This window comes from Kurthia populi, assembly GCF_042686175.1.
Taxonomy (GTDB): Bacteria; Bacillota; Bacilli; order Bacillales_A; family Planococcaceae; genus Kurthia; species Kurthia populi.
This window is the reverse complement of the sequence record NZ_JBHUOR010000003.1, coordinates 1-57,671: the sequence shown is the minus strand read 5'-3', so window position 1 is coordinate 57,671 and position 57,671 is coordinate 1. Positions and strand designations below refer to the sequence as shown.

Genomic DNA, 57,671 nt, shown 5'->3' with positions numbered 1-57,671 from the left:
ATGTCACTGATTTTGATTTATCCAGTCTTAGAACGGGTGTTATGGCTGGATCAACTTGTCCAATTGAAGTGATGAAAGGTGTAATGGATACACTTGGTATGAAAGATATTACGATTTGTTACGGCCAAACCGAATCATCACCTGTTTTAACGCAAACGCGTACCGATGATGCCATCGATTTGAAAGTGGAAACGGTTGGACGCGCGCTACCAAATACGGAGGTGCGTATCGTTTATCCGGGTACGATGGATGAGGTGCCAAGCGGCGTACAAGGTGAAATTTGTGCTCGCGGCTATTGTGTAATGAAGGGTTACTATAATAATCCTGAAGCAACGCGTGAAGCAGTTGATGCTGATAACTGGCTCCATACCGGAGATTTAGGCACGATGGACGAAGCGGGCTATGTACGTGTGACAGGACGTCTGAAGGATATGGTCATCCGCGGGGGCGAAAATATTTATCCGCGCGAGGTAGAGGAATTCTTATATCAGCATCCCGCTGTTCTTGACGTACAGGTTGTGGGTGTACCGGATGCCAAATACGGCGAAGAATTAGCCGCTTGGATTATACCAAAGGATAATCAGGCAGTGACGGAGGAAGAGATTCGTGCATTTTGCGATGGCCAGATTTCGCGTCATAAAATTCCGCGTTATATTTTCTTTATGGCCGAGTATCCGATGACCGCTTCTGGGAAAGTGCAGAAATTTAAGCTACGAGAATTATTTGAAATTAGGCGAGGTGAAGAATAATGTTTCAAAAAGTATTAATTGCCAATCGCGGTGAAATTGCACGCCGTATTATTCGGACGTGTAAGCGACTTGGTATTCAGACGGTGGCCATTTATTCAAAGGCCGATGAAACGAGCCTACATGTGCGAGAGGCAGATGAAAGCTACTGTGTCGGTGAGCCGCCAGTGAATCAAAGCTATTTAAATATCGATGCGATTTTAGCAGCGGCGAAGGAATCTGGTGCAGAGGCGATTCATCCAGGATATGGTCTATTATCTGAGAATGCGGGTTTTGCGAAGCGCGTTGAGCAGGAGGGGCTTGTGTTTATCGGTCCGACTTCTGAAGTTATTGAGGCCATGGGTAGTAAGCTTGAAGCGCGTAAACGTATGGCTTCTGCGGGCGTGCCGATTATCGAAGGGGTCAATGAAGCGATGGCTAGTGCAACAGAAGCAGCTGAAGTGGCCGCAAAGATTGGCTATCCGGTCATGCTGAAGGCTTCTGCGGGTGGTGGCGGTATTGGCATGCAGGTTGTACATGATGAGGCCGAGCTGTTGAAGGCATTTGAAGGCAATCAAAAGCGTGCCGAAAGCTTTTTCGGTGACGGGACGATGTTTGTCGAGAAATTTATCGCTGAGCCACATCATATTGAGGTACAGGTGCTCGCCGATCAGCATGGCCATACGATTCCTGTGTTTGAGCGAGAATGCTCGGTCCAGCGTCGTAATCAAAAGGTCGTTGAAGAGGCCACATCACCATTTATTTCAGCAGAAACGCGTGAAAAAATGCTCGATGCAGCAGTTGCGGCCGCTTCAAGTATTGGCTACACGAATGCGGGCACAATTGAATTTTTAGTTGATGCCAACGAGCAATTTTATTTCTTAGAAATGAATACACGCCTACAAGTAGAGCATCCGGTTACAGAAGAAATTTCTGGACTGGATTTAGTCGAATGGCAGCTAAAGATTGCATCTGGTGAAGAGCTAACGATTGAGCGCTCGCAATTAACGATTCATGGGCATGCGATAGAAGTGCGTATTTATGCAGAGGATCCGGTACGTTTCTTCCCGTCACCAGGGACGATTACGAAGCTTGTGTTACCACAAGGATCAGGTATTCGCCATGAGGCAGGTGTCGAGGAAGGTAGTGTTGTGACGCCGTTTTATGACCCCATGATTGCAAAATTAATTACGACAGGGACGACACGTGATGAAGCGGTTACGCGTATGCAACAAGCGCTCGCAGATTATGTGGTAGAAGGCATTAAAACGAATATTCCGATGCTACGGGATGTAGTGGCACATCCGGAATTCCAGGCAGGACGCACAACGACAAAATTTGTTGAACAATATTATTTGCCAGAAGTGGCGAAAAAATAGAGAGGATGGATGAAAAATGATTAAAGCAGAGATGGCAGGCACAGTATGGAAAGTGTTAGTAAAAGAGGGCGATACAGTGGAAGAGGGTCAAGAAGTCATGATTTTAGAGTCGATGAAAATGGAGATTCCCGTAGAAGCGGAAGAAGCAGGCGTTGTAAAACGCGTAGTTGTCAACGAGGGCGATTTTATTGATGTTGATGCGGATTTAGTCGAAATCGAATAGGAGGGTTTTTCATATGAAGCAACCAAACGCTGTACAGCTAAAGGAAGTCGGACCGCGCGATGGGCTTCAAAATGAAAAGGCCATCATCACAACGGAAAATAAAATCGAGCTCATTAACCGTTTAAGCGATACCGGTCTTGATTATATTGAGGTGTCGAGCTTCGTGCATCCTAAATGGATTCCGCAGCTAACTGATGCGGTTGATGTGTTAAAAGGCATTGACCGAAAACCAGGTATTACGTATGCGGCACTCGTACCGAACTTAAAAGGGCTTGAGCGGGCACTTGATGCAGATATTGATGAAGTGAGTGTCTTTATGTCCGCATCTGAGGGCCACAATAAAGAAAATATTAATAAAACGATTGCTGAAACCTTTCCGGTGCTCCGGGAAGTCGTTCAGGCAGCACGTGCAGCAGGAAAGACGGTGCGTGGCTATATTTCAACGGTGGTTGCCTGTCCATATGACGGCTACACAGAGCCAAGCCAGGTGAAATATGTTGCCGATCATTTATTTGATATGGGCGTACAGGAGATTTCGCTTGGCGACACAATTGGCGTTGCTGTTCCTACACAGGTGGAACGTTTACTAGATGAATTACTAAAGCACTACAAACCTGAGCATTTGGCGATGCATTTTCATGATACGCATGGCACCGCAATTTCGAATATTGTGGCAAGCCTACCCTATGGTATCACACGGTTTGATAGTGCGATTGGCGGTCTTGGCGGCTGCCCATATGCAAAGGGCGCATCTGGTAACGTTGCGACGGAGGATGTCCTCTATTTATTTGACACAATGGGCATTGAAACAGGTGTAGATATGCAGAAGTTATTACATGCATCACAGTTTATGGAACAACAAATGAAACGACCGCTAACATCAAAGCAAATGGCGGTTTTCCGAGGTGAGCAACTATGAGCTATGTAATCGTAGAAGTAGATAATCATATTGCGACCATTACATTGAATCGTCCGGAGGCGGCGAATTCGATGTCACTGGCGATGTTAGAGGAATATAAGGCAGCATTAGAAACCATTGCACATAACCGTGAAATTCGTGTTGTATTACTGACGGGAACTGGAGATAAAGTATTTTGTGCAGGAGCAGATTTAAAAGAACGACAATCGATGGATGAGGTACAGACGCGTCAGACGGTCGCACTTATTGGCGAAGTGATTCGACAGACAGAAGCGTTACCTCAGCCAGTCATTGCGGTCATTAACGGAGTAGCGGTAGGTGGGGGTTTAGAAATTTCACTTGCCTGTGATATCCGTGTAGCTAGCACGATGGCAAAGGTTGGCTTAACGGAGACGGCACTAGGCATTATTCCAGGTGCAGGTGGTACGCAGCGTTTAGCACGATTAATTGGTGCGGGGAAAGCGAAAGAACTCATTTACACCGCACGCCGCATTTCAGGCGAAGAGGCACTGCAGCTTGGGGTCATTGAACATTTATATGTGCCGGAAATGCTAATGGAGGAAGCGCAGAAACTAGCGCAGGAAATGGCAAAAAATGCACCATTATCACTGATTCAAGCAAAAAAAGCGATCCAAGCGGGCTTGCAGACGGATCTCGCGACAGGACTTGAAATTGAAGCATTAGCATACGAGCGTCTTTTGCATAGTGAGGACCGTTTGGAAGGCTTACAGGCATTCAAAGAAAAACGCGCGCCGCAGTTTAAGGGGCAGTAAAGGGAGGAACGAGAGATGATGGAGAAATCATATCGTGAATATAAAGAGGAAATTGCAGCAGGGGGTGCGCCGAAGTATCATGAAAAAAATGCGGCGCAAGGGAAATTATTCGTACGCGATCGCTTAAAGCGCCTATTTGATGATGATGTATTTGTTGAGGACGGCGCCTTTGCCAACATTATGGCGGGGGACCTACCGGCAGATGGCGTTGTAACAGGTATCGGAAAAATTAATGGACGCACAGTTTGTGTGATGGCAAATGATTCGACAATCAAGGCGGGTTCTTGGGGAAAACGTACGGTCGAAAAAATCATTCGCATTCAAGAAACAGCGGAAAAATTAGAAGTACCGATGCTGTACTTAGTCGATTCAGCAGGAGCGCGTATTACAGACCAAATTGAAATGTTCCCAGGTCGCCGTGGTGCCGGACGTATTTTTTATAATCAAGTGAAGTTATCTGGACGTATTCCACAAATCTGTTTATTATTCGGCCCATCAGCAGCGGGTGGCGCCTATATTCCGGCGTTTTGTGACATTGTGGTTATGGTACAGGGCAATGCGTCGATGTATTTAGGGTCACCACGTATGGCAGAGAAAGTAATTGGTGAAAAAGTCGATTTAGAAACGATGGGTGGCGCGAAAATGCATTGCTCGGTTTCTGGATGTGGCGATGTTTTAGCGAAAACGGAAGAAGAAGCGATTGATTACGCACGCCGTTATTTGACGTACTTCCCGCAAAACTTCCGTACAAAGCCTGATGTAGTAGAAAGTAAGCTACCACAAAGCTTTGATGATACATTAGAGGATATTATCCCGAAAAATCAAAATGCGGCATTTAATATGTATCATTTAATTGATCGTGTTATTGACGAGGGCTCATTCTGTGAGATTAAAAAGCTCTTCGCAAAAGAACTCATTACAGGCCTTGCGCGTATTGATGGGCAGCCTGTCGGAATTTTAGCCAATCAGCCAAAATCAAAGGGCGGCGTATTATTCCATGACTCAGCGGATAAGGCAGCGAAGTTTATTAATTTATGCGATGCCTTCCATATTCCGCTTATTTTCCTATCAGATGTGCCTGGCTTTATGATAGGTACGCAAGTAGAGAAGCTTGGCATTATTCGTCACGGTGCTAAAATGATTTTTGCGATGAGTGAGGCGACGGTGCCAAAGCTATCCGTTATCGTACGCAAAGCTTATGGTGCTGGTCTTTATGCAATGGCTGGTCCAGCATTTGAACCAGATGCTTGTATTGCCCTAACAACGGCACAAATCGCAGTAATGGGGCCAGAAGCAGCAATTAATGCGGTATATGCTAATAAAATTGAAGCAATGCCGGAAGATGAGCGAGCTGATTTCATTGCACAAAAAACGGCTGAATACAAAGAGGAAATCGATGTGTACCGCTTAGCATCAGAGCTCGTTATTGATGATGTCATTGAGCCGAATGAACTTCGTCAGTCATTAGTTCAAAGACTTGCGGCATATAAAACAAAAAATGTATCTTTTACAGAGCGAAAACATGGTGTCAATCCAGTTTAATTATGAAAACCGAGCAGTCCATATAGTGGGCTGCTTTTTAAATTTGTCTAAAATTAAAAAAGAAGATACCTCCTGGTTATAGAAGGTACCTTCTTTTTAAGACAGCTGAATATTTAATGATTTGCTTAGCTTAATTAATTCTGATTCGACGTAATCTTTGGCATAATCGAAGCCAAGAATAGCGATAATTTGGCCTTTCGTGTCATATAAAGGCGCACAGCATGTCTTCCATTCGCCGTACTCATCCATATAAATCGGTGTCACACTAATAATGCCATTATAGGCTTGCTCAATCGTTTGTAAAATAACCTCGCTACCAATATAGACGACACCATTTGGAATAATAAAATCCTCACTTGCAGTTAAATTGACGATTTGACCGGCTTTATTTTTAATAAAAATAAAGCCCCACTGTACGCCAACTTCCTTCATATAAACTTGTGTCAATTGCTCGGATACGGGTGCTAAAAAAGTATCATCCCCTAAATGTGCAATAGCCCTTTCTAAATCAATCGGTAAAATACCAATTGATGTGACAACAGCGGTCGCGCGTAGCCGTTTATCGAGCTCCTTTTCTAAAATAATACGCGTGCTAAAGCCCGTATCCTGCTTAGCTTGTGCTTCTTTAATTTTTTTGTATTTTCGACTCATTGTCGGCTGACTAATGCCTAATACCTTCGATGCTAACTTTAATGAATTGTATTGCTCCATAGCCATTGAAATCAACTGTTCCTCGACTAATTCCTGTGCTTCTTGCAGTGGCATCAGTGTATGAAGTGAAAAATCCTTATGAGAAGACTTATTTTTTGAAACATTTAAAAATTCTTGTGCTGTTTGAATTGAAATGAGAGGTTCATCTGCTAAAATAATCGCTCGCTCAACAAAGTTTTCAAGCTCACGCACATTTCCTGGCCATTCCTGGAGGCTTAAAAAATCTATAGCTTCTGTAGAAAAATATTTTGAAAAGTGATATTTTTCATTGTACCGTGCATTAAAATGCGTAATTAGTTCCGGAATTTCTTCAATACGATGGCGCAGAGGTGGAATGACAATCGGAATAATATTTAAACGATAAAATAAATCCTCGCGAAATGTACCATCCTCGACCATTTGAATAAGTGATTTATTCGTTGCAGCAATAATTTGGACATCAATTTTATATTCTTTAGAGGAGCCAATCGGTGTAACGATTCGTTCTTGTAGCACACGTAAAAGCTTTACTTGCATTGTTAAAGGCAGTTCACCTACTTCATCCAAAAAAATAACGCCATGATTAGCTTCTCGAAACTTGCCGATTTTTCCTGATTTATGGGCATCTGTAAAGGCACCGGCGACATAGCCGAATAATTCACTTTCAATAAGTGTTTCTGGCAAAGCTCCGCAGTTAATCGCAATAAAGGGCTGATCTTTACGAGGTCCTGATTTATGTATTGTGCGTGCTGCAACTTCCTTCCCCACACCTGATTCTCCGAGTAACAGTGTTGTTCCAGAAGCCTGAGCGGATTTTAATACTTTTGACAACACCTCTTTCATCGCATCACTTTTAATAATGAATTCACTATTTAATGAGGCAAGTGCCTCTTTTTTTGCATTCTCTTTTTTTAAAATATTGTAGGCAATAATGTACTGATTGTCAGAAGCAATCACATACGTTAGTACACGCCGGTTATTCCAAGTGACTTGCAAAAATGTTTGCTTTTCTACATGTGGTTGTAGCTTTTGAAAAATGGAGGTTTGAAAGGTTGCTTGCTCATAATCTGTAAAATGCTGAAATCGTTCCACATTTTCTAAAAAAGATGTATTTGTTGAAAAGGCCTGCATTATTGCGCCATGTTGTTCGATGACCATTGATACATCAAACATTTGACGTAGTACGGTGAATTGATTCATGAAGATATCCCCCTCAAAGTCGATTAATTTCATTTATGAATAAATAATTTCATAAATGAAAGACACTCCTACTGATTTTATAAGAAAAACCAGAAAAATCAAACAATTTATTCTTGGCATGGTTCTTGCATTATACATATCGAGGGGGAATGAATATGGAAAAACCAATCACTTTTACACAATATGAAAAAAGCTATGAAAAAGAATTGAGATCAGAAGAACCCTTTGTACGAGGGATGTACGAAAATTTAGAGAAACGAATTGAACAGTTCGAAAAGGATTTTATTGAAAAAAATACAAAAGTTAAACTGAAAGATTTTTTAGGTGTCAGCGTGGTAATGGCAGTCATCACAATCATTGCTTTTACGCTATAAGCTTATGTAAAGGAGAAACAGAATATGTCTAAAACGAAATCAAATGTTAATTCAGATATTGCCTTTGCCTATTTGCCGACAGCTACGAAAGATCGCAAAATGACCTTTTTTGATTTATTACTCGTGCAAACCGTTATCGGGTTATCTGCTTTTGGTCTCTTAACAGGAGCCTACGCAGGAAATATGTTGGAGACGAAAGATTCGATGGTCGCGGTTATTTTTGGTAATGCGTTCCCGATGTTTTTAATCGCACCAGTCGCGATTTATTTTGCTAAATACGGTGTGGATACCTTTGTGGGCTTTCGGAGTGCACTCGGTTATAACGGCGGGGTTGCATTCTTCGTTTTATTTTATTTATTATCACTCGGTTATAGTGCAGTTGCTTTATTTATGGCAGGAGAAGCCATGGCGACAGCGAGCAGCCTCTTGTCACTACCAAGTAGCCTAACAGGAACGACCGGAACCTCCATTTTTGCGATTATGTTATTTTTCATCGCACTTTTCATTGTCTTTAGGGGACCAGGAGCCATTCGAATTTTTAATTTAGTAGCGGTTCCGGCATTTTTCCTTTTTTTAATCGGCTTGATTGTGGCAATTATGTTTTCTGATCATATCCCAGCACTTAGTAAATTATCACCAGTTGGGGCATTTGAAAATCATCAGCGTTCCTTTATGACTGCTCTTGAAATCAATATTGCACTAGGTTTTTCGTGGCTACCGTATTTAGGGCAATATAGCCGTCTAGCTAAATCGACAAAGGCTGCTTACAGCGCAAGCTTTTATAGCTACGGTGTTATTGTCGTTGTAGCAGCAATTGCGGGCGCACTCGCTGCTTTAGTATCTGGCTCCCTTTATCCAGGTGACTGGATGAATGCTGTAATGGGCAGTAAATTTGCGATTGTCGGGCTATTACTACTAACGGTTGCCAATTTAGGCGCAACATTATTCTTAATGTATTCCTTTGCGATTAGCTTTAAAACGATGTTTTCAAAAAGCTCATGGATTCTAGCGGTGTCGATGATGCTACCGACCGTGTTTTTATTGCTAAGCTCTTCTTTCTACGACGCCTTTAATATTTTTATGTCGGTGATTTCGTTCTCGATGGCGAGCTTAGGCGGTATTTTAATTGCCGATTACTTCTTTATTAAACGCCAAAATATTTCGATGCGCGACTTGTATAACACAAAAGGTGCCTACCGCTATTGGTTTGGCTTTAATCCATCGGCACTCGTTGCGCTACTTGTCGCTTACTTTTTCTACTGGGGTATCTACAACCCCGTCACATTAGAAGCGCATAGCTTATTTTTAAAAATTTCAGCAGGAGTGCCAACGTTCTTCTTATCGTGCATCGTTTATATAATATGTGCGAAATTTGTCTTCCGCTTCGAGGTAGACCGTGTAGCTGCTAGTAATCAAACGTTTAAACAATATGTCATTCAACATCAATCGGATGAAATTCATAATTAGGAGGAATTTTATATGTTCACACAAAACTTAGATTTTAAAACAACAGATTTAGATACATTTCCATTTCCATTCCGCTCGGATAATTATCGTTACTCAAATGATTTACGCAAGCTAGAGGATGTTAACCTCGTGACGATTACACCTGAATATGAAATGCAAGTGCGCGCCAAACGCCGTCTGTTAGATGAGCAGCCAGAAGTACGCTATCAATCATTCCCGCATACGATGGAAATGCAGTGGGAGTTTTTGGAGATGGTTTTTGAAATGGCGATTCAGAAGTATCCACAGCATTTTGAGCTACACAAGGACGGCGATGAGTGGACGTTTAAAAATAATATTTTAGACGAGCAACAAACGTTTACCTTTGGGGATGCCTCGACATTACCGTATGAGCCGTATGACTTTGCGGGGCGTCACTTCCACCAGGATTTCGTATTGATGGTACACCGTGATGACAACTATTATTTAGAGGTTGGGCAAGTATCGTATGCGGCGCTTTTCTCAGCACATTGGAATACGGGCATGTCATTTAATGAAATTCATGGCCCTGTCCCGTTTGTATCACGTAACGGCGATGATTTAGTAGACCGTATTCGCCGCTTTCTTTTAGGGATTAACCCGGGGGAGCCATGGACGCGTATTAACTGGAACTTGATGGCGGATCGCTGGGATGTAAACTACGAAACGATGGATGTATGGGAGCCTCAACGTAAGCTCGTAACTGCTGAAAATGCTGGTAAACTTGTACGGTTACGCGTAGAGGAGCAAAAATTTTACCGTATGCCACGTAGTAATGCCATTCTTTTCGTGTTAAATACACAGTTCTTACCACTCGAAGATTTAAAGCTACGCCAAGAATGGTTTGATTTAACGTATAGCGTGCTACAAGATATTCCTGAACCAATGGCTGAATATAAAGGAATTGCACCATTTTTACCACAATCAGTTGAATTTTTGCGCCGAGAAGATGAAAAGTTAAAGGCACAAGGGGGCGCATAGTATGTACAACAGTCCAGTATTATTTGACGCATCCCCTGCATTAACCACGCAGTTAGTGCCGAATGCTTATTTTAAAAAAGCGGCGATTATTACTGATCAGGCACAGCATAGCGCAGTAAGTGCATTAATTGAAAAATTATATGATACACCGCATGACGTCCATGTCTTTAAGGATGCGGAGCAGGCACGTGCCTTTATTGTAGCGCAGAAAATGGGTACACATTTTTATGTTGTCGCCAACTGGGACGAAGCCACGACTATTTTCACAACAGCCGTTGAAGAAGGCGTTTCTGAAGCTGAAATTCAGGTTCAACTTCGGGATGATGTAAAAAAATATATTTACTGTATGAAATGCTTTACATCGAGTGAGATTTTAAAAGAAGCGGTGAACGTACAGTGTGCATGTGGTGCGCATCTAGAGGTAGGTCCATTTTATTCAAAAGTACGCCAAGGCTATATTGGCTATCCATTTATACCAGAAGCATAGGAGGAATTTGTATGAGATTAGCTGGAAATATTCCTGTGAAGATTACACAAATTGTAGAGGAGTCGCCAACTGTTAAACGCTTTACATTAGCTCCGACAGTGGATGATAAACTTCCAGCATTCACTGGGGGTTCTCATTTAAAAACATTTATCACAACAACAGACGGTACGCAAATCGAGCGTGAATATTCCCTTGTGAGCCATCCTCAAAATCGTGCATACTATGAAATTGCGATTAGTAAGGATACGAATTCACGTGGCGGCTCTGTTTACTGGCATGAATGCATGGCAGTAGATGACGAGCTAGAGGTGACATTCCCACGAAATTATTTCGCGCTAAACCCTTTTGCGAAAAATCACGCATTTTATGCCTCTGGAATTGGGATTACACCATTTTTAGCGATGATGGAGGATATTCAATTCGACCAAACGTTTGAGCTACATTATGCTGCACGTACACCAGAAGAATGTGCTTTTTATGAGGAGCTACAGAAGCGCTACGGCGATAAGGTAAAGTTTTATTTTTCACGAGTTGAGGAGCCAAACCGACTTTGTACGGAAGTAATGAAGGAGCATCGTATTGGCACGCATGTATATTTCTGTGGCCCTGTCGCAATGGTCGAGGAATTCCGTGATGCAGCTCTTGCTTATGGCTATCCTGAAAAGGCTGTGCATTTTGAGCTGTTTTCAACAGGGCAGGACACGAGAGAGCGCAATGCCTTTACCGTCGCATTAACCGATAGTCAAAAGGAGATTGAGGTACAAGCGGAGGAAACGTTACTAGATGCGTTACTACGCGAAGGCATTAATGCCCCATTTGCTTGTAAAATCGGTGGCTGTGGCAGTTGTGAAGTTGAAGTAGTAGACGGAGAAGTGGATCACCGCGATCATTTTTTATCGAATGAAAATAAAGCAAAACGTAAAAGTATTTTAACTTGCTGTTCACGTGCTAAAGAACAAAAACTATCACTGAAACTATAGGGGGAATCACAATGACAACATTAACAAATACACAGGTACTAGAATTAAAGAGCTATATTAACGGCAAATGGGTAACGGCGGATAACACGGTGGATATTATTAATCCAGCGACGCAACAAGTGATTGCAATTGCCCCACGTATGACAAAGAATCAGACAGAACAAGCGATTACAGCAGCACGTACGGCATTTGATAACGGGGAATGGGCAAAAACAACGGCACAGGAGCGCGCTGCGATTTTACATAAAATCGCAAACAAAATCGAAGAGAGTTTCGAAGAATTTGTGACACTAGAAACAATGGATAACGGGAAAGTATATGGCGAGGCCGAGGGGGATATTCAAGATACGATTGCGTGCTTCCGCTATTATGCGGGCATTATCTTGCACCCAGACGGCGAAACATATCCAGTGCCAGATGATGTTCAAGCAATGGTTGTGAAGGAACCAGTTGGCGTAGCGGGCTTAATTGTTCCGTGGAATTTCCCATTATTAATGAGTGCATGGAAAATTGCACCGGCACTAGCGGCGGGGAATACGATTGTTTATAAGCCTGCTGAAATCACACCAGTTACCGCCTTTAAATTATTTGAAATTATTGATGAAGTTGGTTTACCTGAAGGTGTAGCGAATATGGTACTCGGTCAGGGCTCAATTATTGGTCAAACGATTTCAGAAAGCAATGATGTCGATATGGTGTCATTTACTGGTAGTACAGAGGTTGGGCGTGGTATTATGCGTGCAGCAGCAGGCAATTTAAAGAAAATCTCACTAGAGCTAGGCGGGAAATCACCGAATATTATTTTTGCAGATGCGGATTTTGAAACGGCAGTAGATTACGGTTTATTTGGGATTTTCGTTGGCTCAGGGCAAGTTTGCTCATCAGGAAGTCGTATTTTAGTACAAGATACTATCTATGATGATTATGTGAAGCGCTATGTCGAGCGTGCTGAAAAAATTAAGGTAGGACCAGGACTTGCGAAGGATTCACATATGGGTGCTATTGTCAGTGAAGCACAAATGAATTCTATTTTAGGCTATATTGAAAAAGGGAAAGAAGAAGGTGCAACGCTATTAACGGGCGGTCATCGCTTAACAGAAAATGGTCTAGAAGAAGGCTTCTTCTTAGCACCAACTGTTTTTGCAGATGTGACACAAGATATGACGATTGTACGAGAGGAAATCTTTGGTCCAGTTGTGACAATTCAAAAATTCTCAACTGAGGAAGAGGCGGTTCGCTTAGCAAATGACACAGATTACGGTCTAGCAGGCGCAGTGTTCTCAAATGACGGCGCGAAAGCACTACGTGTTATTAAACAAGTACGGGCGGGCATTACTTGGGTCAATGATTATCACCCGACCTACGTGGAAGCACCATGGGGGGGCTATAAGCAATCAGGTATCGGTCGTAGCCTAGGAAAATATAGCTTAGAAGAATTCCAAGAAGTGAAGCAAATTAATATTCGCCTAAATGTAGCGCCAGTTGGTTGGTTCCCCCAATAAATAAGAAAAGCACGTGTGACGAGGAAATTCGTTACACGTGCTTTTTTACTGTTATAAAAAACAAATCATCTGCAATTCATTTAAGTAATGACCATCTGGCATCTTCATTACTTTTGGATCATGACAGAGAATTTCAAAGCCCATGCGTTCATAGAGACGTACAGCAGGTATCATCGAATCAACGACCGATAGGCGAAGTTGCTCAAGCTGTGGGTTTTTGCGAGCATCGTCAACCACGAATTGAAATAGCCCTTTACTATACCCCTTTCCTCGGTGCTCTGGTGCTAAATAGACACCCACAATTTGCGCTAGATGCTTCATTTTTTCGTATGGATTTTGTTCGAGTGTTGTGACACCTACAAGCTCCCCATTATCAAAAATGCCATAGGTTGTTGTGAATGGATTGCTTAGTTGCTGTTCATAAACAGCAACATCTTTTTTCTGTTCCTCCTCAAATGTTGGTGAAAAGGATTCAGGCTCTTCGCGTACAGCGCGGTGACGGATTGTTAAGTAAGCGCTTGCATCATTCGCGGTTAATTTTCGAATATCCATACTAAAACCTCCCGTAAAATAGTAATACAAAGATATGAATTGTAGTACACTTTACCCTTTTTCGATGGATTTCATTCTATATAGTTGAACTATTCAGTTGGACTGTATATAATCGAATTATAAAGTTGAACTGAATAGAGAGGTGAGCATATGAAGAAGCATCCGCTATTACCATTATCCGAAACGATGCACTATATTTTAATTGCGCTACAGGAGCCGCTTCATGGCTACGCAATAATGCAAAAAATTGACGAGTTAAGCGAAGGCGAAGTGCATCTAGCAGCTGGGACGCTATACGGTGCACTTGACAATATGGCGAAATACGATTGGATTGAGCAGGTTGGCTTAGAGGGACGTCGAAAGATTTATCATATTACACCAGAAGGACAGCGGATTTTAGCAGTAGAAAAGGCTCGATTAGTCCATTTACTATCACTTTACTAGGAGGGTTTGCGATGAAAAAAACAAATTGGTTCCGAATAAATGTCTTAAAAGAAGAGCAATGGCTAAATGGCTTCCTACAGCAAGGCTATAAAATTACAAAAGTCAACTCATGGTGTTCAGGTTTTGTCTTTGAAAAGACATCACAAGCCTATGTTGTACGAATTGATTGTCAAAAAGCTATGAAAAAAGAAGCCTTTGAAGAATATAAGCTGATGTATGAGGATTTTGGATGGAGCTATCTACAAGGCTCCCGTAGCTCAGGAAAGCATTACTGGCAAAAGGTATCCGAGGGACAAGAGGCAGATCAGCTTTTCTCCGATAGACAATCGACGAAAAATTATTATAAGCAGCTTATGAATTATAGTCTTATGTTTGCCCTACCATTTTTCGTGCTGTCATGTATTCTTTTCCAGCAAGGCAATTTGTCACCAGACAATATGTATTTAACAAGAGGTTTGTGGGACATGGAAGGCTCGCTGTTTTGGAAGGCCTTTCTGTTTGAAACGCCGTTCGCGCTACTGCGTTTATTCTGCCCATTAATTGTTATTGGCTCGGCTATATTATCACTGAGCGCATATTACGAATATCGTAAGCTACAGCAGCAAGTATAAAGGGATTAAAATCCTGCTAAAGCGGGGAAAGGATAGGGAAGAATGGAAAGGTGGCGAAGGTTTTGGGTGAACGGTTAAATTTAGCGTTGAATTTTGATGGTATCATTGTAGCCAATGTTTATTATCATTGGAGTGCAACGACATTTGAAAGCATTTGTATGGCAATTGATATTGTAAAAAGATTACAAAGAGGGCTACCGACGCTCGCATATGACAATGTGCTGCTCGCAGATTTTGGGCTGACGACTGAAAGTGATGCCGGGTATAACGAAGAAAGCCTTCAGTATATGATGGCTCACTATCCACAGCATAGTTTCCGAAAACCACAGAGTCGTACGTATGGATTAATTGGCATCACACCGCGAGACAAAGAGAAAAACGCGGCATTTGCAGATGCGACCGTCACGATACGGATTGATGCAAAAAAAGAGATGGTTATCGATATGGGTATTATTGAAGGCTACCCAGATTACGCCACATTTGAGCGTGAATTTATCGACGAGTATGAGCTAGAGGATGTCGAGGGTGTCGATTTAAATACCGTTCTACCCGCCGGCCTCGATTTTTATAAATTAACATTAGATGAGGCGCGCATTTTAGCAAAGGCCTTTTATGAAATAGAAGATGCTGCCCCGACGTATTTCACGTATGGGCATAAAATATATCCCTATTTAACAATGTAGAAAAGACACTGAAACACTATCTCAATTTATAGCTTCATAACAAAAAGAAGGAACCGCGCTTTTTTGCGCGATTCCTTCTTTTTTAATACCTATTTACCAGAAGCTAAGAACGGGAAGAATCCTTCTAAAAAGCGTTCTGTTGCTGGCATGAAGTAAGAGCCAAAGTGGTAGTCTGGGTCTAATGTTGTGACAATCCAGCGGCCACCTGTTGCTAATTTTTGGTCGTACATAATCACACCACCATCTTCTGTTGCAATTAAAATTTCAGCATCCTCTGTAGGCCAGAAGCAACCATGTTGGTGCCAAGTACAATCATCAAGTGTTAAGAAATCTTTAAATAGAATATGCTCTGGTGCTGTTAAGACAAGACCGCTTTTCGCGTCTTTTTCTAACCACCACCAGAAGTTTGTTTCACGGTTTTCCCATTTTTGCTCAGGAATCCATTCCCAAGGCTGTGGACCAAATGCGACAACTGTGCCGCCGTTTGCCGCGAATTCACGAATTTTTTGTGCACCCTGCATTAATAATTCCCCGTTTAACTGTGAAGGAACAACAAGGACATCTAAATCGCTAATGTCTGTGCCTACGAATTGAGGGTGGTAAATTAATTTTTCGATAAATTGGCTGATTTTTGGTTCATGAAATGTGCGGTAATGCGCTTCATTTCCTGAATAAATAACACCGATTTTTTTCATATTATTGTGCCTCCTGTAAGCGTGCTAGTTCTTGTGTTAAGAACGCAAGGAATTGTGGGCGAATACGATCTGTTGTTTTATTATGACCACTGTAGCCTAGTAGCGGACGACCTGCGTGAACAACGATTGTACCATTTGTTGCATGACGATCCACATATGTAACGACATGACCGCTCTTAAAGCGTAAATGAACTTCTTGCTCAGCTGTTGTATGGTAGTAACCACGTGCGAAGAAACCAGCGACACCTTTATTTACCGTCATATCTTCTGTTTCGACACCATCAAAAATTGGCGTATTGTTTTGTGGATAGACATTATAGTCTGTGTGGTGCTGAATACGCTCAGGCATAAATAATGACGCACCTGGTAGCCAAGGGCGGAATAGGTGACCACAGAAAACGACGATGTTTTTGTCAGCTAAGAAGCGTTCGATAATGTTTTTATTAGCATACAAAAATTCTTGGTCCACGAAGTTTGGAATGATTAAAACGTTTACATCTTCTAGCGCAGCGGACGTTAAGGTATATTGTGGAATGTTTTTAATCGCTAAATCTGTCATTTTCACCATTTGGCCATTGATGCCAAATGCATGACCCGGATCTAGGCGGGCAATTGATAAATTCATAGAAAATCTCCTTTAGTTTTACATATAAATGATAATCACTCGCAATTAGCATACTATATTCGCTATCATTCGACATTAATTTTGTCGAAATATCGTCTATTACACGTATTTTCGACAAAATTCGTTGAAATTGAAAATGATTATCAATAGAATAGAGAAGAATAAATAATTGATAATGATAATCAAATAAATAGTATAGAAAACGCTTTATTTGTGGAAGGAAGACAAAAATGAAAAAGAAATATGGCTTTTTAGCAGCTGTAACATTAGCAGCTGGGCTGTTAGCAGCATGTGGGAATGAAGAGAGCAAAACAACTTCTTCAAGCGACAAGCAAACAACAGCAGAAGAAAAAATGATTCAAGACCAATTAGGTAGAGATGTAACGATTCCAGGAGATGTGGATCGTGTCGTTGTAGGGGGGATTTTACCGTACTTTTCAACCTGGTTCGTTGCGACAAACTCAACAAAAGAAATCGTTGGGATGCACCCAAACTCATATAATGCAGCATCAAACTCAATGCTTGCGAAAATGTCTCCAGATGTGTTAAAAGCATCAACAGACTTTATCCAAAATGGTGAGTTAAATGTCGAAGAGTTAATGAATGTTGACCCACAAGTTTATTTTGAAATTGCAAATGATACAAAATCAATCGAAAAATTAGATGAAGCGGGTATCTCAACAGTTGCCTTACAAACTGTTGAAGTAGCAGATGCAAATCCGGTAGAAACATTCAACAGCTGGTTAAAAGTAACAGCAGAAATTAAAGGTGGCGACGCATTAGATCGCGCTGACAAATATGTTGATAATGTTACAAATGTGCAAAAAGAAATCGATACAAAGCTAAAAAATGTTGAAAAAGAAGATAAACCACGTGTCCTTGTGCTACACCAACATAGCGATAAATCAATCGTTGTAGCGGGTCAAAACCTATGGGGCGAATACTGGGTCAATCAAACAGGTGGCTATGATATCGTGTCAGGCGACGGTGTCCAAGGCCAAAAAGAAGTGAATATGGAACAAATCTATAAATGGAATCCAGATATTATCTACATTACGAACTTCACTGAAACACAACCAGAAGACTTATTTAACAACAAAATTTCAGGTCAAGACTGGAGCGACGTGAAAGCCGTTCAAGATAAAAAAGTGTATAAGATTCCTCTAGGTATTTATCGCTGGTTCCCACCATCAGGTGACGCACCACTTATGCTGAAATGGATGGCAAATCATAACCAACCAGAATTATTTGATTACGACATGAACGATGAAATTAAAACGTATTATAAAGATTTCTACAACTTTGATGTAACAGATGATGAAGAGGAAACGATTTTACATCCTTCTTCTGAAGCTGCAAAACAATAGGAGTGTCCTAACATGAAGAAATGGCAAATTGCGTTAATGTGGCTACTGCCGATTGTTGTAGCTGTTGTGTCACTTGGGATTGGTCGTTTTTATGTAGACCCTATAACGATTGTGAAAATTCTTACATCACAGGTTTTCCCAATTGACCAAACGTGGTCGAATATGGAAGAAACTGTTGTGATGAATGTACGTTTCCCACGTATTCTTTTAGCACTACTAATTGGTGGTGGCCTTGCGATGGCAGGTGCTAGCTTCCAAGGGATGTTCGGAAACCCGCTTGTATCACCTGATATTTTAGGGGTATCTGCAGGTGCCGGCTTTGGTGCTTCACTAGGTATTTTATTATTTGGTCAAGGCGTAACAGCACAATTACTTGCGCTTGTCTTTGGTCTACTAGCGATTTTATTTACATTCTTTGTAGCCGGAAATCGTAAAAATGCGGCCATTTATATGTTCGTTTTAGCCGGGGTTATTACCTCTGCGTTATTTAATGCACTTATTTCGTTAACGAAATTTGTGGCCGACCCAGAGGAAAAATTACCAGCGATTACGTATTGGCTAATGGGGAGTCTTGGTACAGCAACGTATCGTGATTTATATATCGCAGGTCCGATTATTTTATTCGGGATGCTAATTTTATACGTCTTACGCTGGCGTTTAAACTTATTAACATTACCAGAGGACGAGGCGAAGTCAATGGGGATTCCAGTGACAGCGCTGAAATGGGCAGTTATTGCGGGTGCCACAATTATTACAGCGGCGACAGTAGCGGCTGCAGGGATTGTTGGCTGGGTTGGTTTAATCATCCCCCATGTCGCGCGTATGTTTGTTGGGAACAACAATCAATTTGTCTTACCCGTATCACTGGCAATTGGGAGTGTTTACTTATTAATCATTGATGATTTAGCACGTAGTTTAACAGCAACAGAAATTCCGTTATCGATTTTAACAGCGATTATCGGTGCGCCATTCTTTGCTTACTTATTACGTCGTATGGGAGGTCGTTGGGCGTGAAGTTAGAAGTACGTAACGGAAATTTCCACTATATGAAGCGCAAACAAACGCTACCAAACTTATATGCGAAAAATGTAAACTTTACACTTGAAGCAGGCGAGATTTTATCAATTCTTGGTCCAAATGGTGCAGGGAAAACGACGATGCTTAAATGCATTACCGGCTTACTTGACTGGACAGAGGGCGAAACAATTATTGATGATCAGCCAATGACAAGCTATTCAAAAAAAGAGCTGTGGAAGCGTATTGGCTACGTACCGCAAGCACATAAAATGACATTTGGTTATTCATTAGAAGAATTAGTCATCATGGGACGTGCACCATACATTAGTACGCTAGCACAGCCATCGAAGAAGGATAAAGAAGCGGCACTTGAAGCGCTTGATACAGTGGGCATTCGTCATTTAGCCCATAAATCATGCAATGAAGTCAGCGGTGGGGAATTGCAGCTTGCATTAATTGCTCGTACACTTGTATCGAATCCGGAAGTCTTAATTTTAGATGAGCCAGAATCGCACTTAGATATTCAAAAACAAATTGTTATTTTACAAACAATTCGTCGTTTATCGGAAGAAAAAGGGATTTCTTGTATTATTAATACGCATTATCCAAACCATGCCTTTTACTTAGCGGACCATGTCTTAATGACAGGTAAGGATAAGGGACTTGTTTTTGGTCCAACTAATGAAGTGATGACGGAATCTCGCATGAAGCATTTCTTTGGCATCGAACTGAAAAAAATCATTTTCGAAGAAGAAGATTTATTACTCGAAACGATGGTGCCACGTGCACTAGGCCTCCGTCGCGATATTAGCACATGTAAGTTTAACGAAGAAATTTAAAAACAAAAGAGGCTGGGACAAACACTTTATTTTCTTTTTTTAGTGTTCGCAACGAAAAACCGGAACCGCGCAACAGCGCGATTCCGGTTTTTCTTATGCTCATATGAGAGATTGTTTTACACTTATGTCCCAGCCACTTTTTTGATACCTTATTTTTTCATGGTTTTGTCTGTAGCAAGGCGTGTATGCCAAGAAAGTGCTTCCTCTAAAATATGCGGCGTTTGTGCGTTGCCGGTTTTTTCAACGGCGCGGTCATAATAATCTTGTAGCTGTGCTTTGTAGTCCGGATGCGAACAATGCTCGATAATGAGCTTAGCACGTTCCTTTGGCGCTAAGCCGCGTAAATCCGCAATGCCTTGCTCGGTTACAATTACGTCAACATCATGCTCAGTATGGTCGACATGCGATACCATTGGGACAACAGATGAAATGGCACCGCCCTTCGCATAGGATTTTGTTACGAAAATGCCAAGGCGTGCATTTCGAGCGAAGTCACCAGAGCCACCTAGACCATTCATCATTTTAACGCCGGATACATGGGTTGAATTGACATTGCCATAAATATCAACCTCCAGTGCAGTATTAACGGAAATTAAACCTAAACGACGAATAATTTCGGGGTGATTTGAAATCTCTTGTGGGCGTAGTACAAGCTTATCTTTATAGTTATCAAGATTACCATACACTCGATCGCCGCATTCTTTACTTAATGTAATCGATGTTGCAGAGGCAAAACGAACTTTGCCTGCATCAATTAGGTCAAATACCGCATCCTGCAGTACCTCTGAATACACTTCTAAATCATGAAATTCTGAATTTAAGAAGCCATTTAACACCGCATTCGCCACAGAACCAACACCTGATTGCAGTGGTGCTAATCGTTCTGTTAAGCGTCCAATTTTAATTTCTTCACGTAAAAAATGAAGCAGGTGCTCGGCAATTTGTGCTGTTTCCGCGTCAGGCTGGACAATTAATGACGGGGCATCCGTAATATCAGAGAGCACAATGCCTTTAATCTTTGCTGGGTCTAAAGGAATGGCCGTTGTTCCAAGACGCTGCTCGATATTTGTCATTGGAATTGGCTGGCGATGCCCTTGGTCCCCTGGAATATAAATATCATGTAAGCCCTCTAAATCAAGTGGGTGAGAAGTATTTAATTCAATAATAATATTCTGTGCATACTGTGCCATGATTGCTGAGTTACCGACAGATGTTGTCGGTACAATATGGCCCTCTTCAGTAATCGCAACGGCTTCAATGATTAAGTAATCAATTGGGCCAACAATGCCTGTACGGACTAATTCAGCATTTTGAGATAAATGCGCATCCATATAGAGTACCTTACCTGTATTAATAAGGTTACGAATGACCGGATCTCCTTGATAGGGTGCACGTTTTCGAATAATGCCTGCTGCTGCCATTTTTTCATCAACTTCTGGGCCAAGTGAAGCCCCAGTAAAAACATCAATTTGGAAACGCTCCTTTTTAGCGCGTTCGACAAGCGCTAGTGGGACTATTTTTGCATCCCCTGCACGCGTAAAGCCACTCATCCCCACAAGTGACCCGTCGTTAATCCATGATGCTGCCTCCTCAGCTGAGACAACCTTATCTTGTAATGTAGCATAGCGAATACGATTTTCCATTTGCAACTTCCCCTTCCAATCATAAAGATTCATTCAGATTGAGACCGACACTACGACAACTGATGATGTGCTAATTACTCTATCATACCTGAAATTATGCGTTTATGTGTGAAAAATTGTGTTTTCTGTATTAGAATGAAAGAAATGATGTTAAAGGGGTGGGGTAAATGTTGCATGAATTATATTGTCGAACATTTCAAAAGGGGTTTAAGCTTGCGTCAAAGGTGATGACATACCGGGAGCCTGAGCTATTAGAGGGAGAAAATAGTTTAGCTCGCTTACCTGCGCGTATTCGCCAGCAAGTGAACCATGTGCTTGTCGTAACAGATAAAGGATTAATGACGGCTGGGCTTGTTTTACCTTTTTTAGAGAAGCTAACGAGTGAAGGGGTCTCATTTACACTATATGATGATACTGTTGCCAATCCAACGATTCAAAATATTGAAGAAGCATATGCTCTTTATAACGAGCATAGCTGTGAGGGAATCGTCGCTTTTGGTGGTGGGTCACCAATGGACTGTGCGAAAGGGGTAGCTGCTTGTGTGGCGCGGCCAAATTTAACGGTTCCTCAAATGAAGGGCGTGTTAAAAGTTCGTAAAAATATGCCACCATTTTTTGCAATTCCAACAACCTCTGGGACAGGAAGTGAGGCAACGGTTGCGGCAGTTATTTCAGATAGTCAAACACACGAAAAATATGCCATCATGGATCCGGTTTTAGTACCGCATGTGGCAGTGCTTGACCCACTGCTCACAGTGAATTTACCGCCTTTTGTGACAGCGACAACAGGCATGGATGCACTTACACACGCCGTAGAGGCCTACATTGAAAAAAGTAATACAGCAGAAACACTTCGAGCGAGTGAGGAAGCGGTGCAATTAATTTTTGACAATTTATATGAAACGTATATACATCCTGAAAACCTTCAGGCTCGCGCTAATATGCAACGCGCATCCTATGTAGCAGGCTTTGCATTTACCCGTGCCTTTGTTGGCAATGTTCACTCTATCGCCCATACATTAGGCGGTTATTACGGCATTCCACACGGCTTAGCAAATGCAGTGCTATTACCTTATTTACTTAACTTTTATGGTGAAACGGTACATACGCCACTCGCAAGATTAGCGGCACTTGTTTCGATAGGAGATGACCATGATAGTGATGCTGTACGCGCTAAAAAATTCATTGAGGCCATTCAGCAGTTAAATGCGGATATGAATATTCCAACAAAACTAAAAGGTATCCAGAATCGAGATATTCCAGTGATGGTAAAACGTGCGTTAGCGGAATCAAACCCTTTATATCCTGTTCCGAAAATTATGAATGAGAGTGAAATGCATTATATTTATCAGCTAGTAAAAGGATAAATAATTAAGTAGTGTCAAAATATATTAAAAAATCGGAATCAATTAGAGATTCCGATTTTTTAATGCGAAAATTCATAAAAAAGATTAAAAAAGTCTTGAAAAATAAATAGATAAATAAGTAAAATAGTTCTAAAACTTATTTAAATTAGTGTTTCTATAGTAATGTAACAGGTAAAAGAAGTATTAATATGAGAGATTGGAGTGAATAATATGGAAACGACGATTCCAAAACAATTAGCAAGTATTATTGAGGCGATTCCTCAACTAATTTTAGCGTATGAAGTCGGCACGATTATGGGTGTATGCGACAAGGCAGAAGTAGTGTATATTGCAACCCCCGTATCAGAAAATCAAGTGAATGAAAATCATGCACATAAACCATTTGGGCCAGAGCATGGTTTTTATCATTTCTTTGCAGAATACCGCTCCCTCAAGGAACGTAGTGAGTAGGGAGGGGATGAATGCGAACCCAATTATGCTGCCAGTACTAATTTGTTGAAAAGAACATCTGTTCCTATTATACTATTCGAAAAAGGAGGTGTCTGTCATGCCACATCAAGCGTATAAATTCCGTATCTACCCAAATAAAGACCAACAAGCGTTCATCCATCAAACCCATGGGCATTGTCGTTTTGTTTACAACCATTTTCTTGCGTTATGGAAGACTTCTTATAAAGAAGAAGGAAAAGGGTTGAATCGTTCCATTATGTCCAAAATGCTCACAAAGCTGAAAAAACAAGAGGATACGGCATGGCTACGCAACGTAGATAGTGTGGCATTACAAGCCTCTTATGAAAATTTAATCGACGCTTTTCAACGTTTCTTTCAAAAGCAAAATAACTATCCTCGCTTCAAAAGTAAAAAGAATCCAGTTCAAAGTTATACTACGAAGAATACGAATAACAATATTGCGATTGTCGGTAATCAAATGAAGCTACCAAAATTAGGACTTGTAAAATTTGCGAAGTCGCGTGATATTGAAGGGCGTATTCTAAAAGCGACAATTAAATACAATGCGAGTGGTACGTTTTACGTGTCTGTCCAATGCGAAGTACCAAACTTTAAGCCATTGCCTCAAACAAATGAAGCTGTAGGAATTGATTTAGGTATCACCGATTTTGCGATTCTGTCTAATGGACGTAAAGTGGATAACCAACGCTTTACGGCTAAGATGGAGCAAAAGTTAAAACGTGAGCAGCGCAAATTGTCACGTCGCTATGAGCAAGCGAAAAAAGATGGTCGTAACCTACGTGAGTGCATGAACTACCAAAAGCAACGTCGTAGAGTGGCTCGTTTGCGTGAGCGTGTCGCGTTTCAACGAGAAGATTTTTTAAATAAACTGTCAACGGCATTGATTCGTCACTATGACGTCATCTGTCTTGAAGACTTAAACACAAAAGGCATGTTGAAAAATCATAAGTTAGCGAAAGCGATTAGTGATGTGTCATGGTCTTCTTTTGTACAAAAACTGATGTATAAGGCGAAATGGTTCGGTAGAAAAATTGTTGAAATCGACAGATTCTTCCCATCGAGCCAACTTTGTCATGCCTGTGGTCATCGAGATGGCAAGAAAACATTGGATATTCGTGTGTGGACTTGTTCATCTTGTGGTACGACACTAGACCGAGATATTAATGCAAGTAAGAATATCTTAATCGAAGGATTAAGACTTTTAAAGCAACAACCGTAGGAACGACGGGGATAGCCTACTAAAAAAGTGAAGCCGCTGTTTCAAGCAACTGGAAACAAGCAAGCACTGTTCGTAGGAATCTCCCACTTCAAGCAATGTTCGAATAACGGCTAAGTGGGGGTAGTTCAAAAAGTAATCCGCGAACGAAAGCGTGTTGTGACAGAGATGCCACCAGAATACGGGGAAGCTGCACGTTTTATGGGTGTTCCAATTTTTGACGATCAAGGAGCAATCATTGGTGCTTTTGGTCATTCTAAGCCAACGAAAGACCAGCTAGAATTAAGACAAACATCTAATTTAGTCGTAGATTCTTCGACAAATATTGCCTCGTCAACTGAACAGGTAAAAGCATCTTCAGACGATTTTAACCGTCACATGAAGCATTTATCAGATGCCCAAAAGGATATGCTAAAATATACCGAGAATACGAAGAAAATGCTGCAAATGATTAATAATATTGCGAAAAGCACGCGTATTTTAGGGTTAAATGCAGGGATTGAAGCAGCGCGTTCAGGCGAAGCTGGAAAAGGGTTTTCAGTCGTGGCAAGTGAAATTACAAAACTAGCGAATCAGTCTGCCGATTCGGTGAATGAAATCAATCAAGTGATGGACAATTTAACACAGCAAGTTGTTGAAATTTCAAAAATTGTGGATGACACATATACGATTTCAAGTGAGCAGGGCGAGGCAATTACAAGCATTGCTGAAGCATTAGATTAACTAACATTTGTTTCTGAAAAAGTAAGTGAATTGTCGAAGAAAATGTAGCATAAAAAAAGAAGGAATCGTGCGTTGTTGGCACGATTCCTTCTTTTTTTTTTGGATTAATATGAATAGGGAGATAAATGCTTTCTAGCGTTTTTCTTATTGGCGAATTAACCCGGTCGTTTTCGCAGCGAGCTGTTCCTGTGCGGTTATATATTCTTTATATAATTGGTCTACATAGGCTTTTACTGGTTGTACGGTTTTAATCGCACCGATCCCTTGCCCGCTTCCCCAAATATCTTTCCACGCCTTTGCATCGCCACCAAAGCTCATTTTCGATGGGTCACTTTCAGCTAAATCATTTGGATTAAGCCCGGCATTTTCAATGGATGGTTTTAAGTAATTGCCATGAACACCTGTAAAAAGATTACTATAAACGATATCATCGGCCTGGCTAGTCACAATCATCTCTTTGTAAGCCTCGACCGCATTGGCTTCCTCTGTCGCGATAAACGGGGATCCAATATAGGCGAAATCTGCCCCCATTGCCTGGGCCGCTAAAATCGATTGACCTGTCGCGATAGAGCCCGATAAAGCAAGTGGACCATCAAACCATTCGCGAATTTCCTGGACAAGTGCAAATGGGCTAAGTGAGCCGGCATGTCCACCAGCTCCAGCAGCCACCGCAATTAAACCATCTGCGCCCTTTTCAATCGCTTTTTTCGCAAATTTATTGTTAATGACATCATGTAGGCATAGACCACCGTAGCTATGTGCCGCGTCAAATACTTCCGTACGCGCGCCGAGCGAAGAAATAATAATCGGCACTTTATATTTCACGCAAAGTTCCATATCATGCTCTAGGCGGTCATTCGTGTGATGGACGATTTGATTAATGGCAAAAGGGGCTGCTGGATTCTCTGGATTTTTCGCATTATAGCTTGCTAATTCTTCTGTGATTTCCGCGAGCCATTCATCTAATAATTCCTTTGGACGGGCATTGAGCGCCGGCATCGAGCCGACAATCCCGGCCTTACATTGTTCAATCACTAACTTTGGTGTGCTAATAATAAACATGGGTGAACCAATTACAGGTAAACGTAAATTTGAAATTGCTGTCATACAAATCGCCTCCATTTTCTAGTTAGCTTCACTATACTGTATTTTTTTTACAGTATATACATACAAAGTGTAGGAATGAATAAAAAAAATTACTACAAATTGTGTAATTCCTTTAATTTTAATGCCAATTGTAACGTAAAGCGTGTTTCGCTATGCTGTAATGAGCAATGCAGTGCCTCTTCGATTTTTTCAAGTCGATATAATAGCGTGCTACGGTGAATGAACAGTGCTTTCGCTGTTTCAGAGGCATGGCCATTATGCGCTAAGTACTGCTTCAAGGTGTCAACTAGCTGCGGGGACAGGGCGGCTAATTGCTCTGTCACAAATGCGTCGTAATGCTCGATTTCTTGCAGTAGTGGTAAGACACCTAAGGTTGCATAGTCTATACAGGATGTACTAATTAACGGAAGCGCCTGCTGAAGTTTTGTGAGCTCTGTGCGTACATCTTGAAGCTTTTGAATAGGTCGGCTATACAGCAGTTTAATCGGCGCAGATTTTTGAATATGGTCATAAAAAGCATGACACTGTGTACGGTCTTTAAATAATAAAACAGCGTGCTCATAATGCTGGATAACGGTTAATGCGGGCTCAAATGGCTTTGCTTTTTCCGTCATATCGATAGTCGTTTCGACAACGGCAATAAATAAAGGCAATGTTAGATCAATATTTAATAAATTGGCCTGTGCTAACACACTTTGCGTATCAAAGGGTTGCTGTAATAAGCGCTCAAGTAACTGCTCCTTTTTCTTCTCATAGGCCTCAACCGCAACTTTTTGTTTCATAAATTGAATCGCATACATGTTTTTCGCCACTTCAATCGATAGCTGTACATAATGCGTAGTAGGAGAGGGCTTGAGTAAGGCAATATAGCCGAGTACATCATGACCGACATGAATCGGGTGGTGTTCATTCAAACTGTCATAAGGCTGCTTCGTATCAAGCCATGCTTCAGATAAAACGTGATGGAAGCGGTCGAAAATAACAACAGAATTTTGTAGAAGTTCGCTAATTTTTTTCGTGAGACCGTCAAAAGCATCACCAATTAATGTTTCGTTTAATAATGTTTGCTGATAGAGGAGTAATTGCTCGAGTTGCTGTTTATCATCTTTTTCATGCTGATACAACATGGATACACCGACATCCTTACCGAATTCATTAAAAACGGTGCCCATATCTGGAATGAGCTCAATCGGCGTTAAATAACCGATTAAACAAAAACCAAAGCGCGTGTCATCGATTTTAAATGGGACTGTAAACCATGACGGGACATCGGTATACTGCATCATTTGAAAAAGCGCACAGCTTTCTAACAAATGTAAATGTGTTACGACTTCCTCCGTTAGAAGTGGTGTACATTCATTGACGTTTAGCGGAAATGAATTGGCTAATGGATGTGCCTCGCCACTCCAAGCCTTTAGCACATATTGCCCGTTATTTGCCATGGCAATTGCTGAAAAATCGATTGGGAGCTCTTTACGACAAGCATCTGCTATGTAAGAAAAGGCATCCTCTGTTGATAGGTGAACAAGCTGTCTTGAGGCGTCACGTAGCTGTTTCGCTACACGCTCGACAAGTTTCTGTGTTTGCATCATAAAGCCCCCCTTTTTTACTATTATAGTCTGCTTTTTTCAAGATTGCGAAAAGGTACTATAGACGCGTTAGAGAATGAGAGAAAAGGGAATACCATAAGAGAGGGTTGCTAGAGAGAATTTACTGTAGCAGCACATCAAGTTTGAGAGGAGAAGGTATAATGCTAAGCTTTATTTGGTATATCATTATTGGTGGTATTTTAGGATGGCTCGGAGGACTAATTGTCGGTAAAGATGTTCCAGGCGGAGTAATTGGCAATATTATCGCCGGGATTATCGGGGCGTTTATTGGTGGTTCGTTATTAGGTCATTGGGGACCAAAAGTAAGCGACTTCTATATTTTACCTACTTTACTTGGTACGATTATTTTAATTTTAATTGTCAGCTTTATTATGAAAGCGATGGGCAAATCAAGAGCATAATTAGTAATTTAAAAGGAATTCCTGTTACTTGGGAATTCCTTTTTCATGTTAGGAAAGAAATGCATGAAATCTTGTTATCCAGCGGTGAATAAAGGGCTTATAAAGAAAAGTGGACGTGACATCAGGATGTAATTATTCATTACTACTGCATTTTTATACAAATTTCGCTCGAATTCATCATAACAGTTGGAATTTTCTAAATTTATTGTACAATTTATCGTAATCATATATATACAGGGGGATTTCATTCATGACAACAAAAGTTGGGATTATTGGATACGGAAATTTAGGTCGCGGTGTAGAAGGGGCGATTGCACAAAATGACGATATGGAGCTAGTAGCGGTATTTACGCGTCGTGATCCAAAAACCGTAACGATTGCAGGGGATGCGGCAATTCATCACGTTGATGATGCTGAGCAATTTATCGGTAAAATCGATGTCATGATTTTATGCGGTGGTTCCGCAACGGATTTACCAGAGCAAGTGCCACATTTTGCACAGTGGTTTAACACAATTGATAGCTTTGATACACACGCAAAAATTCCAGAATTCTTTGCAACGGTTGATGCGGTAAATGCGGCATCAAATACCGTGTCAATTATTTCAGTTGGTTGGGACCCAGGTCTATTTTCATTAAATCGTGCATTAGGAGAAGCGGTCTTGCCACAAGGGGATACGTATACATTCTGGGGAGATGGTCTAAGCCAAGGTCACTCAGACGCTGTTCGCCGTATTAATGGCGTAGCGAAAGCCGTACAATATACACTACCTGTTCCTGCAGCAGTAGAGCGTGTACGTAACGGTGAGGCGCCTACGCTGTCAACACGTGAAAAACATACACGTGTATGCTATGTGGTAGCAAAAGAAGGCGCAGATACAGAAAAAATTACAGAAGAAATCATCACAATGCCAAACTACTTTGCAGATTATGATACGACAGTTCACTTTATTTCAGCGGAAGAATTTGCGAAAGATCATACAGGTATGCCACATGGTGGATTTGTGATTCGTAGTGGTCAGTCACAAGCAGGGCATAAACAGATTGTAGAATTCAATTTAAAATTAGAAAGCAATCCTTACTTCACATCAAGCGTTTTAGTTGCTTATGCGCGCGCGGCACATCGTCTAGCGCAAAAAGGTGATTTTGGTGCAAAATCGGTATTAGATATTCCAGTAAGTGCGATTTCGCCAAAATCAGGAGAGGCCTTACGTAAGGAACTATTATAGACAGGCAACAGTTGCATTCCCGCAAATAGGCATGCTATACTAGAAAAAATTAAATGTTCGTTTTAGGAGGAGTCTGTCACAAAAGGGTATCTATGCTCTTTTGTGATAGGCTTCTTTTTTGCGTTCATTTTATTTTCTACTAAAAAAGGGTATTTATAGAAAAAGAAAAGGAGGCGTTATCTATGCAGCTATGGATGATTTTTTTACCGGTTATTGCCGCGCTTTTTATGCCATTGTTATTTAAAAAAATCAAACTACATACAGGCTGGTTTGTGTTAATCGTGCCAGTTGTGCTCGTCAGCTACTACGCGTCAAAAATTGGTGACCGGGCAACCTACGCATCGTGGACATGGGTAGCAGATTTGCAGCTTAAAATTGACTCATCTCTTGATGGACTTGGGTTATTATTCTCCATTTTAATTACCGGAATTGGTGCACTTGTTGTACTGTATTCCATTTTTTACTTAGATAAGACGAAGGAGCAACTACATAATTTCTATATGTATTTACTGCTCTTTATGACAGCGATGCTTGGCGTTGTTCAGTCAGACAATGTCATGAGTCTTTATTTATTTTGGGAGTTAACGTCGATTTCGTCATTTTTATTAATCGGTTACTGGTTTACGCGTGATGCTTCGCGTTTTGGTGCTTTAAAGTCAATGATGATTACCGTCTTTGGTGGCCTTTTAATGCTTGGTGGGTTTTTAATTCTCGCCAACATCACAGGCACGATGTCGATTTCTGAAATGCTTCTGCATACGACAGAAATTAAAGAAAGTCCGTATTTCACACTAGCGGCTATTCTTGTTTTACTCGGTGCGCTTACGAAATCTGCACAGTTCCCATTTTATATTTGGCTACCGGATGCGATGGAAGCACCGACGCCTGTTAGTGCGTATTTACACTCAGCTACGATGGTAAAGGCAGGGATTTATTTAGTGGCGCGCTTCACGCCCATTTTTGCCTATAGTACGACATGGATTTGGCTCATTGTTATTCTTGGCCTTATTACATTATTCTGGGGCTCCTTCTTTGCGACGAAGCAGCGTGATTTAAAAGGCATTCTCGCCTTTTCAACAGTCAGTCAGCTCGGCATGATCATGTCGATGCTTGGTGTTGCGGCGATGAGCTATCATGTGGATGGCAATGCCGAAAATGTCTTTAAGTATGCAGGCTTTGCGGCGCTATTTCATTTAATTAATCATGCGACATTTAAAGGTGCCTTATTTATGATTGCAGGAATTATTGACCATGAGACTGGCACACGAGATATTCGTAAACTTGGTGGCCTGATGAGTTTAATGCCGATTAGCTTTACGGTTGCAATGATTACAAGCCTTTCAATGGCCGGATTGCCACCATTTAATGGCTTTTTATCAAAAGAGTTATTTTTCACAACGATGCTTAGTGCACAAGACTTCAGTTGGTCAACAGTCGCAGTACTGATTCCTGTTGTTGCATGGCTAGCGAGCGTTTTTACGTTTGTGTACTGTTTATACTTCGTGACAGGTATTTTCTTTGGAAAACGTCACGAATTACCAAAAAAACCGCATGAGGCACCAATTGGTATGCTTATTTCGCCAATAGTGTTAGCATCATTTGTTATTGTGTTATTTTTCATTCCAAACGTTGTGACAGATGCATTAATTAAGCCAGCTGTTTTGGCGATTCAGCCAAATCAATTCTTAACAGTTGGTGATATAGACATTCACATTTCAATGTGGCATGGCTTTAATACGGAGCTGTTGATGACAATTGGTGTGGTTGTCGTTGGTTTTGGATTATTTATGACGGTTAAACATTGGCGTAAGGTGTATTCACTTGTGCCAGAGTGGTTTTCACTAAATCAACTGTATCGTCGTATGATGCGTCTAGCCGATGAGGATATGACAAAGGTATCGAAGCGCTATATGACAGGCTCGATTCGTACGTATTTCATTTATATGTTTGCGGCAATTGTCATCATCGTCGTGTCGACGCTCTTTATGAAAGACGGCTATGCCTTTGATACAGCACACGCTAGTGATATCGGTGCCTTTGATATTGCCCTCGTTGTTGTGCTTGTGCTCGGGACATTGACCGTATTATTTGCGCGTACACGTCTTACGGCGATTATCGCGCTTGGTGTCGTCGGGTATTCGGTGGCGATGTTCTTCGTATTATTTAATGCACCAGATTTAGCGCTAACACAGCTCTCGATTGAAACGGTGTCCGTTGCGCTATTTTTATTAGCGTTTTACCATTTACCGAAACTTAGTCGTCATGAGGCACGCTTACCCTTTAGATTAGGGAACTTTGTGATTGCGCTAGCGGTAGGTGTCATGGTGACGCTCATGGCGCTCGCTTCACAGTCGCAAAAATTATTATCATCAATTAGTGAATATTATAAAGAAACTGTTTATAAAGAAGCGGGCGGCGGAAATATCGTCAATGTTATTTTAGTCGATTATCGTGGCTTTGATACATTGTTTGAAATTACCGTATTAGCGATTGCAGGTATGGCGATTTTCGGCATGATTAAGCTACGTCGTAAGAAGGGAGCGGATAAAAATGAAATTAAATAATGTCATTATGCGCACGATGACGCAAATGGTGTTCTTTATCATTTTCTTGTTCTCGATTCATATTTTCTTAGCAGGACATTTCGCACCTGGAGGCGGCTTTGTCGGCGGTTTATTAATGTCATGTGCCATCGTTTTACTACTAATCACCTTTGATTTAAAAACGGTGCAGACATTATTGCCGATTAATTATATGACGCTAACAGCAATCGGGCTGGCATTAGCGCTACTGACGGCTTGTATTTCAGCTTTTGCGGGCGAGGCCTTTTTCACGCATTACTTTGACTATTTCACACTGCCGCTTCTTGGTAAAACAGAGCTGCATACGGCGATGTTATTTGATACCGGCGTGTATTTAGTCGTTGTCGGTGTGACAATGATTATTATTCAATCGATTGGAGGCGACGAATAATGGAAATATTAATGGCCTTTGTGATTGGCTTTTTATTCTTCGCAGCCATCTATTTAATTTTATCGAAGAGCCTTTTACGCATTATTATCGGTACAGGTTTACTAAGTCACGGCGCGCATATGCTTATTTTAACAATGGGTGGCCTTGGCAGTGATGCGCCACCGGTTTTAGCAGATGGGGTTGCGAATAGTAGCATGGCCGATCCATTACCACAGGCGCTTATTTTAACGGCGATTGTTATTAGCTTTGGGGTAACGGCCTTCTTCCTAGTGCTCGCATACCGTGCATATCAGGAATTAAAGACAGACAATATTGATGAAATGAGAGGAGAAGAGCATGATGAATAGTCCATTAATGCCGATTATTATTCCATTCGCCTTTGCGATTCTCCTAATGTTTGCGCCTAAGCAATTACGATTCCAGCGAGCGGGCGCATTAGTTGGCGCGATTTTAACGGTTGCTGCGAGCATTTGGCTTTTACAAAAGGTGCATATAGACGGCATTCAGGTCGTGACATTCGGTAGCTGGCCGGTGCCATATGGCATTACAATGGTGTCGGATATGGTATCGATTTTATTCGTACTTACATCGTCGATTATTACGCTATTTACGATTTGGTATAGCTTCCGAACGATTGGTATCGCACGCGAGCAATTTTTCTATTACCCAGGAGTTTTACTAATGCTCGTTGGTGTAAATGGCGCCTTTACGACAGGCGATATTTTTAACTTATTCGTCTTTTTCGAAGTATTGTTGATGGCGTCGTACCTACTTAGCGTTCTAGGTGGCGAAAAAATTCAATTCCGCGAATCGATTAAATATATTTTAGTTAATGTTGTATCATCTGCATTATTCGTTATTACCGTGGCGATGCTCTATTCTGTTGTAGGGACACTGAATATGGCAGATATTGCGCAAAAGGTGAGCGACGTCAATCAGCCTGGCATTTTGACGGCGATTGCGATTTTATTCCTTGTTGTCTTTGGTCTAAAAGCAGCGATTTTCCCACTATTTTTCTGGCTACCAAGCTCGTATAGTGGACCACCAATTCCAGTACTAGCACTTTTTGGTGCGCTCCTTACAAAGGTAGGGGTATATGCGATTACGCGTACTTTCACACTCTTCTTCACAGGTGATATTGCCTTTACACATACCGTATTACTTTATTTAAGTGTCGCAACAATTGTTGCTGGCTGTATTGGCGCACTCGCTGTCTGGGATGTTAAGAAAATTATTATTTATAATATTATCATTGCTGTGGGTGTCATTTTATATGGTGTTGCAACGTATAATGACACAGGGTTACGCGGTTCGATGTTTTATGTTGTGCATGACATGCTTATTAAAGCAGCTTTGTTCTTCCTTGTTGGCATTATCGTGTATATTACAGGACAAACGAATTTGAAGAAAATGGGCGGCTTAATGAAGCGCTACCCAAGTCTTGGTTGGCTTTATTTAATTGCTGCATTTAGCTTAGCAGGTATACCACCACTAAGTGGCTTTATCGGAAAAATGCTACTTGTAAAAGGTGGCTTTGAAGCAGAGCAGTTTGCGTCTGGCATTTGGATTTTACTATCGAGCTTAATTGTTTTACTATCGGTGATTCGTATTTTTGTTTACGCTTTTTGGGGCAAAGAACAACAACTATCACCTATTAAAAAAACAGTCTATTGGCAGATTTGGATTCCGACAGCTATCCTCGTCCTGTTAACAGTAGCTTATGGTGTCGGTGCAGATGCATTGATGCCCTATATGACACAGGCTGCAGAAGTGCTTGCGAATCCCCAGCTCTATATTGATGCTGTAAAAGGAGGTAAGTAAGATGGCTGTACAAATCTTATTAAATGTCTTCCTAGCGCTTGTGTGGATGTTTTTATCGAATACGTTCACAGGAGTAGGCTTTATTACTGGCTATCTTCTTGGCCTTATCATGCTGTATATGATGCGTCATATGTTTAAAAGTCGCTTTTATTTACACCGCGTCTGGGCCGTTATAAAGTTATTCCTGTTATTTTTCAGAGAGCTTTGGAATGCCAATGTCGATGTTGTGAAGCATGCGATGAAGCCGAAAATTACGATGACACCAGCCTTTTTCGCGTATCCAACAGAGCTAACAGCAGATTGGGAAATTACATTATTATCGAATTTAATTACGCTAACACCTGGCACAATTGTTGTACACGTATCAGATGATGGCAAAACGCTTTACATTCATGCTATTGATTTAGATGATGTGGATGAGGCCATTGCATCGATTCAAAATACATTTGAAAAAGCGATTGTGGAGGTGACACGTACATGATGACCTTTATGCAAATTATCATTATTATTTGTATTGTGGCGATTGGGTTCGCGATGCTAGGGATTGTTTACCGTCTCATCAAGGGTCCTACAGCACCAGACCGAGTTATCGCATTAGATGCGGTAGGCGTAGCAATCATTGCACTTGTCGGCCTATTTTCGATTTTTGTCGGCACAAGTTTTTACATTGAAATCATTTTACTGCTGGCGATTTTATCATTTATTGGCACAATCGCCTTTGCAAAATTTTTAGAGAAAGGAGAGATTATTGATCGTGACAATTCTAATCAATAGTGTCATCATTCTTTCTCTTTTACTCGGGACGTTTTTCATCGTTATGACGGCAGTTGGACTTGTCCGTTTTCCCGATGCATATACGCGTGCACATGCCGCATCAAAGAGTGCCACATTAGGCGTACTCTTCATTTTAATTGGTGTCTTTATTTACTTTTGGCAAATAGAGGGAACTTATAATTCCCGCATCATTTTAGGCATTGTGTTTATTTTCATTACGGGCCCTATTGGTGGTCATATTATGGCGCGTGCAGCGTACTTTTCAGGTGTGAAACCGACAGAACGTACCGTACGTGACGACTTAAAAGAAGAGTATGAGCGAAAAAAGCGTTCATTATAACACTTTATAAAAAAACACGTTTGAAGCGTCGCTTTGAACGTGTTTTTTGTTTCTACATTTCATCGGAAGGGAACAGTGTACAAGAGGTGATTGTGATGACAGAAAAAGAAAAAATGCTAGCAGGTGAGCTTTATGATGCAAGTGACAAAGACTTAGTGCGTGATCGACTAAATGCACGTCGACTGACACGCTTGTTTAACGAGGCAATGGAGACAGAAGGATATCGCCGAAAGGAATTATTACAAGATTTATTTGGCTCAACGGGTGAGGAATTATTTATTGAGCCTAATTTTCGTTGTGACTATGGCTACAATATTCATGTGGGCGAAAATTTCTATGCAAACTTCTCCTGTGTCATGCTAGATGCATGTGAGATTCGTATTGGGGATAATTGTTTTATGGCACCAGGCGTACATATTTATACTGCAACACATCCGATTGACCCACAAGAACGTAATCGGGGACTTGAATATGGCAAGCCGGTCACAATCGGCGATAATGTTTGGATTGGTGGACGCGCTATTATTAATCCAGGTGTCACGATTGGCGATAATGTGGTCATTGCATCAGGCGCAGTTGTTGTAAAGGATGTGCCAGATAATGTTGTAGTCGGCGGGAATCCAGCGAAATTTATTAAAAAGGTCATTTAATTAACAAATGAATATAACTCGCTAGTCCATATAATAAAAAGAAAAGAGTGGTTACTACATGGAAACTTTCGGTTTATTAGGCTTTCTCTTAGCTACACTTGCCTTTATACAAATAACTATAATGAATCGTAAAATAAAAGACCTCGAAAAACGGATTGGTAGCCGTCCAATAGAACTATCAACGGAAGAGCAGCAGCATGTAAAAGAGTTGAAAATGCAGAAGCAAACTGTCCAAGCTGTTAAATTTGTACGCGAAAAATCAGGTGCTTCATTAATTGAAGCAAAACAATATGTGGATTCATTGTAACGACGTTTCATAAAAATTAAATGAAGGAATACAGAAGATGGGGGTGATGATTATGCATGTGAGAGCCGCAACGATAAAAGATGCAGAAGGGATTGCACATGTCCATGTGGATACATGGCGTACAACGTATTTAAATATTATGTCACCAGCGTATTTGGCGACATTAACATATGACATACGAAAAAAATTATGGCAAAAGCATCTTTCAGATAAAGAAAAACATATCTTTGTGCTAGAAAATGAGCAGACAGAGATTGTTGGGTTTGCGGCATGTAATCAACGCCCGCTAGAGCCACATGTTGGTGATTTAACAAGCATTTACATTATCAAAGAGGAACAACAAAAAGGATATGGACGCTTACTAATGAAAGCTCTTTTTCAAACGTTTAATGAGTTAGGTTGCGAAAAAGTATTTGTTGAAGTGCTAGTAGAAAATGATACGCGTCATCTATATGAATATTTTGGTGCTAAAATCGTTGAAATTGATACGATGAACCTTGGCACACAAGAACTAGAGTTTTTCATTTATAAATGGGACTCCGTAAAAAATGTCTTAGCACAGCTAGCATAAAAAAGCCGCAATTGTCATTTCTGACGATTGCGGCTTTTTTTAGTTGAATTTAATAGCTATTAAAAATCGTTGCCATGTCATTACAAAATGTTAAATGTTTAAATGGTTGCTTTTCAGTATAGATTCTTGCACCTTCGCCACCAATGACGAAGCGAATATGCGGATGCTGTGCCGCAAATTTTTCGAGATTGAGTAATTCATCAGGAAATAATTCAAATGGCTTTAATGTAGCTGCTGATAATAAAACGACCTGTGGCTCAAGTTTTAATATCAGTGCTTCGATCGTAGAAACAGAGGGTGAGCTGCCAATCATAAAATTACGATAGCCTTTAATACTTGCTTGAATTAATAAAATTTCAATAGCAATCTCGTGATTTTCTCCAGGCAGGCACGCACCTAAAACTAATGGACGTTCATTATTGACCGGGAAGCTTCGTCGAATGGTCGCTAAAAAATCGCGAATAATCGTTGAAGCAAGTGTTTCTTGGTACTCAAACCAAGAATGATTTTGCCAATTGTCGCCTACTTGATGCAAGAAGGGAATAATCAATTGATGTAAAAATTCATTGATACTTAAAATAAGATGCGCTTCCTGTAATATTTTATGAAAAGCTGCTTCGTCGCAATTCCAACCATACTCTAATAATTTAAATAAATAATGAGTCGTTTGTGGTTGGAACGCTGGCAACGTATTTGTCTTTTCCATTGCGCTACGAATCGTTGCACCGTCACGAATATAGTGTTGTATTTGCAATAAACGTAAAACATCTGACTGCGTATACTGGCGATAACCATTCTCTAGCCGGGTTGGTTGAATAAGTTGATGACGTTGTTCCCATTTTCGAGTTGTTTCTTTTGTAAGACCTGTAATATGTGACACTTGTGAGATTGTATAGTAATAATCTGAGTGATTTAGCATGATGACCCAAATCCTTTCTTCCTTTAAATTATAGGCGATTTTGAGCATTCATTCAAATTGTCTAATATTATTAAAAAAACATTATACAAAAAAATATAAAAAATAATAAATTTATAAAAAAAGAAAGGAATTTAGTTTGTATATTTATAACTAGTTAAGTCTTTTTTTAAATATTTATATACTTTTTAAGGTCTAAATGCTTCTAAAAGACATATTTTTTTTATTTTTTTAAATATAGATGTTTCAAAGAGACTATTGATGATGATTCATTAGTATAACTTTTAAAAAAATAAGTTTGACAATGTTTAAGGAGAGGTAAAGTCAATTAGATTTATCAGAAGTTCATACTAATCAAACAGGAGGAACTTAACCAATGAAAAAGAATTCATTTAATGAACAAGAGATTCACGCATTATTAAAAGACGCACAAAATGGAGATACTGATGCAGCAGCCGAGCTTGTAGACAGATTTCAGCCTCTCGTGTTGTCAATTGTAAATAAGTATTCACGCAAGATGAATGAACGTGAAGATGTTGTACAAGTTGGCATGATGGGGCTAACGAAAGCGATTCAAAAATTTGATTTGAATTTAGAAGGGAAATTTATTTCATACGCTGTTCCGACAATCGCTGGGGAAATCAAACGTTATTTCCGAGACTGCACATGGGACGTACATGTGCCGCGCCGCGTCAAAGAATTTTATATGCATGTCAATAAAGCAGTGAATGAATTAAATGAACAATTACAGCGCTCACCTAAAGTTTCAGAAATTGCGGAATATCTACAGGTAAAAGAGGATGTTGTATTAGAAACGATGGAACTAATGAGTGGCTATAACACATTATCTCTAGAAGCTCCTGTAGAAATGGGCACAACAGATGGTGCACCCTCTACATACAATGATTATCAAGGGATGATAGATGACAATTACGAGAAATTTGAAGATCATCTAGTGTTAAAACAGTCTTTAAATTATTTGACTGCGCAAGAACGAGAGATTGTTGAACTTTTATTCTTTAAAAACTGGACACAAACAGAAGTAGCGGATAAGTTTGGCGTGTCGCAAATGCATATTTCACGTATGCGTCGAAAAATCCTTTTAAAATTAAAAAATACAATTCGTGCGCATGATCATTTAGATATGCCACAGCGTTTTTCAAAAAATGCGTAGTATCAAAGAAAATCGCGTCTAAAAAAGAGTCTGGGACAAAACACGTCATTTTCTTTTTAAGCGTTCGCAACAATAAAACCGGAACCGCGCCACAGCGTGATTCCGGTTTTTCATATGTTCCTAGGAACGGGCAATTTTACACGTATGTCAAAGCTTCTTTTATACCCTACATATGCGCTGGTGCCTCAATACCTAAAAGATTTAAGCATTGCTCTAAAATAATAGACGCGGCATACAGCACGGTTAAGCGGTCCTGCTGCGTGTCATCCTGTGTTAAGACTTTTTGCTGACCATAGAATTTATTAATGGTGCGAGAAAGTTGTAAACTAAATTTAGCAATTTGAGAAGGGTCTGCCTGTGTATAGGCACGCGCAATCGTCGCTTCAAATGTTTCGAGCACTTTAATGAGCGGCCATAATGTATCATCGATTGCTTGAAGCGGAGCAGTATGTGCTTTAAAATCGGCTTTTTCAAGTAATGTATGAATACGTGCATTCGTATATTGCACGTATGGACCGGTCTCACCTTCAAATGTTAGCATTTGCTCGATTGAAAATTCGATATCATTTAGACGGTCGTTTTTTAAATCATTGAATAATACGGCGCCGATACCAACTTGTTTGGCAACTACATCACTATTTTCAAGCGTTGGATTTTTTTCTAGAATGGTTTGCTTTGCAGCTTCCATTGTTTCATTCAATACATTTGCTAATAAGACAATTTTGCCCTTACGTGTCGACATTTTTTTGCCGTCTTTTAGCATCATACCAAATGGAATATGGGCAAATTTTGATGCGTCATAGCCCAGTTTATCAAGCACTTGGAACCATTGTTTGAAGTGTAGTGTTTGCTCGCCACCAACAACATAAAATAGTTTTTCAGGTGCGTAGTTTTCGAGACGATAAATGGCAGCAGCTAAATCACGCGTTGCATAAAGTGTCGCGCCGTCTTTCTTTTTAATTAAGCAAGGAGGCAGGGTTTCACCTAAATCAACGACCTGTGCACCTTCTGAAGATGTTAGTAATTTTTTAGCTTCTAGCTCTTCTACGACGCGGTCCATTTTATCATTATAAAAGGCTTCGCCATTCGTTGAATTAAAATGAACGCCTAAAAGCTCATAAATTTCATTAAATTCGAGTAAGGAAGCTTCGCGGAATTCTTTCCAAAGCCCAAGTGCTTGTGCATCTCCGTCCTCAAGCGCTTTAAATGCCTGGCGTGCTTGCTCATCAAGTGTAGCATCTTTCTCCGCTTCCTCATGGAATTTCACATAAATCTTTAATAACTCTTGAATCGGCTGCTGACGAATTGCCTCAGGATTGCCCCATAAGCGATACGCAACGATTAATTTTCCAAACTGCGTACCCCAGTCTCCAAGATGGTTAATGCGAACCGCTTCATAACCCATTTTTTCTGCAATATTCGAAATTGCTTGCCCGATAACCGTTGAACGTAAATGCCCCATTGAGAAGGGTTTCGCGATATTTGGTGATGAATAGTCTACAACCACTTTTTTGCCATTCTTTGGTGCCGTCGCATAGGCAGCTCCCTCGCTCACAATTGCTGGAATAATCGTATTCGCGATAGGAAGCGGCTGTAAGAAGAAGTTCACATATGGGCCGTTTGCAACCACTTCTTTAATACGCACATCTTGCAATTTTTCTGCTAAATCCTTCGCAATGTGAACAGGGGACTGGCGTAGCTGTTTCGCTAAAATAAAACATGGAAAGGCGATGTCACCTAGTTCATCATGTTTTGGTTTTTCAAGTAATTGTTCGATTGTCGCTTGGTCAATGGCGTGATCAAGTGTGTCATGTAGTAATTGTGCAATCATTGTTTTCATTTTTTTCTCCTCCAATAAAAAAAGCCCTCGCCTCTATAAAAGAGACGAGAGCATAGATTCCCGTGGTACCACTCTAGTTGCCAAAATTTGGCCACTCATCATTGTTAACGAGGATTGCCCCGATACTTCCTACTACGTTTCAGAAGTTTTCTCCAAAGTGCGGTTCACCGTATGGATTTGTCTAGGCTTACACCAATTCCTAGCTCGCTTAACCCTCTCATATCGGCTACTCTCTTTTTCATCGAATTTGTCGAATCATTGAATTGTGTTTCATATTACTAGAAAAAAATACATTGTGCAATGTTTTTTTGAAAATAAAAAAACGCCCTTTCGGAACGTTTGTTCTATTTTTGCCGCAGTTTAAATAAATTACGTATTATTCGATTTCTATTATTTTTAGTATACCTGATTGTAAAATATAAGTCTATTTTTTACTAGAAAAGCTCGGTATAGTAGACGATACAGTGAGGGGAAAGCGCATGAAATGGAATAAAAATTTGAAAATTCGTCTTGTGGGAGAAGGGTTATTTAACCTATGCTACTGGATGTATTTCCCGTATATGGCCATTTATTTTAGCAGTCAATTTGGCGTACAGCTAGCAAGTATATTGATGATGATTCCACCGTTTGTGCAGCTATTCGGCCAATTGATCGGTGGGGTTATTGCCGACACACTTGGGCGACGAACAACGATGCTTATTGGTGCTAGTATTCAGGCCGTGATGTTTGCATTATTTGCGTTATCAACGGAAAACTGGCTTGATTATGTCGCCTATGTATTGATTGGCATTGGCGGTGCCCTTTATAGCCCCGCGAGTGATGCGATGGTTGCCGATTTAGTGCCGGACGAAGAGCGCAAGCACGTATTTGCGACCTTTATTACCGTCAAAAATATTGGTGCGGTACTGGGCCCGGTAATCGGAGCCACGTTATTTTTCTCTTATCGCACACCTTTATTATGGGCCTGTACGCTTATTTTAAGTGTGTATCTACTCATTATTTTTATTGAAATGACCGAGACCTTACCAGGAAAAAAGCCCGCTAAAAAAATCACACGTAGCCTCCTAGAAAAGGCCGGCAATTATCGCCTGATTGTGCAAGACCGCGTATTTTTTCTCTATATTTTAGCTGGTGTACTATCGATTTTTACCATTATGCAGCTCGACTTATTTATCGCTAAATACATCGTTGATGAAGTACCGGCACAGTGGCATTTAGATAGTCGCTCTATTCTAGGCCTTCTTTTAGGCATTAACGGCCTGATGTTTGTGGTGCTTATTTTACCGACAACACGCTTACTTAAAAATTGGCGGGACCGAGATGTGTTTATTTTATCCTGCCTACTAAACGGTGGTAGTTTATTTCTTATGAGTATGACAACCAATCTTGTGCTACTCATTGTACTCATTGTGGCATTCACGATGGGTGAAATTGTTCGTGCACCTGTCATCAATCATTTTGTTAGTAGGCATGCACCAGAAGCGATGCGTGGCCAATATATGGGTGCTTCTAACATGCAATATACGATTGGTCGAATATTGGCGCCTCTTATTTTTTTCGTATCCTCTCCTATACTAGCAGGAACAACGCTATTTATCGTATCAATAATAAGTATGATGCTTTATCTAAAAATTTCTCCCTATCCGTACAAAGTAAAAGGATTGGAATAATCAATTCCAACCCTTTAATTTTAGTGAGCAGCTCGTAATTCATCTTCTGTTACCCATTTATGATTTTTAATCATTTGTCCATCTGCATCTTTATAATCGACCATATAAACGGTCGTTTTTTTAGCGGAATCAATTGTCGCTCTAGCACCGGCCATTCCTTCCATATGGTCAGCAGTTAGAGTTACTTTGTCACCCTTTTTATACGAAGTAGGGGAGGCTTTCTTGATTTCTTCATGAATGACCCATTTATGGTTTTTGACAGGTTCTTTTTTACCCGTAGTCGGCGTGTAAGTCACGCTATATACCGTAGTGTCGTACGCACCTGAGACAGTCGCTTGTTGTCCGTCCATACCAGGCATATGATGGGCCTCCATGGTTACCTTACTACCTACTGAAAATTTAGGATTCTTTTCTTTTTTAACAGCATCCGGTGCTCCTTCACTTGACGAATGATTCATCGATTCATGATTCATATCATGTTGCTGTTTTGGCTGTTCTTCCGTCGTATCAGCTTGTCCACATGCACTCAGACTTATTACTCCAATGATAGCTGTTGTCATAATCCATTTTTTCATGTATTCTCATCCTTTCTTTTGTTTCATTATAAAAAGAACTTATGTAGAACTTATGAAGAATGGCGAGGGAGATCAATTTGACAAGTCATGCCACCTATATCATTATTTTTCATCATAATGGTTCCTTGATGGGCTTCTACTAATGCTTTTGTAATCGTTAGTCCTAACCCTTTATTAGAAGAGGATGTACTACTAACATAGCGCGTAAATAGCTTTTCAGGAGTAGGTGAGCCACCACCTGTATCTGCGATAATAATACAAAGAGATTGCCCATTTTCCTTTGCATAACACTGAATACGTCCATCTGATTCGACAGCGTGAATGGCATTTTCAAAAATATTTTGTAAAATTTGTGTAAGTCGTTTTTCATCGACGAAGCCCTTTAAATGAGGTGCTACATCAATCGCTAACTCCATTTTTTTTGATAAACAAATCGGCGCATAAAGCATCGCCGTTTTTTCGATAATTGGTGCAATGAATTGGTTTTTTCGCTCAATAGTGAATTTTGGATCATTAATCACATTTAATTGATCGAGCTCTGCTACAAGACCAATCAATCGATCTAACTCCGCTGTACAATTCGATAAACGTGCTGGTGTTACTTCCCAAAGACCATCTTCAAAAGCACTTAATTGACTTTTTAAAGTAGCCAATGGATTCCGTATTTCATGTGCCAGATTTTGAGTCATTTCATTTCGTGATTGCTCATACTGAGCGAGTGTTTTATCGAGTGTCTGTAGGGAACACCCCAATTGTCCGATTGCATCATTTGGCATAGAAGGTAAGGAGACATATCTTTCTCCTTTGACGAGCTTAAGCGCAAAAGCTTGAAGAATGTGCATTGGCTTAATAATCATTCGCGCTAATAAAAAACTCGCAATGCTAATTACTACGAAAAGAATGAGTAATGTCCAACTAGCTGTTTCTCGTAAAGCCATATCAAAATGGGCGAGGAGTGCGTCATTTTGACTAGAATCGAGCATTTGAAAATGCTTATGTGCTTTATGTAATAAGATATACATACTGATTATTAGCGTAGAAAATGTGAAAAGAGTCAACAGAATCGTTATTTTCACTACAAGTTTCATGAGAGATGACTCACTTCTTCTAATTTATACCCAATACCAAAAACAGTTTGAATGAGTGGGTAGTTTATTTTCTTCCGAATATTTTTTATATGCTGATCAATAACCCGTGGGTCTGTCTCTTCACTAAATAAATTTTCAATCATTTCATAACGACTAAATACTTTCGTTGGATTCTCAAGTAGTAATGTCATAATTTTCCCTTCATTCTCTGTCAACGTAACGGCTTCATCCGGTAAGGTAAGCAGTCGTGCTGTTGCTTCATAATTAATTGCACCTACTTGAAGATTCGCTGATTTCGGTAAAAGCCTTTTTGCACGTGCTACGATTTCTTTTGGATGAAAAGGTTTAATTACGTAATCGTCAGCTCCAATATGAAATCCATTGAGCTTATCTTCAATGCTAATTTTTGCGGTAAGCATAATGACCGGAATCGATGTTTCTAGCTTTAGATAGAGACAAATATCTTCACCACGCATGTCGGGCAGCATTAAATCTAAAATAACTAAATCAACAACATGTTTTTCAAGTAAATCTAATGCCTGACTTCCTGTATGCGCTATAACTACATGCGCTGGTAATTTTTCAAAATACGTTTGTAAAACATCGGTAATAGGATGTTCGTCGTCAACAAGTAAAATGGTGTTCATTTTATACCCCCTACCCCTTATTGTTGACTAATTAGAGCGAGGTTGCAAGAAACTTGCGACCAATCAAAAAAGATAGCATCTCTTTTTTTAGAAGAGAGCTATCTTTTTTAAAATCGTAAATGTTGCTTAGCTGCTTTTCGTGCCTCACGTTTTTCAATGGAACGCCAAATCGCCAAATACACCGGAATAAAAATAAGACTGAAAAGGGCGATGACACCGATTAAAAGTGGCACATTCGGTGCTTTAGCCATCGTGTTATAAAAATAAGCACCCACGAAAACGAGTACATAGATGATAAGAAGCCATAACCAAAACAACGCCTTCGTTGTGTAATTTCTCATAAAATCCCCCCTGCATGTAAGTGTACCATGAAGCGAACATACAAGGCATCTAACTTCTGGGGGTATTTTGTTAATTAATTAAAGAGCGTTTTAATCTGCTCAAGCGCCCAGTCTAGCTCTTCTTTTGAAATCACAAGAGGTGGAGCAAAGCGGATAACGGTTGCATGCGTTTCCTTACATAATAAGCCCTTTTTCATCAGTGCCTCGCAGTAAGGACGCGCATCTGTGTGTAGCTCAATACCAATAAAGAGCCCTGTGCCACGAATTTCCTTAATAGCTACATGGTTGATTGTTTCAAGTTGCTCTTTAAAGTACTGCCCAAGCTCAAGCGAACGCTGTACAAGGTTTTCCTCTTCAATGACTTCAAGAGAAGCAGTGGATACTGCACAAGCTAGTGGATTGCCGCCAAATGTTGAGCCGTGTGAGCCAGGATTTAAGACGCCTAAAATATCCTTATTCGCCACGACCGCAGAGATTGGCATCACACCGCCGCCTAATGCTTTTCCTAAAATAAGCATATCCGGCATGACATCCTCCCATTCATAAGCGAATAATTTCCCTGTACGCGCAAGGCCTGTTTGGATTTCATCACAAATGAATAATACTTGATGTTTGCGACAAATTGCTTCTACTGCTTTTAAATAGCCTTTTGGTGGCATAATAATGCCCGCTTCCCCTTGAATGGGTTCAACGATAAACGCCGCCGTATTTGGCGTAATCGCTTGCTCGAGTGCCACTGCGTCCCCGTAAGGCACGACCTTAAACCCTTCTAACATTGGCCCAAAGCCTCGCTTATACTCCTCCTCAGATGAGAGGGATAAGGCACCCATTGTACGACCGTGGAAATTGCCGATACAGCCAATAATTTCTGCTTTCCCTGCTTCCACACCTTTGACATCATATGCCCAGCGACGTGCCACTTTAATTGCGGACTCCACCGCTTCGGCGCCTGTATTCATCGGCAGCACCATATTTTTTCCGGTCATTTGTGTCACCTTTTCATACCACGGTGCCAATTGGTCATTATGGAATGCACGTGATGTTAACGTGACCTTCTGTGCTTGGTCGACAAGTGCCTGAATAATTTTAGGGTGACGATGCCCTTGGTTGAGTGCCGAATAAGCCGATAGCATATCCATATACTTCGTGCCCTCCGGATCATATACCCAAACACCTTCGCCACGCTCAATCACGATTGGCAGTGGGTGATAATTGTGTGCGCCTAATTTTTCAGTTGTTGTCATAATCGATGAAGATGCTGTTGTCATAATCAATCCGCCCCTTTAAAAAAAGTATGTGTCGACTTTATCTATGCAAAAATCATGCCAACTTCTACTAAGCGTCAAATCCGCATCATAAAACGCTTTTTATTGTATGATAAGCCAGAAAATTAAGAAATTTTTTGGCGTTTTACCCATTTCGCCAATTTTTTTTGCTATGCTAGTGAAAAGAGGTGACAAAATGGAAAAATTATTAATCAATGCCATGGATTGTTTGAATGTAGGCGTTCATATAATTGATGCGACAGGCAAAACCATTGTATACAATCATAAAATGTCCGAGCTAGAGGCGATGAATCGTAGTGAAGTGCTCGATAAAAATATTCATGATGTCTTTCAGTTTCAGGAAAATGAGGAAAGTACATTACTAACGGCACTTCATACCGGGGAAGCCGTGCTAAACGTAAAGCAGCAATATTTTAATAATATCGGGCGTAAAATTATGACGGTTAATAATACCTATCCGATTGTTGAAGCGGGTGAGGTAACAGCCGTTATGGAAATTGCGACGGATGTTACGAAAATAGAGCGACTTTTACGACATCAAAAAGAGGCACTAAAGCCATCCTTCCATTTTGATGATATTATTGGTGAAAATAGTGGGCTTCTCGATGTTATAGAGCTCGCAAAACGTGCGGCGCGTACAACGTCTAATGTGCTATTAATTGGCGAAACAGGAACCGGAAAGGAATTATTTGTGCAAAGCATCCATGATGCTAGCAATCGCTCCGATAAGCCACTCATTGCACAAAACTGTGCGGCGTTGCCTGATACGCTAATGGAGAGTATTTTATTTGGTACAACGAAAGGGGCATTTACTGGTGCAGAGGATCGTCCAGGCTTATTTGAGCAGGCAAATGGCGGCACGTTATTGTTAGATGAGTTAAATTCATTACCTATCCATCTACAGGCCAAGCTACTGCGCGTACTACAAGAGAAAAAGGTGCGCCGGATTGGCGGCTTACAAGAGATTTCAGTAGATGTACGCATGATTGCGACCATTAATGAGGATCCATTTGAATTAATTGTACAGGAAAAGCTACGTAAAGATTTATATTATCGTCTTGCAGTTGTCGCACTAATGATTCCGCCGCTTCGAGAGCGCATGGATGATTTAGATTTATTAGTAGAAAGCTTTATTCATAAATACAATGATTTGCTGCAAATGAATGTCCAATCGATTTCACCCGCTGCCCGCGAGCATTTTCGTCAGCATGACTGGCCGGGGAATGTGCGTGAGCTTGAGCATGCGATTGAATCAGCCATGAACAGTATGGAATACGAGCAAATTATTGATGAGGTACATTTGCCGTATTATTTCCGGATGAAAGCTCCTAAACTTCAAAAAGCGATGTTTACATCATTTGAGCAAGATTCGTCAAAAAACTTAAAGGAGCAATTACTCGATGCAGAGCGTGTCATTTTAGAAAAAGTATTAACGGATACACAGCATCATATTACGCTTGCCGCAAAACAGTTAGGCCTTAGCCGACAAAGTCTTCAATATCGTATGAAACGCCTCGGCTTACAATAAAAAAGCCGCCTGCGTCGAAACGCAAGCGGTCAAATGAGAAGAATATGAAAAGTACACTTATAATATAACCACTATATGCTTAGTGTAAACCTTATTTTTTTCAAAAAAAGTAAATAAAGTTGAAAAAGTAAAATATACCTATTTTTCAGTTTCTTCCTCAGATTTTGTTAAAAGCGCTTGAATGCGCTCATTATACATTGCATGAAGCTGATTGATTTCTTGCTGATGCTCACGGCTCATTGCGACAAGCTCATTATTTTTCGCCGCAGATTCCTGCATACGCACAAGCTCAATATCTTTTGCATGAGATGTTTCAATCGCCTGTAATTGATTTTCTAAGTCGTGGTTTAGCTGATATGCCTTTTGAAGCTCGTTATCTTGCGCTTTCAATTCTTTTTTATGTGCTGTCACTAAGGCTGTATGCTCTTGCTTTGCTAATGCAAGGTCATTGCGGAGGCCCTTATAAGAGGCAATTTCTTCCTCTAGCTTCACGATTTTTTCACTATAGCTCGCAATTAATGCCTGCTTGTCGCCCATTGTACCGGCAAGCTCTGCATTTTTTGCTTCAAGCTCTGCGATGGCGTCATTTAGTTCATCATACTGTGTGTTCATCGACTCCACAGCCGCATCCTTTTCCTGTACTTGCTTTTGCAAGTCTGCGATGGTGCGGTCTTTTTGTTTCACAAGCTCTGTGGAATCAACAATTGCCTGGTCACGTAAATAGCCTGAGCGCTCGATCATATTTGCGACTAATGTATAAATACGCTGTGTATGATGTTCTAGCTCATCTAAATCTGGCGTAAATTCCGTCGCTTTATCCTTCATCGTTTGAACCTGGTATAGGGCGACTGCTTTTTCTAACCATTCTTTTGCTGAATAGCCACTTTCCTCGATGATTTTTTTCGTTTTTTCATGCATTTCATCTGTGATTTTGAAGCCCATTGTTTTATCTGCCATTTGAAAAACTCCTTTGTTAACATTTTGTGATTTACGCGGGGTTAACTAGCCTTATGTACGTTAACATCAGTATAGCATAATCATCTTTTCTTTTTGTAGCGCGTTGTATACAATGAAATAAACAAAGGGGGAGTATGATGACAGCATTAACGTATTTTTCAATTGGGAAGCCTAAAAAAATGAGTTATGGGCGCGATAAAACGATGGAGACTGGCATTTGTAAAGAGGCCGTAACAGAGGCTTTTTTAACAAAGGATGGCTTTACAGGCGATGGTGTAGCGGATTTAAAGCATCATGGTGGCCTAGACCGTGCCGTTTGTGTGTATCCGTATGAGCATTATTTGCAGTGGCAGGAAGAATTCGGCGATACATTACCACCCTCTGCATTTGGCGAAAATATTACGGTACGTGAGGCACTTGAAGCAGATGTCGCAATTGGTGATATTTATCAGCTAGGGGATGCAATCATTCAGGTGACACAGGGGCGCATTCCTTGTAATACAATCAATCGTCGTGTAGGGAATCCACAGATGATGAAGCGCATGGTAGAGACCGGCTTTACGGGCTATTTATGCCGCGTACTAGAAGAAGGCAGCGTCTACAGTGATTCAGAAATGACGTTACTGCAAAAAGACCCAGCGAATATAACCGTACTCTTTGGGAATGAGACATACTTCCATCATGCGAAAGATGTAGAACGCATGAAAAAAATCATTGCGGTCGATGCACTTGCAGATGATTGGCGCGAGCGCTTTGATACACGATTAGCAAAATTAACATATTAAAAAAGGCCTTCCAAATTTGGAGGGCTTTTTTTAAAGGCCAAGCTGTTTCTTTAAGGCTTGCGTTAATAATGGAATGAAAAGATATACATACTCAACTCCCCATCTACAAAAAAACAGTATACTAATAATATATGACATAACTAGTTAAATCTCATGTTAGGATAGGAAATGGGCAGCGAGTATTTAAAAAGAAAATACTAATTACATTTAATCTGCATAAATATAATGATTTAATTCTGTCACCGTCGTTGGACCATAGTCAAAGCAGCGTGTAATGTCCTGACCATTATCATGTAGCTCGATTGGATCGACCTTTAAGCCTGCATATTCTGTAGCACGTAGGTAGAAGTATTTTGTCTCCGGAACATGTGTAAAGCCTAATGCTTCAAGCTTTCCTTTTTCATATTGTGGTGCTTCAAAAATAGTAATAGGGGCTTTTAATTGATTAAAGACGAATTGCTTCATTTCCTCAATCGCAAATGTCGTATAGTCATTGTGTACGGTATCACTTAATACAGTGAAATTTTCTAAAAAGACAATATCAGTGAAACCCGCAAGTGCATGGAAGAAGCCATATTGCGCAAATAAATGATATTCACGTTCGATATTTAAGTTTTTATAAGAATATTTTAAAACGTTTAAACGTAATTGACGTAATGATAATTCAATCATCGGTGTATGCTGGCGCACATAAGGGTACTGGACCACACGATTTTCTGCTTGAATCACGCCGCGAATACGGCGCTCATATTTACGAGACACTTCGATTTCATTTAAAAAGGTGAAACGCGCCATTGTACGATCCTCTAAATAAGTAAGCTCAACTTCACTCTTTTGTGGAACAATCGGCACAAATTCGCCGTAGCTTAAATCGGTTGTGCCATCAAAATCTAATTGTAAAAAGGCAATTTCCTGCATCATTGGGTAAATGCCTGCATCTAAAAATAAATAATCGAGTGATTTACGCATTTTTGTGCTTAAATGTTGCATGTGAATGTATAGACTTTTAAGTAATAATTCATACACTTCATGCTGGTCAATCATTTCCTCTTCGTTTACCCATTTGCTGTAAAATGGACGCGTCATAAAGGCAAGTGTTTGTGTGTCATGTTTCCAAATTGTTGGCTGCATCGCCTCATAATTTTTATAAAAAGCATGGTGAATTTTTAAAAGAAGCGGCGACCAATTAGCAGAAGCCGGCTTTTCAACGAAGTAAAGTGTTGTTTGCGGTGAATCTTCTTTTTCAAAGAAACGTGCCTTCGGGTAGTCGACGCGCGCTGTTAATTTTATGTAAGGCACTGAAAGCCCATTTATATCAATGGTTAAATTTGTTTCAATTATTTCTACATATTTCTGATCTATTTCATAATACATATTGTACACCTTCCGCACATAAGATATATGAATTATACCAACATAACAAATGTGTGCAATATCCTATTTAATAAAGAGCTGTTTTAGCTCAAGACATTGGTTTTATTCTCCATAAATAGGTGCTTTTTCGTACGATACTTTTAAAATTATTCATTTAAAGGAGTTAAAAATAAGCGTATTTATCTATTTTAAAATAACAAAAAAATGCATAATCTAAATAATTAATATTTTTAAATACATACGGCCTATATAAAAAACTTAAAAAACCATTTTGTATATAATTTGGCGAAATAGCCATATGTCTTTTAACACAAATTTGAATTCCAACATTTTTTACTTATAATAGAAAACACAGAAATGGTGAATATACATGACGGATATGATGTGGCTTTTTTTAAAAGGTGTGATTATCGGCGTGACAATTGCTGCGCCAGTAGGACCTATTGGAATATTATGCATCAAACGTACGTTAGAGCAGGGGAAATGGATTGGCTTTGTGTCCGGCTTAGGTGCCGCAACAGCAGATGGTATTTATGGGATTATTGCGGGTCTTGGGTTAACGGTTATTATTCATTTTTTAACAGGCATTTCAATGTGGCTACAGCTTATTGGCGGCGTCTTTTTACTTTATCTTGGGGTACAAATGCTGCGTGCGAAACCTTCACATGAAGCAGCAAAAGCAAGTCGTGGCAAAACGCCGTTAAAAGCGTACCTTTCTACTTTATTTTTAACGATTACAAACCCCGTGACGATTTTATCTTTTTTAGCAATCTTCGCAGGGCTTGGCATTACGACGGCTGAGTATAGTGGTGTCATTTTAGCACTGGGTGTCTTTATTGGCTCCGCGATTTGATGGCTACTATTAAGTACAGGCATTGCGTCTCTAAGCCGCTTCATTGGCAAAAAATTATTTCAAGGCATTCATTATGCATCTGGTATTGTGTTAATTACATTTGCGCTTGCCGCCTTTTTTACACTTTAACTAAAAAAAACAGACAACCATTTTGGCTGTCTGTTTTTTTAATTCCGATCTTTAACGTACACGAATAGTGACACGAGCACCATAATACCGACAACAATTCCTGTACCCGTTGCCATCAGTGCCTGCTCATTCGCAACAGAAACACCGATTAAAGCCCAGGTTGTTACTAATAGGAAGAATAAATCACGTGATACTTTCACGGCTAGTATCGTTAATAACGCTGCAATGATAACTAACACAAATGAGCCAAATACTTCATTAATGCCAAGTGAGACACCATTGTATTTTAAAACGAAGCTAATATTTGCGATTGTCGCAACTGAAATCCATGCTAGATAAAATGAAAAAGGTAGTCGCTTTCCAAAACCTTGCTCATCATTTTTATACTGTAAATAGATGAAAATGAGTGTCACAAGCAGTAATAGCATGAAAATAATTGATGTACCAAAGAATTCGAAGTGCCAGCAAATCAGCCACGCGATATTCCATACACAAGTTGCGACAAAGGCAACACCAACTTTTGTATTAAAATCGCGACGCTTTACACGCTTGTAAATAACAATCAGCCAGACAATTAATAGAACATATATTAAAGACCAAATTGAAAAGACATAGCCAGCTGGTGTAAAGAGTACATTGATTTTATTCGATATTTCACCTGTTGTTTGCCCGTTAAGTGGCAATAAATTGGCGAGGGCATTAACGATGACCATCGCTCCAAAACCAATCCACATTGCAATATATAATCTCATCGTTTAACCCCCTTTTACAATCTATACCCAAAAGTAGATAAAACAATCCGAGAAAAAATAAAGATAGTGACAATTCTAAAAAGAATGATAGAAGTGAATTGAACTCTTGAAAAAACTTCTAATTCTTGCTCTTTTAAATAATTTAAAAATGAATCAATAATTCATAAATGAATCAATAATTCCAAAAAACGATTCATTTATGAATTGAAAAGTTTTTAAAAGATTGATTTTTCAGTCTTTTTAAACTTGGCATTATTCTTGCATTATAAATAAGCGTACACCAATTTAAGGTGACTATGTGATACTTCCTAGGCAAGAACAACTCAAGCGGAAAGAGGCGAAAGTATATGGTTCAAAGTCGATTAGCAATTGATGTAGGTGGCACATTTACAGATGTTTTTGTATTTAACGAGGAAACAGGAGAAGTATTTGTCACAAAAACATCGTCAACGCCAGCAAATCCAGAACAAGGAATTTTAGATGGTATTGATAAGGCAAATCTAAAAGGACAAGACATTAAAGTATTTTCTCATGGAACTACTGTTGGCACTAACGCATTAATAGAACGTAAATTACCTAAGACAGCGCTTGTGACAACAAAAGGGTTTCGTGATGTAACAGAAATTCGCCGCGGCACAAAAGAAGATATTTGGGATATGTATGAAGACACTGCAAAACCATATATTAAGCGACGAGACCGCTTCGAAGTAGCAGAACGCGTAGATTATGAAGGACATATTTTAGAAGCATTGGATGAAGAGGAGATGCGTACTCTTGCGCGTAAGTTAAAGCGTCGTGAAACCGAATCGGTCGCTATTTGTTTTATTAATTCATACATGAATGGTGAAAATGAATGCAAGGCGAAGAAAATTATTGAAGAAGAGATGCCAGGAGTATATGTTTGCACCTCAAGTGACGTATTACCAGAAATGTTTGAGCATGAACGTATGAGTACGACCATTATAAATGCAGTATTAGGTCCCATTATGAGTCGTTATATTAAAAAACTTGAAGTTGAAATGAAGGATCGTGGTTATGAGGAAGATATTCTCGTTCTACACTCAGGTGGTGGAGTTATGACTTCTAGCACCGTACCAAAGTTTGCGGCAAGGCTAGCAAGTTCAGGTATTGCAGCAGGAGCGATTGCGAGCAAACATATCGCAAAATTATGTGGCTTTACGAATGCCATTGGGTTGGATATGGGTGGTACGAGCACTGATATTTCTTTAATGTATGATGGAGAAATTCGGATTACAAAAGATTGGGCAATTGAATATGGTTATCCAATTGGATTCCCGAGCATTGAAATCTTAACAATTGGCGCAGGTGGTGGAAGTCTTGCTTGGAAAGATGAAGGTGGTTCATTACGAAATGGCCCACAAAGTGCAGGAGCAATGCCAGGACCTGCCTGCTATAGCCGTGGTGGTACGGAACCTACAAACTCTGATGCCAACTTAGTGCTAGGTCGACTAGGTACAACATTATTAGATGGCTCAATGACATTAGATAAAGATAAGGCTGATGCAGCGGTTCAAAAAATTGCTACAGACTTTGACTATTCACTAGAAGAAGCGGCGAGCGCGATTATTGAAGTAGCCAATGCTAATATGAGTGATGCTGTACGGTTGATTTCTGTACGTCGAGGCTATGATCCACGTGATTTTGCACTTGTCGCTTTCGGTGGCGCAGGACCGCTTCATGGTGCAGAACTTGCAAAAGATTTGAATATCCCAATTGTTATCGTACCGCCCCATCCAGGTGTTGCGGCTGCGATGGGCTGTCTACTCGTAGATGTCCGTCATGATATTTCAAAAACGTATGTTAAAAATGCAGCAGATGCAACAGCAGTAGAGTTATTAGAACAATTCGCTGAAATGAAAAAGGAAGCAAACATGTTGCTTGAAGAAGAAGGTATTCCTGAGGAAAGCGCTACATTAATGAACTATGTAGATTTACGTTATAAAGGGCAATGGCGTTCTTTGGCTATTCCGGCTCCTGATAATTTTGAATCACTGTTGCCAATTTTAGAAGAATTCCACAAAGAACATGCGCGAGAATTTGCCTTTTCTGATGATACCCAACCCGTAGAAATTTACGGCTTACGTGTAACAGCAATTGGAACAGTACCAAAACCTGAACTTCCAACATATGAGGTAGAAGGGAAACTCGATGCTGCCATCAAGGAAACTCGTCCAGTCTATTTTAATAATACCTTCACTGAAGCAACTGTTTATAACCGTGAGCTTATTCCAGTTGGTGCGGTAATTGAGGGTCCCGCAATTGTGGATCAATTAGATACAACAACCGTCATTCCATCAGGATTTGTAGCGAAAGTAGATGCATATAAAAATATTATTATTTCTGTCACAACAGACTATTAAATGAGGAGGCGTTTGAATGGAAACAACTCGTAAATTAGATCCTGTAACATTTGAAGTATTAAAAAATGGGTTTGTCAATTTAGTGGACCAAATGGCTGAACAAATGTTACGTACGTGTTATTCATTTGTTATTTATAATCGTGACTTTAGCTGCGCTCTTTGTGACGCGGACGGGAATACAATTATGCAAGGGACGCAAGATATTTCAGTGCATGTTGGAACACTACATTTAACAGCAAAAGCCGTCTTAGAAGACTTCGGCGATGATATTCACCCAGGCGATGTCTTTCTTGTTAATGATCCCTATCGTGGGGGAACACATTTTAGCGATACGCGTGTAATTTATCCGGTTTTTCACGAGCAACGTTTAATTGCACTCATGCAAACCAATGGTCACTGGGCTGATGTGGGTGGTTCAAACCCTGGTTCATTTGATGTGACAGCGAAAGAGCATTACGGCGAAGGAATGCGTATCCCACCAGTACGTATCTTCAGTAAAGGACATTATTTAAAAGATGTTGTAAACATTATTGTGAAAAATATGCGTCTACCGGAGGAACGTTTAGGCGATTTACGTTCGCAAGTTGAAGCTGCAAAAGTTGGCGAAGTACAACTACAAGCAATGATTCGTAAATATGGCGTTGAGACCGTACTTGAAGCATTTAGTGAAGTCCAAAATTACGTAGAACGCTTGACGCGTGCAAAGGTGAAAACATTACCAAAAGGTACGTGGGAAACAGTAGATTATATCGACATGGATCCAGAAATCGGCGATGGTTTAATTCCAATTCGTGTAAAAATGACGATTACTGACGATGAAATTTTATACGATTTATCCGGTTCCCACCCGTACATCAGTTGCTTCTTAAATGCTGGTTTTGGTTCAGCTTTATCGGGCACGTATGCTGGTACGAAGACATTTTTCCCTGAAATTCCACTAAATTCAGGGTTCTACCGTGTAGTAAAAACACATTTACCAGAAAATTCAGTTGTGAATGCACCTAGTCCCGTTGCTGTTTCTGGTTATTGCTCAGGTTCCTTTGAAAAGATTATGAATGCATGTTTTGAATTATGGTCTAATATTATGCCAGAACGTGCCTTAGCTTGTTCCTTTAATTTAGAATATTTACTCATTGGTGGCTATGATACACGTAATGGCGCACGAGACTATTTTATGTGGTATGACTGGATGGCTGGTGGACACGGTGGACGTATTGACCGCGACGGCGCTAATACCACTTCGCCTGTATTTGGAGTGGGCTTAAGTGTACAACCATGTGAAGGCCAGGAACGTTTATCCCCGGTTTTAACAACGAAACATGAAATCATTACCGATTCAGCAGGTCCCGGAAAATATCGCGGAGGGTGTGGCGTTGAAAAAGGTGGAGAACTTACACAGATTGAGGGGACGGTAATGTCTTATTGCTGCGACCGTTCACGTTCCATTACATGGGGAATCATGGGTGGCCTACCATCTATTCCGCAAGGGGCGATTTTAAATCCTGGTAAAGATTCAGAACAATTTTTAGGTACCATCTTTTCAAATGTATCACTTCAAAAAGGCGATACATTTACACGCCCCGCTGCAGGTGGTGGAGGCTTAGGCGATCCTCTTGAACGCGACATGTATGCCGTGTTAGAAGATGTAATTGATGAATATGTATCAATCGAGCGAGCTCGTAAAGATTACGGCGTAATTATTCACGAAATTGATCGTGAATTAGATCAATTTGAAATCAATTATGAAGCGACACAAAATGAGCGAGACTATATTCGTCATAATCGAAAAAATTGGTTTAATGAAGCTCCAGAGGAAGTAGCGCGTTTATATCGTGCGGGAGAAATTAATCAAATGGATGTTATTCGCAAATATGGCGTGATTATGGATTATACGTCAAATAGCGTATTACCTATTTCGACAGCACAGTATCGGGAATCTATGGTCAATCGTACAGTCGCATATTGGTAGTAAATGAAAGAGGCTGGGACAAAACCCTAGTCAATAAGAAAAGACATTCACGATTTTATTCAAATCATGAATGTCTTTTTTATCTGCTTGTCAGCCGTTGTTCATCGTTTC

General features: G+C 40.4%; 58 protein-coding genes and 1 other annotated feature (1 of these 59 running past the window's edge). Of the genes, 41 read left to right on the top strand and 17 right to left on the bottom strand.

The features are described 5' to 3' along the window. The 6 genes in view from ACFSY7_RS00710 to ACFSY7_RS00685 are tightly spaced (at most 16 nt apart) and all read left to right on the top strand, a layout consistent with a single transcriptional unit that may run on beyond the window. A protein-coding gene (locus ACFSY7_RS00710) for an AMP-binding protein (protein WP_380146468.1) crosses the window boundary here: on the top strand, positions 1-749 show its 3' end. 892 nt of this gene lie to the left of the window's left edge; the window shows 749 of its 1,641 coding nt (coding positions 893-1,641); the start codon falls outside the window, past its left edge; the stop codon is at positions 747-749. Further along, positions 749-2,104 (top strand): acetyl-CoA carboxylase biotin carboxylase subunit, encoded by a 1,356-nt coding sequence (locus ACFSY7_RS00705; protein ID WP_380146467.1) that lies wholly within the window; start codon positions 749-751, stop codon positions 2,102-2,104. The genes ACFSY7_RS00710 and ACFSY7_RS00705 overlap by 1 nt, the downstream gene beginning before the upstream one ends. 16 nt (positions 2,105-2,120) lie before the next feature. Beyond that, on the top strand, positions 2,121-2,327 hold the full coding sequence (locus tag ACFSY7_RS00700) for an acetyl-CoA carboxylase biotin carboxyl carrier protein subunit (protein WP_126989406.1): 207 nt from the start codon (positions 2,121-2,123) through the stop codon (positions 2,325-2,327). Between the two features lie 13 nt (positions 2,328-2,340). After that, positions 2,341-3,246, top strand: a complete 906-nt coding sequence (locus ACFSY7_RS00695; protein WP_380146466.1) for a hydroxymethylglutaryl-CoA lyase — start codon at positions 2,341-2,343, stop codon at positions 3,244-3,246. Beyond that, complete coding sequence (locus ACFSY7_RS00690; RefSeq protein WP_380146465.1) at positions 3,243-4,019, top strand: enoyl-CoA hydratase; 777 nt, start codon at positions 3,243-3,245, stop codon at positions 4,017-4,019. The genes ACFSY7_RS00695 and ACFSY7_RS00690 overlap by 4 nt, the downstream gene beginning before the upstream one ends. A gap of 15 nt (positions 4,020-4,034) precedes the next feature. Beyond that, positions 4,035-5,561, top strand: a complete 1,527-nt coding sequence (locus ACFSY7_RS00685; RefSeq protein WP_380146464.1) for an acyl-CoA carboxylase subunit beta — start codon at positions 4,035-4,037, stop codon at positions 5,559-5,561. A 96-nt stretch (positions 5,562-5,657) separates the two neighbouring features. On the opposite strand, the gene ACFSY7_RS00680 is transcribed toward ACFSY7_RS00685, so the two are convergent. Then, positions 5,658-7,451 (bottom strand): sigma-54 interaction domain-containing protein, encoded by a 1,794-nt coding sequence (locus ACFSY7_RS00680; RefSeq protein ID WP_380146463.1) that lies wholly within the window; start codon positions 7,449-7,451, stop codon positions 5,658-5,660. A gap of 155 nt (positions 7,452-7,606) precedes the next feature. On the opposite strand from ACFSY7_RS00680, the gene ACFSY7_RS00675 reads away from it, so the two are divergent. From ACFSY7_RS00675 to ACFSY7_RS00650, 6 genes are read left to right on the top strand one after another with little or no spacing between them, the layout of a single operon-like run. Further along, positions 7,607-7,825, top strand: coding sequence for a hypothetical protein (locus tag ACFSY7_RS00675; protein WP_380146462.1), 219 nt, complete (start codon positions 7,607-7,609; stop codon positions 7,823-7,825). Between the two features lie 24 nt (positions 7,826-7,849). Continuing rightward, positions 7,850-9,292 carry a cytosine permease gene (locus ACFSY7_RS00670; RefSeq protein ID WP_380146461.1) on the top strand — a complete coding sequence of 481 codons (1,443 nt, stop codon included), beginning with the start codon at positions 7,850-7,852 and terminating at the stop codon, positions 9,290-9,292. 12 nt (positions 9,293-9,304) lie between these two features. Next, entirely contained in the window at positions 9,305-10,291 is a 987-nt protein-coding gene (locus ACFSY7_RS00665) for a heme-dependent oxidative N-demethylase family protein (protein WP_126989413.1), read from the top strand. Position 10,292: 1 nt separating this feature from the next. Then, complete coding sequence (locus tag ACFSY7_RS00660) at positions 10,293-10,778, top strand: hypothetical protein (RefSeq protein ID WP_139993954.1); 486 nt, start codon at positions 10,293-10,295, stop codon at positions 10,776-10,778. Positions 10,779-10,789: 11 nt separating this feature from the next. Beyond that, complete coding sequence (locus ACFSY7_RS00655) at positions 10,790-11,758, top strand: PDR/VanB family oxidoreductase (protein ID WP_126989415.1); 969 nt, start codon at positions 10,790-10,792, stop codon at positions 11,756-11,758. A gap of 11 nt (positions 11,759-11,769) precedes the next feature. Continuing rightward, positions 11,770-13,260 (top strand): aldehyde dehydrogenase family protein, encoded by a 1,491-nt coding sequence (locus ACFSY7_RS00650; protein WP_380146459.1) that lies wholly within the window; start codon positions 11,770-11,772, stop codon positions 13,258-13,260. A 51-nt stretch (positions 13,261-13,311) separates the two neighbouring features. Here ACFSY7_RS00650 and ACFSY7_RS00645 read toward each other — a convergent pair whose 3' ends face one another. Next, positions 13,312-13,812, bottom strand: a complete 501-nt coding sequence (locus ACFSY7_RS00645) for a GNAT family N-acetyltransferase (protein WP_126989417.1) — start codon at positions 13,810-13,812, stop codon at positions 13,312-13,314. 150 nt (positions 13,813-13,962) lie between these two features. On the opposite strand from ACFSY7_RS00645, the gene ACFSY7_RS00640 reads away from it, so the two are divergent. The 3 genes from ACFSY7_RS00640 to ACFSY7_RS00630 all read left to right on the top strand — a co-directional run bounded on the left by ACFSY7_RS00640 (position 13,963) and on the right by ACFSY7_RS00630 (position 15,550). Then, a complete protein-coding gene (locus ACFSY7_RS00640) occupies positions 13,963-14,256 on the top strand; it encodes a PadR family transcriptional regulator (protein WP_139993960.1) in 294 nt (97 codons plus the stop codon). Positions 14,257-14,267: 11 nt separating this feature from the next. Continuing rightward, entirely contained in the window at positions 14,268-14,867 is a 600-nt protein-coding gene (locus ACFSY7_RS00635; RefSeq protein ID WP_380146458.1) for a DUF2812 domain-containing protein, read from the top strand. 62 nt (positions 14,868-14,929) lie between these two features. Next, positions 14,930-15,550 carry a hypothetical protein gene (locus ACFSY7_RS00630; RefSeq protein ID WP_380146457.1) on the top strand — a complete coding sequence of 207 codons (621 nt, stop codon included), beginning with the start codon at positions 14,930-14,932 and terminating at the stop codon, positions 15,548-15,550. 89 nt (positions 15,551-15,639) lie between these two features. On the opposite strand, the gene ACFSY7_RS00625 is transcribed toward ACFSY7_RS00630, so the two are convergent. Beyond that, positions 15,640-16,245, bottom strand: coding sequence for a hypothetical protein (locus ACFSY7_RS00625; protein WP_380146455.1), 606 nt, complete (start codon positions 16,243-16,245; stop codon positions 15,640-15,642). 1 nt (position 16,246) lies between these two features. Beyond that, positions 16,247-16,870 carry a hypothetical protein gene (locus ACFSY7_RS00620; RefSeq protein ID WP_380146454.1) on the bottom strand — a complete coding sequence of 208 codons (624 nt, stop codon included), beginning with the start codon at positions 16,868-16,870 and terminating at the stop codon, positions 16,247-16,249. A gap of 230 nt (positions 16,871-17,100) precedes the next feature. Here ACFSY7_RS00620 and ACFSY7_RS00615 point away from each other — a divergent pair, with 230 nt between their 5' ends. Genes ACFSY7_RS00615 through ACFSY7_RS00605 form a run of 3 tightly spaced genes read left to right on the top strand, consistent with a single transcriptional unit; the run spans position 17,101 to position 20,093 of the window. Further along, positions 17,101-18,237 carry an ABC transporter substrate-binding protein gene (locus tag ACFSY7_RS00615; protein WP_380146453.1) on the top strand — a complete coding sequence of 379 codons (1,137 nt, stop codon included), beginning with the start codon at positions 17,101-17,103 and terminating at the stop codon, positions 18,235-18,237. A 12-nt stretch (positions 18,238-18,249) separates the two neighbouring features. Continuing rightward, a complete protein-coding gene (locus ACFSY7_RS00610) occupies positions 18,250-19,251 on the top strand; it encodes a FecCD family ABC transporter permease (protein ID WP_139993970.1) in 1,002 nt (333 codons plus the stop codon). Continuing rightward, positions 19,248-20,093 (top strand): ABC transporter ATP-binding protein, encoded by an 846-nt coding sequence (locus ACFSY7_RS00605; RefSeq protein WP_126989425.1) that lies wholly within the window; start codon positions 19,248-19,250, stop codon positions 20,091-20,093. Before ACFSY7_RS00610 ends, ACFSY7_RS00605 begins: the two co-directional genes overlap by 4 nt. Positions 20,094-20,242: 149 nt before the next feature. Here the strand turns inward: ACFSY7_RS00605 and ACFSY7_RS00600 are convergent, their stop codons facing one another. After that, complete coding sequence (locus ACFSY7_RS00600) at positions 20,243-21,736, bottom strand: succinate CoA transferase (RefSeq protein ID WP_380146452.1); 1,494 nt, start codon at positions 21,734-21,736, stop codon at positions 20,243-20,245. 170 nt (positions 21,737-21,906) lie between these two features. Between ACFSY7_RS00600 and ACFSY7_RS00595 the strand changes: the two genes are divergently transcribed. The 4 genes from ACFSY7_RS00595 (at position 21,907) to ACFSY7_RS00580 (ending at position 25,513) form a co-directional block, all read left to right on the top strand. Then, on the top strand, positions 21,907-23,103 hold the full coding sequence (locus tag ACFSY7_RS00595; protein WP_380146482.1) for an iron-containing alcohol dehydrogenase: 1,197 nt from the start codon (positions 21,907-21,909) through the stop codon (positions 23,101-23,103). A 210-nt stretch (positions 23,104-23,313) separates the two neighbouring features. Further along, positions 23,314-23,553 (top strand): hypothetical protein, encoded by a 240-nt coding sequence (locus tag ACFSY7_RS00590; protein WP_380146451.1) that lies wholly within the window; start codon positions 23,314-23,316, stop codon positions 23,551-23,553. A 97-nt stretch (positions 23,554-23,650) separates the two neighbouring features. Beyond that, positions 23,651-24,793: an IS200/IS605 family element RNA-guided endonuclease TnpB gene (gene tnpB, locus ACFSY7_RS00585; protein WP_380146450.1), complete on the top strand. Its 1,143-nt coding sequence runs from the start codon at positions 23,651-23,653 to the stop codon at positions 24,791-24,793. A 114-nt stretch (positions 24,794-24,907) separates the two neighbouring features. Further along, positions 24,908-25,513: a methyl-accepting chemotaxis protein gene (locus ACFSY7_RS00580; RefSeq protein ID WP_380146449.1), complete on the top strand. Its 606-nt coding sequence runs from the start codon at positions 24,908-24,910 to the stop codon at positions 25,511-25,513. Between the two features lie 144 nt (positions 25,514-25,657). Here ACFSY7_RS00580 and ACFSY7_RS00575 read toward each other — a convergent pair whose 3' ends face one another. Beyond that, positions 25,658-26,620 carry an NAD(P)H-dependent flavin oxidoreductase gene (locus ACFSY7_RS00575; RefSeq protein ID WP_139993978.1) on the bottom strand — a complete coding sequence of 321 codons (963 nt, stop codon included), beginning with the start codon at positions 26,618-26,620 and terminating at the stop codon, positions 25,658-25,660. Positions 26,621-26,712: 92 nt separating this feature from the next. Continuing rightward, positions 26,713-28,209, bottom strand: a complete 1,497-nt coding sequence (locus tag ACFSY7_RS00570) for a PucR family transcriptional regulator (RefSeq protein WP_380146448.1) — start codon at positions 28,207-28,209, stop codon at positions 26,713-26,715. A gap of 161 nt (positions 28,210-28,370) precedes the next feature. Between ACFSY7_RS00570 and ACFSY7_RS00565 the strand changes: the two genes are divergently transcribed. From ACFSY7_RS00565 to ACFSY7_RS00510, 12 genes are all read left to right on the top strand, one after another. Next, positions 28,371-28,631 carry a GlsB/YeaQ/YmgE family stress response membrane protein gene (locus tag ACFSY7_RS00565; RefSeq protein ID WP_126989430.1) on the top strand — a complete coding sequence of 87 codons (261 nt, stop codon included), beginning with the start codon at positions 28,371-28,373 and terminating at the stop codon, positions 28,629-28,631. 250 nt (positions 28,632-28,881) lie between these two features. Next, positions 28,882-29,859, top strand: coding sequence for a diaminopimelate dehydrogenase (locus tag ACFSY7_RS00560; protein ID WP_139993980.1), 978 nt, complete (start codon positions 28,882-28,884; stop codon positions 29,857-29,859). 182 nt (positions 29,860-30,041) lie between these two features. Next, positions 30,042-32,423 carry a Na+/H+ antiporter subunit A gene (locus tag ACFSY7_RS00555; RefSeq protein ID WP_380146447.1) on the top strand — a complete coding sequence of 794 codons (2,382 nt, stop codon included), beginning with the start codon at positions 30,042-30,044 and terminating at the stop codon, positions 32,421-32,423. Then, positions 32,410-32,832, top strand: coding sequence for a Na(+)/H(+) antiporter subunit B (locus ACFSY7_RS00550; RefSeq protein WP_126989433.1), 423 nt, complete (start codon positions 32,410-32,412; stop codon positions 32,830-32,832). The genes ACFSY7_RS00555 and ACFSY7_RS00550 overlap by 14 nt, the downstream gene beginning before the upstream one ends. Next, a complete protein-coding gene (locus ACFSY7_RS00545) occupies positions 32,832-33,179 on the top strand; it encodes a Na(+)/H(+) antiporter subunit C (protein WP_126989434.1) in 348 nt (115 codons plus the stop codon). Before ACFSY7_RS00550 ends, ACFSY7_RS00545 begins: the two co-directional genes overlap by 1 nt. Continuing rightward, a complete protein-coding gene (locus tag ACFSY7_RS00540) occupies positions 33,169-34,653 on the top strand; it encodes a Na+/H+ antiporter subunit D (RefSeq protein WP_380146446.1) in 1,485 nt (494 codons plus the stop codon). The genes ACFSY7_RS00545 and ACFSY7_RS00540 overlap by 11 nt, the downstream gene beginning before the upstream one ends. 1 nt (position 34,654) lies before the next feature. Next, positions 34,655-35,134 (top strand): Na+/H+ antiporter subunit E, encoded by a 480-nt coding sequence (locus ACFSY7_RS00535; RefSeq protein ID WP_380146445.1) that lies wholly within the window; start codon positions 34,655-34,657, stop codon positions 35,132-35,134. Between the two features lie 8 nt (positions 35,135-35,142). Beyond that, positions 35,143-35,427 carry a Na(+)/H(+) antiporter subunit F1 gene (locus ACFSY7_RS00530; protein ID WP_380146481.1) on the top strand — a complete coding sequence of 95 codons (285 nt, stop codon included), beginning with the start codon at positions 35,143-35,145 and terminating at the stop codon, positions 35,425-35,427. Further along, a complete protein-coding gene (gene mnhG, locus ACFSY7_RS00525) occupies positions 35,408-35,767 on the top strand; it encodes a monovalent cation/H(+) antiporter subunit G (RefSeq protein WP_126989437.1) in 360 nt (119 codons plus the stop codon). The genes ACFSY7_RS00530 and mnhG overlap by 20 nt, the downstream gene beginning before the upstream one ends. Before the next feature lie 92 nt (positions 35,768-35,859). Beyond that, complete coding sequence (locus ACFSY7_RS00520; protein ID WP_255512463.1) at positions 35,860-36,417, top strand: maltose acetyltransferase domain-containing protein; 558 nt, start codon at positions 35,860-35,862, stop codon at positions 36,415-36,417. Between the two features lie 121 nt (positions 36,418-36,538). After that, complete coding sequence (locus tag ACFSY7_RS00515; protein ID WP_380146444.1) at positions 36,539-36,724, top strand: hypothetical protein; 186 nt, start codon at positions 36,539-36,541, stop codon at positions 36,722-36,724. Positions 36,725-36,776: 52 nt separating this feature from the next. Continuing rightward, positions 36,777-37,295 (top strand): GNAT family N-acetyltransferase, encoded by a 519-nt coding sequence (locus ACFSY7_RS00510; RefSeq protein WP_380146443.1) that lies wholly within the window; start codon positions 36,777-36,779, stop codon positions 37,293-37,295. A gap of 49 nt (positions 37,296-37,344) precedes the next feature. On the opposite strand, the gene ACFSY7_RS00505 is transcribed toward ACFSY7_RS00510, so the two are convergent. Next, positions 37,345-38,214 carry a MerR family transcriptional regulator gene (locus ACFSY7_RS00505; protein WP_380146441.1) on the bottom strand — a complete coding sequence of 290 codons (870 nt, stop codon included), beginning with the start codon at positions 38,212-38,214 and terminating at the stop codon, positions 37,345-37,347. 373 nt (positions 38,215-38,587) lie between these two features. Between ACFSY7_RS00505 and ACFSY7_RS00500 the strand changes: the two genes are divergently transcribed. Continuing rightward, the gene (locus ACFSY7_RS00500) at positions 38,588-39,385 is read left to right on the top strand and encodes a SigB/SigF/SigG family RNA polymerase sigma factor (protein ID WP_126989442.1); all 798 of its coding nucleotides are present in this window, start codon (positions 38,588-38,590) and stop codon (positions 39,383-39,385) included. 166 nt (positions 39,386-39,551) lie between these two features. On the opposite strand, the gene argS is transcribed toward ACFSY7_RS00500, so the two are convergent. Next, complete coding sequence (argS, locus tag ACFSY7_RS00495) at positions 39,552-41,225, bottom strand: arginine--tRNA ligase (protein WP_380146440.1); 1,674 nt, start codon at positions 41,223-41,225, stop codon at positions 39,552-39,554. A 37-nt stretch (positions 41,226-41,262) separates the two neighbouring features. Continuing rightward, positions 41,263-41,476, bottom strand: a binding site (T-box leader). A gap of 228 nt (positions 41,477-41,704) precedes the next feature. Here argS and ACFSY7_RS00490 point away from each other — a divergent pair. Continuing rightward, positions 41,705-42,895 carry an MDR family MFS transporter gene (locus ACFSY7_RS00490; protein WP_380146439.1) on the top strand — a complete coding sequence of 397 codons (1,191 nt, stop codon included), beginning with the start codon at positions 41,705-41,707 and terminating at the stop codon, positions 42,893-42,895. 20 nt (positions 42,896-42,915) lie between these two features. Here the strand turns inward: ACFSY7_RS00490 and ACFSY7_RS00485 are convergent, their stop codons facing one another. The 5 genes from ACFSY7_RS00485 to ACFSY7_RS00465 form a co-directional block, all read right to left on the bottom strand. After that, positions 42,916-43,470 carry a YdhK family protein gene (locus ACFSY7_RS00485; RefSeq protein WP_380146438.1) on the bottom strand — a complete coding sequence of 185 codons (555 nt, stop codon included), beginning with the start codon at positions 43,468-43,470 and terminating at the stop codon, positions 42,916-42,918. Between the two features lie 50 nt (positions 43,471-43,520). After that, positions 43,521-44,492: a HAMP domain-containing sensor histidine kinase gene (locus tag ACFSY7_RS00480; protein ID WP_380146437.1), complete on the bottom strand. Its 972-nt coding sequence runs from the start codon at positions 44,490-44,492 to the stop codon at positions 43,521-43,523. A 62-nt stretch (positions 44,493-44,554) separates the two neighbouring features. Further along, entirely contained in the window at positions 44,555-45,205 is a 651-nt protein-coding gene (locus tag ACFSY7_RS00475) for a response regulator transcription factor (RefSeq protein ID WP_380146436.1), read from the bottom strand. 107 nt (positions 45,206-45,312) lie between these two features. Beyond that, a complete protein-coding gene (locus ACFSY7_RS00470; RefSeq protein ID WP_126989448.1) occupies positions 45,313-45,546 on the bottom strand; it encodes a hypothetical protein in 234 nt (77 codons plus the stop codon). A 74-nt stretch (positions 45,547-45,620) separates the two neighbouring features. Beyond that, positions 45,621-46,814: an ornithine--oxo-acid transaminase gene (locus ACFSY7_RS00465; protein WP_380146435.1), complete on the bottom strand. Its 1,194-nt coding sequence runs from the start codon at positions 46,812-46,814 to the stop codon at positions 45,621-45,623. Between the two features lie 193 nt (positions 46,815-47,007). Here ACFSY7_RS00465 and ACFSY7_RS00460 point away from each other — a divergent pair, with 193 nt between their 5' ends. After that, a complete protein-coding gene (locus ACFSY7_RS00460; protein ID WP_139994003.1) occupies positions 47,008-48,360 on the top strand; it encodes a sigma-54 interaction domain-containing protein in 1,353 nt (450 codons plus the stop codon). 138 nt (positions 48,361-48,498) lie between these two features. Here the strand turns inward: ACFSY7_RS00460 and ACFSY7_RS00455 are convergent, their stop codons facing one another. Beyond that, a complete protein-coding gene (locus ACFSY7_RS00455; protein WP_380146434.1) occupies positions 48,499-49,317 on the bottom strand; it encodes a hypothetical protein in 819 nt (272 codons plus the stop codon). 134 nt (positions 49,318-49,451) lie between these two features. Between ACFSY7_RS00455 and ACFSY7_RS00450 the strand changes: the two genes are divergently transcribed. Next, entirely contained in the window at positions 49,452-50,102 is a 651-nt protein-coding gene (locus ACFSY7_RS00450) for an MOSC domain-containing protein (RefSeq protein WP_139994004.1), read from the top strand. 207 nt (positions 50,103-50,309) lie between these two features. On the opposite strand, the gene ACFSY7_RS00445 is transcribed toward ACFSY7_RS00450, so the two are convergent. Continuing rightward, entirely contained in the window at positions 50,310-51,476 is a 1,167-nt protein-coding gene (locus tag ACFSY7_RS00445; protein WP_380146433.1) for a hypothetical protein, read from the bottom strand. 370 nt (positions 51,477-51,846) lie between these two features. Here ACFSY7_RS00445 and ACFSY7_RS00440 point away from each other — a divergent pair, with 370 nt between their 5' ends. Continuing rightward, complete coding sequence (locus ACFSY7_RS00440; protein ID WP_380146432.1) at positions 51,847-52,329, top strand: LysE family translocator; 483 nt, start codon at positions 51,847-51,849, stop codon at positions 52,327-52,329. 167 nt (positions 52,330-52,496) lie between these two features. Here ACFSY7_RS00440 and ACFSY7_RS00435 read toward each other — a convergent pair whose 3' ends face one another. Next, positions 52,497-53,210, bottom strand: a complete 714-nt coding sequence (locus ACFSY7_RS00435) for a TspO/MBR family protein (protein WP_126989454.1) — start codon at positions 53,208-53,210, stop codon at positions 52,497-52,499. A gap of 347 nt (positions 53,211-53,557) precedes the next feature. Here ACFSY7_RS00435 and ACFSY7_RS00430 point away from each other — a divergent pair, with 347 nt between their 5' ends. Both ACFSY7_RS00430 and ACFSY7_RS00425 read left to right on the top strand, forming a co-directional pair. Continuing rightward, on the top strand, positions 53,558-55,591 hold the full coding sequence (locus ACFSY7_RS00430; protein WP_126991359.1) for a hydantoinase/oxoprolinase family protein: 2,034 nt from the start codon (positions 53,558-53,560) through the stop codon (positions 55,589-55,591). Positions 55,592-55,607: 16 nt separating this feature from the next. Next, positions 55,608-57,560 (top strand): hydantoinase B/oxoprolinase family protein, encoded by a 1,953-nt coding sequence (locus ACFSY7_RS00425; RefSeq protein ID WP_380146431.1) that lies wholly within the window; start codon positions 55,608-55,610, stop codon positions 57,558-57,560. Positions 57,561-57,671 lie beyond the last annotated feature (111 nt).

What these genes read in the sequence shown, in the direction of transcription:
- ACFSY7_RS00705 (WP_380146467.1), top strand. Translation starts at nt 749, where the DNA reads ATGTTTCAAAAAGTATTAATTGCCAATCGCGGTGAAATTGCACGCCGT.
- ACFSY7_RS00700 (WP_126989406.1), top strand. Translation starts at nt 2,121, where the DNA reads ATGATTAAAGCAGAGATGGCAGGCACAGTATGGAAAGTGTTAGTAAAA.
- ACFSY7_RS00695 (WP_380146466.1), top strand. Translation starts at nt 2,341, where the DNA reads ATGAAGCAACCAAACGCTGTACAGCTAAAGGAAGTCGGACCGCGCGAT.
- ACFSY7_RS00690 (WP_380146465.1), top strand. Translation starts at nt 3,243, where the DNA reads ATGAGCTATGTAATCGTAGAAGTAGATAATCATATTGCGACCATTACA.
- ACFSY7_RS00685 (WP_380146464.1), top strand. Translation starts at nt 4,035, where the DNA reads ATGATGGAGAAATCATATCGTGAATATAAAGAGGAAATTGCAGCAGGG.
- ACFSY7_RS00680 (WP_380146463.1), bottom strand. Translation starts at nt 7,451, where the DNA reads ATGAATCAATTCACCGTACTACGTCAAATGTTTGATGTATCAATGGTC.
- ACFSY7_RS00675 (WP_380146462.1), top strand. Translation starts at nt 7,607, where the DNA reads ATGGAAAAACCAATCACTTTTACACAATATGAAAAAAGCTATGAAAAA.
- ACFSY7_RS00670 (WP_380146461.1), top strand. Translation starts at nt 7,850, where the DNA reads ATGTCTAAAACGAAATCAAATGTTAATTCAGATATTGCCTTTGCCTAT.
- ACFSY7_RS00665 (WP_126989413.1), top strand. Translation starts at nt 9,305, where the DNA reads ATGTTCACACAAAACTTAGATTTTAAAACAACAGATTTAGATACATTT.
- ACFSY7_RS00660 (WP_139993954.1), top strand. Translation starts at nt 10,293, where the DNA reads ATGTACAACAGTCCAGTATTATTTGACGCATCCCCTGCATTAACCACG.
- ACFSY7_RS00655 (WP_126989415.1), top strand. Translation starts at nt 10,790, where the DNA reads ATGAGATTAGCTGGAAATATTCCTGTGAAGATTACACAAATTGTAGAG.
- ACFSY7_RS00650 (WP_380146459.1), top strand. Translation starts at nt 11,770, where the DNA reads ATGACAACATTAACAAATACACAGGTACTAGAATTAAAGAGCTATATT.
- ACFSY7_RS00645 (WP_126989417.1), bottom strand. Translation starts at nt 13,812, where the DNA reads ATGGATATTCGAAAATTAACCGCGAATGATGCAAGCGCTTACTTAACA.
- ACFSY7_RS00640 (WP_139993960.1), top strand. Translation starts at nt 13,963, where the DNA reads ATGAAGAAGCATCCGCTATTACCATTATCCGAAACGATGCACTATATT.
- ACFSY7_RS00635 (WP_380146458.1), top strand. Translation starts at nt 14,268, where the DNA reads ATGAAAAAAACAAATTGGTTCCGAATAAATGTCTTAAAAGAAGAGCAA.
- ACFSY7_RS00625 (WP_380146455.1), bottom strand. Translation starts at nt 16,245, where the DNA reads ATGAAAAAAATCGGTGTTATTTATTCAGGAAATGAAGCGCATTACCGC.
- ACFSY7_RS00620 (WP_380146454.1), bottom strand. Translation starts at nt 16,870, where the DNA reads ATGAATTTATCAATTGCCCGCCTAGATCCGGGTCATGCATTTGGCATC.
- ACFSY7_RS00615 (WP_380146453.1), top strand. Translation starts at nt 17,101, where the DNA reads ATGAAAAAGAAATATGGCTTTTTAGCAGCTGTAACATTAGCAGCTGGG.
- ACFSY7_RS00610 (WP_139993970.1), top strand. Translation starts at nt 18,250, where the DNA reads ATGAAGAAATGGCAAATTGCGTTAATGTGGCTACTGCCGATTGTTGTA.
- ACFSY7_RS00600 (WP_380146452.1), bottom strand. Translation starts at nt 21,736, where the DNA reads ATGGAAAATCGTATTCGCTATGCTACATTACAAGATAAGGTTGTCTCA.
- ACFSY7_RS00590 (WP_380146451.1), top strand. Translation starts at nt 23,314, where the DNA reads ATGGAAACGACGATTCCAAAACAATTAGCAAGTATTATTGAGGCGATT.
- tnpB (WP_380146450.1), top strand. Translation starts at nt 23,651, where the DNA reads ATGCCACATCAAGCGTATAAATTCCGTATCTACCCAAATAAAGACCAA.
- ACFSY7_RS00575 (WP_139993978.1), bottom strand. Translation starts at nt 26,620, where the DNA reads ATGACAGCAATTTCAAATTTACGTTTACCTGTAATTGGTTCACCCATG.
- ACFSY7_RS00570 (WP_380146448.1), bottom strand. Translation starts at nt 28,209, where the DNA reads ATGCAAACACAGAAACTTGTCGAGCGTGTAGCGAAACAGCTACGTGAC.
- ACFSY7_RS00565 (WP_126989430.1), top strand. Translation starts at nt 28,371, where the DNA reads ATGCTAAGCTTTATTTGGTATATCATTATTGGTGGTATTTTAGGATGG.
- ACFSY7_RS00560 (WP_139993980.1), top strand. Translation starts at nt 28,882, where the DNA reads ATGACAACAAAAGTTGGGATTATTGGATACGGAAATTTAGGTCGCGGT.
- ACFSY7_RS00555 (WP_380146447.1), top strand. Translation starts at nt 30,042, where the DNA reads ATGCAGCTATGGATGATTTTTTTACCGGTTATTGCCGCGCTTTTTATG.
- ACFSY7_RS00550 (WP_126989433.1), top strand. Translation starts at nt 32,410, where the DNA reads ATGAAATTAAATAATGTCATTATGCGCACGATGACGCAAATGGTGTTC.
- ACFSY7_RS00545 (WP_126989434.1), top strand. Translation starts at nt 32,832, where the DNA reads ATGGAAATATTAATGGCCTTTGTGATTGGCTTTTTATTCTTCGCAGCC.
- ACFSY7_RS00540 (WP_380146446.1), top strand. Translation starts at nt 33,169, where the DNA reads ATGATGAATAGTCCATTAATGCCGATTATTATTCCATTCGCCTTTGCG.
- ACFSY7_RS00535 (WP_380146445.1), top strand. Translation starts at nt 34,655, where the DNA reads ATGGCTGTACAAATCTTATTAAATGTCTTCCTAGCGCTTGTGTGGATG.
- ACFSY7_RS00530 (WP_380146481.1), top strand. Translation starts at nt 35,143, where the DNA reads ATGCAAATTATCATTATTATTTGTATTGTGGCGATTGGGTTCGCGATG.
- ACFSY7_RS00515 (WP_380146444.1), top strand. Translation starts at nt 36,539, where the DNA reads ATGAATCGTAAAATAAAAGACCTCGAAAAACGGATTGGTAGCCGTCCA.
- ACFSY7_RS00510 (WP_380146443.1), top strand. Translation starts at nt 36,777, where the DNA reads ATGCATGTGAGAGCCGCAACGATAAAAGATGCAGAAGGGATTGCACAT.
- ACFSY7_RS00505 (WP_380146441.1), bottom strand. Translation starts at nt 38,214, where the DNA reads ATGCTAAATCACTCAGATTATTACTATACAATCTCACAAGTGTCACAT.
- ACFSY7_RS00500 (WP_126989442.1), top strand. Translation starts at nt 38,588, where the DNA reads ATGAAAAAGAATTCATTTAATGAACAAGAGATTCACGCATTATTAAAA.
- argS (WP_380146440.1), bottom strand. Translation starts at nt 41,225, where the DNA reads ATGAAAACAATGATTGCACAATTACTACATGACACACTTGATCACGCC.
- ACFSY7_RS00490 (WP_380146439.1), top strand. Translation starts at nt 41,705, where the DNA reads ATGAAATGGAATAAAAATTTGAAAATTCGTCTTGTGGGAGAAGGGTTA.
- ACFSY7_RS00485 (WP_380146438.1), bottom strand. Translation starts at nt 43,470, where the DNA reads ATGAAAAAATGGATTATGACAACAGCTATCATTGGAGTAATAAGTCTG.
- ACFSY7_RS00480 (WP_380146437.1), bottom strand. Translation starts at nt 44,492, where the DNA reads ATGTATATCTTATTACATAAAGCACATAAGCATTTTCAAATGCTCGAT.
- ACFSY7_RS00475 (WP_380146436.1), bottom strand. Translation starts at nt 45,205, where the DNA reads ATGAACACCATTTTACTTGTTGACGACGAACATCCTATTACCGATGTT.
- ACFSY7_RS00470 (WP_126989448.1), bottom strand. Translation starts at nt 45,546, where the DNA reads ATGAGAAATTACACAACGAAGGCGTTGTTTTGGTTATGGCTTCTTATC.
- ACFSY7_RS00465 (WP_380146435.1), bottom strand. Translation starts at nt 46,814, where the DNA reads ATGACAACAGCATCTTCATCGATTATGACAACAACTGAAAAATTAGGC.
- ACFSY7_RS00460 (WP_139994003.1), top strand. Translation starts at nt 47,008, where the DNA reads ATGGAAAAATTATTAATCAATGCCATGGATTGTTTGAATGTAGGCGTT.
- ACFSY7_RS00455 (WP_380146434.1), bottom strand. Translation starts at nt 49,317, where the DNA reads ATGGCAGATAAAACAATGGGCTTCAAAATCACAGATGAAATGCATGAA.
- ACFSY7_RS00450 (WP_139994004.1), top strand. Translation starts at nt 49,452, where the DNA reads ATGATGACAGCATTAACGTATTTTTCAATTGGGAAGCCTAAAAAAATG.
- ACFSY7_RS00445 (WP_380146433.1), bottom strand. Translation starts at nt 51,476, where the DNA reads ATGTATTATGAAATAGATCAGAAATATGTAGAAATAATTGAAACAAAT.
- ACFSY7_RS00440 (WP_380146432.1), top strand. Translation starts at nt 51,847, where the DNA reads ATGACGGATATGATGTGGCTTTTTTTAAAAGGTGTGATTATCGGCGTG.
- ACFSY7_RS00435 (WP_126989454.1), bottom strand. Translation starts at nt 53,210, where the DNA reads ATGAGATTATATATTGCAATGTGGATTGGTTTTGGAGCGATGGTCATC.
- ACFSY7_RS00430 (WP_126991359.1), top strand. Translation starts at nt 53,558, where the DNA reads ATGGTTCAAAGTCGATTAGCAATTGATGTAGGTGGCACATTTACAGAT.
- ACFSY7_RS00425 (WP_380146431.1), top strand. Translation starts at nt 55,608, where the DNA reads ATGGAAACAACTCGTAAATTAGATCCTGTAACATTTGAAGTATTAAAA.